This window comes from Myxococcus sp. CA005 (genome assembly GCF_006518205.1).
In the GTDB taxonomy this organism is placed as follows: Bacteria; Myxococcota; Myxococcia; order Myxococcales; family Myxococcaceae; genus Myxococcus; species Myxococcus xanthus.
On the sequence record NZ_SRLV01000057.1, the window covers coordinates 1 to 53,380 of the forward strand.

Annotated in this window: 37 protein-coding genes; 16 read left to right on the forward strand and 21 right to left on the reverse strand. The window is 69.4% G+C overall.

Annotated elements, in window-relative coordinates:
- Positions 1 to 17 precede the first annotated feature (17 nt).
- Positions 18 to 1,151 carry a glycosyltransferase family 1 protein gene (locus FMQ63_RS23685; protein ID WP_141276725.1) on the forward strand — a complete coding sequence of 378 codons (1,134 nt, stop codon included), beginning with the start codon at positions 18 to 20 and terminating at the stop codon, positions 1,149 to 1,151.
- On the opposite strand, the gene waaL is transcribed toward FMQ63_RS23685, so the two are convergent.
- The 13 genes from waaL to FMQ63_RS23750 all read right to left on the reverse strand — a co-directional run bounded on the left by waaL (position 1,148) and on the right by FMQ63_RS23750 (position 20,952).
- Positions 1,148 to 2,473 (reverse strand): O-antigen ligase WaaL, encoded by a 1,326-nt coding sequence (gene waaL / locus FMQ63_RS23690; protein WP_011552979.1) that lies wholly within the window; start codon positions 2,471 to 2,473, stop codon positions 1,148 to 1,150. The two genes, FMQ63_RS23685 and waaL, sit on opposite strands and share 4 nt — an antisense overlap.
- Before the next feature lies 1 nt (position 2,474).
- Positions 2,475 to 3,590: an LptF/LptG family permease gene (locus FMQ63_RS23695; RefSeq protein WP_011552978.1), complete on the reverse strand. Its 1,116-nt coding sequence runs from the start codon at positions 3,588 to 3,590 to the stop codon at positions 2,475 to 2,477.
- On the reverse strand, positions 3,587 to 4,699 hold the full coding sequence (locus FMQ63_RS23700; protein WP_011552977.1) for an LptF/LptG family permease: 1,113 nt from the start codon (positions 4,697 to 4,699) through the stop codon (positions 3,587 to 3,589). Before FMQ63_RS23700 ends, FMQ63_RS23695 begins: the two co-directional genes overlap by 4 nt.
- Positions 4,696 to 5,961 carry a phosphoribosylamine--glycine ligase gene (gene purD / locus FMQ63_RS23705; RefSeq protein ID WP_011552976.1) on the reverse strand — a complete coding sequence of 422 codons (1,266 nt, stop codon included), beginning with the start codon at positions 5,959 to 5,961 and terminating at the stop codon, positions 4,696 to 4,698. Before purD ends, FMQ63_RS23700 begins: the two co-directional genes overlap by 4 nt.
- 1 nt (position 5,962) lies before the next feature.
- Positions 5,963 to 8,803, reverse strand: coding sequence for a zinc-ribbon domain-containing protein (locus FMQ63_RS23710; RefSeq protein ID WP_011552975.1), 2,841 nt, complete (start codon positions 8,801 to 8,803; stop codon positions 5,963 to 5,965).
- A gap of 3 nt (positions 8,804 to 8,806) precedes the next feature.
- Positions 8,807 to 10,351 (reverse strand): bifunctional phosphoribosylaminoimidazolecarboxamide formyltransferase/IMP cyclohydrolase, encoded by a 1,545-nt coding sequence (gene purH, locus FMQ63_RS23715; RefSeq protein ID WP_011552974.1) that lies wholly within the window; start codon positions 10,349 to 10,351, stop codon positions 8,807 to 8,809.
- A 105-nt stretch (positions 10,352 to 10,456) separates the two neighbouring features.
- Positions 10,457 to 10,948 (reverse strand): sigma factor-like helix-turn-helix DNA-binding protein, encoded by a 492-nt coding sequence (locus tag FMQ63_RS23720; RefSeq protein ID WP_002635080.1) that lies wholly within the window; start codon positions 10,946 to 10,948, stop codon positions 10,457 to 10,459.
- Between the two features lie 42 nt (positions 10,949 to 10,990).
- Positions 10,991 to 11,515 (reverse strand): MerR family transcriptional regulator, encoded by a 525-nt coding sequence (locus FMQ63_RS23725; protein ID WP_011552973.1) that lies wholly within the window; start codon positions 11,513 to 11,515, stop codon positions 10,991 to 10,993.
- A gap of 307 nt (positions 11,516 to 11,822) precedes the next feature.
- On the reverse strand, positions 11,823 to 14,198 hold the full coding sequence (locus FMQ63_RS23730) for a serine/threonine-protein kinase (RefSeq protein WP_011552972.1): 2,376 nt from the start codon (positions 14,196 to 14,198) through the stop codon (positions 11,823 to 11,825).
- 20 nt (positions 14,199 to 14,218) lie between these two features.
- Positions 14,219 to 16,558, reverse strand: coding sequence for a serine/threonine protein kinase (locus tag FMQ63_RS23735; protein ID WP_011552971.1), 2,340 nt, complete (start codon positions 16,556 to 16,558; stop codon positions 14,219 to 14,221).
- Positions 16,559 to 16,689: 131 nt separating this feature from the next.
- The gene (locus FMQ63_RS23740; protein WP_011552970.1) at positions 16,690 to 17,076 is read right to left on the reverse strand and encodes a hypothetical protein; all 387 of its coding nucleotides are present in this window, start codon (positions 17,074 to 17,076) and stop codon (positions 16,690 to 16,692) included.
- 108 nt (positions 17,077 to 17,184) lie between these two features.
- The gene (locus FMQ63_RS23745) at positions 17,185 to 20,151 is read right to left on the reverse strand and encodes a choice-of-anchor D domain-containing protein (protein ID WP_026114242.1); all 2,967 of its coding nucleotides are present in this window, start codon (positions 20,149 to 20,151) and stop codon (positions 17,185 to 17,187) included.
- Positions 20,152 to 20,307: 156 nt separating this feature from the next.
- Positions 20,308 to 20,952, reverse strand: coding sequence for a phosphatidylcholine/phosphatidylserine synthase (locus FMQ63_RS23750; RefSeq protein WP_011552968.1), 645 nt, complete (start codon positions 20,950 to 20,952; stop codon positions 20,308 to 20,310).
- Positions 20,953 to 21,098: 146 nt separating this feature from the next.
- Here FMQ63_RS23750 and FMQ63_RS23755 point away from each other — a divergent pair, with 146 nt between their 5' ends.
- Complete coding sequence (locus tag FMQ63_RS23755) at positions 21,099 to 23,606, forward strand: penicillin acylase family protein (protein WP_020478799.1); 2,508 nt, start codon at positions 21,099 to 21,101, stop codon at positions 23,604 to 23,606.
- 214 nt (positions 23,607 to 23,820) lie between these two features.
- The gene (locus tag FMQ63_RS23760; protein WP_011552966.1) at positions 23,821 to 24,267 is read left to right on the forward strand and encodes a hypothetical protein; all 447 of its coding nucleotides are present in this window, start codon (positions 23,821 to 23,823) and stop codon (positions 24,265 to 24,267) included.
- Between the two features lie 27 nt (positions 24,268 to 24,294).
- Here FMQ63_RS23760 and FMQ63_RS23765 read toward each other — a convergent pair whose 3' ends face one another.
- Entirely contained in the window at positions 24,295 to 25,140 is an 846-nt protein-coding gene (locus FMQ63_RS23765; protein WP_216609200.1) for a ThiF family adenylyltransferase, read from the reverse strand.
- 566 nt (positions 25,141 to 25,706) lie between these two features.
- On the opposite strand from FMQ63_RS23765, the gene FMQ63_RS23770 reads away from it, so the two are divergent.
- A complete protein-coding gene (locus tag FMQ63_RS23770; protein WP_225909949.1) occupies positions 25,707 to 27,047 on the forward strand; it encodes a hypothetical protein in 1,341 nt (446 codons plus the stop codon).
- Positions 27,048 to 27,057: 10 nt separating this feature from the next.
- On the opposite strand, the gene FMQ63_RS23775 is transcribed toward FMQ63_RS23770, so the two are convergent.
- A complete protein-coding gene (locus tag FMQ63_RS23775; protein WP_171452317.1) occupies positions 27,058 to 28,848 on the reverse strand; it encodes a sigma 54-interacting transcriptional regulator in 1,791 nt (596 codons plus the stop codon).
- 211 nt (positions 28,849 to 29,059) lie between these two features.
- Between FMQ63_RS23775 and FMQ63_RS23780 the strand changes: the two genes are divergently transcribed.
- From FMQ63_RS23780 to FMQ63_RS23835, 12 genes are all read left to right on the forward strand, one after another.
- A complete protein-coding gene (locus FMQ63_RS23780; protein ID WP_011552962.1) occupies positions 29,060 to 29,668 on the forward strand; it encodes a 4Fe-4S single cluster domain-containing protein in 609 nt (202 codons plus the stop codon).
- A complete protein-coding gene (locus FMQ63_RS23785; protein ID WP_011552961.1) occupies positions 29,665 to 30,750 on the forward strand; it encodes a hypothetical protein in 1,086 nt (361 codons plus the stop codon). Before FMQ63_RS23780 ends, FMQ63_RS23785 begins: the two co-directional genes overlap by 4 nt.
- Complete coding sequence (locus tag FMQ63_RS23790; protein WP_011552960.1) at positions 30,747 to 31,313, forward strand: hypothetical protein; 567 nt, start codon at positions 30,747 to 30,749, stop codon at positions 31,311 to 31,313. Before FMQ63_RS23785 ends, FMQ63_RS23790 begins: the two co-directional genes overlap by 4 nt.
- Positions 31,310 to 33,430 carry an AAA family ATPase gene (locus tag FMQ63_RS23795; protein ID WP_011552959.1) on the forward strand — a complete coding sequence of 707 codons (2,121 nt, stop codon included), beginning with the start codon at positions 31,310 to 31,312 and terminating at the stop codon, positions 33,428 to 33,430. The genes FMQ63_RS23790 and FMQ63_RS23795 overlap by 4 nt, the downstream gene beginning before the upstream one ends.
- Positions 33,423 to 33,689, forward strand: coding sequence for a hypothetical protein (locus tag FMQ63_RS23800; protein ID WP_011552958.1), 267 nt, complete (start codon positions 33,423 to 33,425; stop codon positions 33,687 to 33,689). Before FMQ63_RS23795 ends, FMQ63_RS23800 begins: the two co-directional genes overlap by 8 nt.
- A complete protein-coding gene (locus FMQ63_RS23805) occupies positions 33,689 to 36,961 on the forward strand; it encodes a hypothetical protein (protein WP_011552957.1) in 3,273 nt (1,090 codons plus the stop codon). Before FMQ63_RS23800 ends, FMQ63_RS23805 begins: the two co-directional genes overlap by 1 nt.
- Positions 36,958 to 37,980 (forward strand): AAA family ATPase, encoded by a 1,023-nt coding sequence (locus FMQ63_RS23810; RefSeq protein ID WP_011552956.1) that lies wholly within the window; start codon positions 36,958 to 36,960, stop codon positions 37,978 to 37,980. The genes FMQ63_RS23805 and FMQ63_RS23810 overlap by 4 nt, the downstream gene beginning before the upstream one ends.
- A gap of 378 nt (positions 37,981 to 38,358) precedes the next feature.
- Entirely contained in the window at positions 38,359 to 40,716 is a 2,358-nt protein-coding gene (locus tag FMQ63_RS23815; protein WP_157811161.1) for a P-loop NTPase fold protein, read from the forward strand.
- 69 nt (positions 40,717 to 40,785) lie between these two features.
- Positions 40,786 to 42,285 (forward strand): hypothetical protein, encoded by a 1,500-nt coding sequence (locus FMQ63_RS23820; RefSeq protein ID WP_011552954.1) that lies wholly within the window; start codon positions 40,786 to 40,788, stop codon positions 42,283 to 42,285.
- A 50-nt stretch (positions 42,286 to 42,335) separates the two neighbouring features.
- Complete coding sequence (locus tag FMQ63_RS23825; RefSeq protein WP_011552953.1) at positions 42,336 to 43,691, forward strand: WGR domain-containing protein; 1,356 nt, start codon at positions 42,336 to 42,338, stop codon at positions 43,689 to 43,691.
- A gap of 29 nt (positions 43,692 to 43,720) precedes the next feature.
- Positions 43,721 to 45,070, forward strand: a complete 1,350-nt coding sequence (locus FMQ63_RS23830; protein WP_011552952.1) for a WGR domain-containing protein — start codon at positions 43,721 to 43,723, stop codon at positions 45,068 to 45,070.
- Between the two features lie 9 nt (positions 45,071 to 45,079).
- The gene (locus FMQ63_RS23835) at positions 45,080 to 46,213 is read left to right on the forward strand and encodes an STM4014 family protein (RefSeq protein ID WP_011552951.1); all 1,134 of its coding nucleotides are present in this window, start codon (positions 45,080 to 45,082) and stop codon (positions 46,211 to 46,213) included.
- 10 nt (positions 46,214 to 46,223) lie between these two features.
- On the opposite strand, the gene FMQ63_RS23840 is transcribed toward FMQ63_RS23835, so the two are convergent.
- The 6 genes from FMQ63_RS23840 to FMQ63_RS23865 all read right to left on the reverse strand — a co-directional run.
- On the reverse strand, positions 46,224 to 47,108 hold the full coding sequence (locus FMQ63_RS23840; protein ID WP_011552950.1) for an STM4011 family radical SAM protein: 885 nt from the start codon (positions 47,106 to 47,108) through the stop codon (positions 46,224 to 46,226).
- Positions 47,105 to 48,421, reverse strand: a complete 1,317-nt coding sequence (locus FMQ63_RS23845) for an STM4012 family radical SAM protein (protein WP_011552949.1) — start codon at positions 48,419 to 48,421, stop codon at positions 47,105 to 47,107. The genes FMQ63_RS23840 and FMQ63_RS23845 overlap by 4 nt, the downstream gene beginning before the upstream one ends.
- Entirely contained in the window at positions 48,418 to 49,227 is an 810-nt protein-coding gene (locus tag FMQ63_RS23850) for an STM4013/SEN3800 family hydrolase (RefSeq protein WP_026114243.1), read from the reverse strand. Before FMQ63_RS23850 ends, FMQ63_RS23845 begins: the two co-directional genes overlap by 4 nt.
- Positions 49,218 to 49,901 carry an HAD family hydrolase gene (locus FMQ63_RS23855; protein WP_011552947.1) on the reverse strand — a complete coding sequence of 228 codons (684 nt, stop codon included), beginning with the start codon at positions 49,899 to 49,901 and terminating at the stop codon, positions 49,218 to 49,220. The genes FMQ63_RS23850 and FMQ63_RS23855 overlap by 10 nt, the downstream gene beginning before the upstream one ends.
- A gap of 162 nt (positions 49,902 to 50,063) precedes the next feature.
- Positions 50,064 to 51,209, reverse strand: coding sequence for an LOG family protein (locus FMQ63_RS23860; RefSeq protein WP_011552946.1), 1,146 nt, complete (start codon positions 51,207 to 51,209; stop codon positions 50,064 to 50,066).
- Between the two features lie 94 nt (positions 51,210 to 51,303).
- Positions 51,304 to 53,380: AAA family ATPase (locus FMQ63_RS23865; protein WP_141276728.1), on the reverse strand; the 2,077-nt coding region annotated here is incomplete at its 5' end.

Here is a 53,380-nt window from a genome sequence, read left to right on the forward strand (position 1 = left end):
AGCCCTGGAGGCCGCACGTGTGGTACGCGGAGGCCGTGGCCCACGTCCTCCTCGACCTGCGCATGGTGCGCGGCCGGCTGCATGGGATTGCCCGTTACGCCCTGGAGCTGGCGCGGCGGATGCCCGTGCTCGCGCCCGACCTGCACTTCTCCGCGTTGGTGCCCCCCGAAGGGCTCGCGCCCGACCTGGGTGCGCTGACGCCGCGCATGCCGCTGCATCGTGCGCTGGCCGGGTTTCTTTCGCCCCTCGAGCAGCCGGCGCTGGCGGCGGACCTGGTGAAGCTGGCGCCGGATGCGTTCCACGCCACGTCCTTTTCACTGCCCCTCTTCTGGAACGGGCGGCTGGTGGCCACTCTCCACGACGCCAATCACCTGGCGCTGGCGGACCAGTACACGCCGGCCCAGTCCATCTACTACCGCGTGGTGGTGGGCCCTCGCGCGAAGCGGGCCACCGCGCTGGTGACGGTGTCCGAGTTCTCGCGCGACGAGCTCGCGAAGCACCTCAAGCTGTCGCCCTACCGCCTCCAGGTGATTCACAACGGGGTGGATGCCCGCTTCCAGCCGCCGACCCAGGCCGAGGCCGCCGCGTTCCGCGAACGGTACGAGCTGCCAGCGCGCTACGTGGCGGCGGTGGGCAACGCCAAACGCTTCAAGAACCTGGCGCTGCTGAAGGATTTCGCCGGGGAGTTGCCGGTGCCCGTGGTGCTGCTGGCGGGCAAGGGCGCGGTGGCGCACGAGCTGGGGCTTCACGAGAACGTGGTCGATTTGGAGGAGCTGCCCGAGGACCAGATGCCGCTGTTCTACGGCGCGGCGTCGGCGCTCCTGCTGCCCTCGCGCTACGAAGGCTTCGGGCTGCCGGCCCTGGAGGCCATGGGCGCGGGCTGCCCGGTGCTGGCGTCGGATACGACGGCCCTGCCCGAGGTCGTGGGCAACGCGGCGTTGAGGCTCTCCCCGGACGACGCGGCGGCGTGGCGTGAAGCGACGCTGCGCGTGCTTCGCGACGACGTGCTGAGCCGGGAGCTGGTGGAGCTGGGCCGGGAGCGCGTGGCGCGCTTCACCTGGGACGACTGTGCCCGGCGCACCCTGGCCGTCTACCGCCGCGTGCTGGAGGCCCCGGCGCCCGGAGGCTCGCGCGGGACGCCTCGCCGTTAGGGCGTGGGCCCGGGCGCGCCTTCCATCTCCAGGTGCCCCTGACGGGCCTCCCGGCCGCGCAGGCGTTCACTGCCCTCGCACAGCCCCAGTCCCCAGATGAGCGAGAAGGACAGGTACACGCTGGAGTGGAACGGCAGGTAGTGCACCAACGCGAGGATGTGGAAGCCCACCCAGGACAGTAGGGCGCCCGTGGCCGCGATGGAGCCCTGACGGTAGCGCCGGATGAGGGCGCGCCCCAGCAGGCCGTGCATCGCCAGCATCAGCAACAGCCCCACCAGGCCCGTCTCCGCCCACACCGTCAGCCAGAGGTTGTGCGAATCGGTGGCCAGCAGGTCGGTGATGCCCGTCTCGTCCTGCGTGGCCAGGGCGGCCGGCTTGTGGTTGCCGAAGCCCACGCCCGTCAGCGGGTATTCACGCACCAGGCTCCAGCCCACGGCCATGGCGTGCTCGCGCTCTCCGCCGTAGATGTTGCCCAGCGCCTTCTCCATTCGCGTGCGCCAGGCCGGGCTCATGGAGACGACGGCCACCAGCGCGAACAGGAGCGCCAACCCCATCTTCCGCGCGGAGCCCTGGACCAGCAGCAGCAACGCCACCACGCTCACGAGCAATGCCGCGCCCAGCGCCGCGCGCGCGAAGGCGTTGTAGATGGAGATGAGCATCCCCATCACCACCGCCCCCGCCAGGATGCGCCGCCGCGCCTGGTCCGCGCTGCCCAGCACCGACAGCGCGGGCCCGAGCGCCGCGATGGCGCCGTGCGCGAAGCGAAGCCGGTGGGAGAAGAAGCCACCCGCCGCGTAGCGCGGAGACTCCTCGGTGCCGAAGTTCTCGTGCAGTCGCCCCAGGTTGAGCTTGAGGAAGGAGGGCAGCTCCACGGACCAGCGCACCCGGTTCTGGAACACGCCCAGCAGCGCGGCCAGCAGCCACCCTCCCGCGAGGACGCCCGCCAGCAGCAGCCACGGCACGCCCACGGCGCCAATGCACGCGGCCGCGGCGCCCGCCACCGAGTCCAGCACCTGGCCGTACCGCGCGCCGCGCGGCCACGACACCGCCGCGCCCGTCAGCAGCGCCACGGCGGGCGACGCCGCCTGCCACAGGCACAGCACCCCACTGGCCCCGACATAGGCGCGCACGTCCGGCGCCAGGCGGAGCCGCCCTCGCACCAGCAGAATCGCCGCCAGCAGCACCGCCGCGCCCGTCGCCACCTGGAGGACGACCTCCGCCAGCACCAGGCCCACGGTCCACAGCACGAGCACGGCGTTGATGGCGCGGCGCCAGCGCAGGTCCAGCGGAAGCTCGGACACGGTTCCCATGAGCGCGGACACGCTATCTCACCAGCAGCGAGCGCCGCGGCAGGTGCAACCGGCCCTCGCGCTGCAACCACACGGCGCCCGCGATGAGGCCCAGCAGCACGGTGGGCGTCCACGCGGCGACGCCAGGAGACAACCGCTCCGTGAGCACCAGGGTCCGGCACACCATCATCAAGCCCCACATCGCCACCGCCGTCAGCAGGCCCTCGATGATGGCGGCCGTGAGATGCCCTCGCCGGTTGGCGCGCAGGGCCAGCCCCACCCCCAGCAGCGCCGCGGGGAACGCCGCCATCGGGTAGGCGAAGCGGTTGTGCAGGGCCAGCTCGAACTGCTTCGTCGCCAGGCCCACGTCGCGGCGCGCGACAATCTGCTCGCGCAGCTCGGACGCCCGCATCTGCTCCGGCCGCCCCGGCCGGATGCGGAACGCGGTGACGGCCACGCCCAGGTCGTACTCCGCTTCCGGGAGCTGCCGTACGGACGTCTTCCCCTCGCCGTCGAAGGTGCGCTCCACCACGTCCGTCAGGCGCCAGCGCATGCCTTCCACCGGGAACATGCCGGATGCGTCCAGGCGCCGCTGGAGGTCGAAGGACTCCGTCACCGTGAAGACGGACACGTCCTGGAAGCCCTCCTGCGCGCTGCCGCCCCGGAGGAAGAAGATGTTGTCCCCACGCCGGAACCACTGCTTCGGCGTGTAGTAGAAGCGCCAGTCGCCCCACTTGTTGAAGCGCTGGGTGGTGATTTCGTCCACGCGCCGGCCGGAGTACGTCGCCACCCGCTCGTCGAAGGCCACCAGGCCCACGCAGGCCACGAACGACGCCACGAGGATGGGCAGGTACAGCGCGGACGGGCCGAAGGTCAGCGCCCGGATGGCCGTCACCTCGCCCTGCTTGCGCAGCGCGGACACCGTGGTGCCCGCCGCCAGCAGCAGCGCCGCCGGTCCCAGTTGCTGCACCGACATCATCGCCTTGTAGAAGTAGAGCTCCGCCGCGTCCCAGACCCAGCCCGGGCCCGTGTACAGCTTCGCGCGGTCCACGAAGTCCACCACCACGAACACCAGCACCAGGCCCGCGAGGATGCCCAGGGCGAAGCGCAGGTACGTGCGCAGCACGTAGATGAAGAGCGTCCCCCTCACTTGACCGTCCCCGAGCGGCTCACCCGGTACAGGGCCACCAGCCCCACCGCGACGAACACCAGATTGGCCATCTGCCCCGCCAGGCCCGCGGGCAGTTGGCCCTTCTGCCCCATCTGCTCGAAGACGCGGCTCAGCAGGTAGTAGAGGACGTAGCCCCCCAGCGTCAGCAGGTAGCCCCACGCCCGGCCCGACTGGCGCCGGCCCATGGCCAGCGGTGTGCCCAACAGCGCGAAGGCGATGGGCGCCAGCGCGTTCCCCAACCGGCTGTGCAGCGCCATCCGGTACATGCGCGCATCCTCGCCCTGCGCTTCCGCCTCGCGCGCCGCCTCCATCAGTTCGCCGGGCGTCAGCTCCTCGCGGGAGTAGGAGAAGCGGCTGCGCTTGCCCATGGAAGCGCCCACGCCCACGCTGATTTCGGCCTGGTCGAACCGGATGATGCTGTACTCCTCCGTCTCGCGGCCCGCGGAGCGGTGCACCTCCCCCGCCTCCAGCGCGAAGCGCAGCACCTCGCCGCTGGTGGACGTGCCCACCTGCCCCCGCTGCGCCAGCACCAGCAGCGGCGAATTCGCCTCCCGGTCGTCATGCAGGAGCACGTTGGTCCACTTCCCGTCCGCGGACACCTGCTCCGCGTACAGCGTCAAGTTGCTGAGGTCCTCGTAGAAGACGCCAGACTTCACGTCGCCCACGGCGTTCTTCCGGATGACCTCGCTCACCAGCACCTTCAAGCCCGTCAGGCCCCAGGGCTGCGCCGTGGAGGTGATGACCAGCATCAGCACGCTGAGCGCCACCGCGATGCCCATCGGCGCGGCCAGCAGGCGCACCGGCCCGATGCCCAGCGCCTGGAGCGCGACCAGCTCCCGGTCCTCGCCCAGCCGCCCCAGCCCCAGGAGGATGGCCAGCAGGAAGGCGATGGGCAGCGCCATCATCAGGAAGTGCGGCGCCAGGTAGGCCAGCAACCGCGCCATGTCCACCAGCGTCACCGACGAGCCCAGCAGCACGTCGGTGCCCCGCAGGAACTGCATGACGAAGAGCAGCAGGAACATGAACGCCACCCACACGCCGAGCGGGACCAGCAGCTCCCCGAGCAGGTAGCGCGAAAGGCGGTTCACGGGGCGGCCTTCATCCCTCGCGCGCCGATGTCCCGGCGGAAGTGCATGCCCTCGAAGCGCACGGTCGCCACCGCCGCGTAGGCCCGCTCACGTGCCTGAGCCAGGTCCTCGCCCCGCGCGCACACCGTCAGCACCCGGCCTCCGGCCGTCACGACGCCGCCGTCGCGCGCCTCCGCGCCCGCCAGGAACACCGTGGCGTCGGGTGGCACCGCGTCCAGCCCTTCAATCCGCTGGCCCTTCTCCGGCGCGTCCGGATAGCCCCGCGCCGCCAGCACCACGCCCACCGAGGCACCAAGCGCGGACACCAGCGTCCGCGGCACGAGCGCGCCCCGGGCACACGCGTCCAGCAACGGCAGCAGGTCCTCCCCCAGTTGCATCATCAACACCTGCGTCTCCGGGTCACCGAAGCGCGCGTTGAACTCCAGCACCTTCGGGCCGCCGCGCGTGAGCATCAGCCCCGCATACAGCACACCCCGGAAGGGAATTCCGCGCCGGCGCAACACGGCCAGCGTCGGGGCGACCACGCGCTCGCCCACCTCGGCGAGCTGCGCGGCGGACAGGAAAGGCGCGGGGCTGTACGCGCCCATGCCGCCGGTGTTCGGCCCGGTATCGCCTTCGCCCACGCGCTTGTGGTCCTGGGATAAGGGAAGCATGGCGTAGCGCTCGCCATCACACAGCGCCATCGCGGACACCTCTTCGCCCTCCAGCAGCTCCTCCAGGACCATCGTCTGGCCCGCCACGCCCATGGCCCCCACGGCGCGCACCGCCGCGCGCGCGGCCTCGACGTCGTGGGCGACGATGACGCCCTTGCCCGCCGCCAGGCCATCCGCCTTGACGACGATGCGGCCCTGCGCCACCGCGTAGGCTTCCGCCGCCGCCATGTCGGTGAAGGTCTGGAAGGCGGCGGTGGGCACGCCGGCCTCGGCCATGATCTCCTTCGCGAAGGCCTTGGACCCTTCGATGCGCGCGCCCGCCGCCACGGGCCCGAAGCAGGGGATGCCCGCGTCGGCCAGCGCGTCAGCGACCCCCGCGACCAGCGGCGCCTCTGGCCCCACCACCACCAGGTCCACGGCCTCGCGCTTCGCGAACGCGGCGACTTCCTCCGGTGCGTCCGCGCGCAGGGCCACGTTCGTGCCCAGCTTCGCCGTGCCCGGGTTGCCCGGACCGCACAAGAGCTGGGTCAACATGGGGCTCTGCGACAGCTTCCACGCGAGCGCGTGCTCACGGCCACCGGAACCGAGCAGCAGGACCTTCACATCCACCTCACCGTTCCAACAGGTAGAGCATCCGCTTCGCGGGGAGGTATGCCGGATCCAACCCCACCACCTTCACCAGGGTGTCTCGTGCCACGTCCTTGCCCTGGGCCGACTCCAACTGCGCCAGTCGCGCCTGCGCCGATAGCAGCGTGGGCGCCAGGGCCAGCGCGTCCCGCAGCGCGCGCTTGGCCGGTTCCACCTGCCGGGCATCCGCCAACGCCAGGCCGTGCGCCAGATGCGACACCGGCATCTGCCGCCCCGCCGCCGCGGAGCGTTCGCCCAGGCGCCGGGCGTCCGCGAGAGCACCTCGCTGCAGCGCGATGAGCGAGCGGTAGGCCAGGGCCCCCGCGTTGTTCGCGTCCACCTCCAACACACTGCGCAGGTGACGCTCGGCCGCGTCGAACTGGTGCTGGTGGAAGCGCAGCAGGCCTTCGTACAACAGCGGGGACGGGTCCTCCGGTCCCTCGGACAGCGCGAGGATGGCACCCTCCACGCCCTCCACCGTCTCGCGCGGGCGCAGCCAGTAGGCAGACGTCGCGGGCCGCGGCTCCAGCCGGAGCGGGTCCGACTGCAGCGCCTGGTGCAGCGCGCGGAAGGCATCGTCCCGTCGCTTCGCGCTCGCCGCGGCGACGCCCGCCAGCAGCTGCGCGTCCAGCCGCCGCGCGTCCAGCTTCACCGCTTCCTGAAATCCCTCCAGCGCCTCCAGCGGCTTCTTCTCCAGGAGCAGCAGCCGGCCTTCGAGCACCTTCTCCAGCGCGCCGTCCTCCAACTGCCCGCGGAAGCCCGGCAGATGGGTCCGTGCCTTCTCCGCGTCGCGGCGGCCCAGGGCCACCAGGAAGAGCTGGAGGTGCGCCTCCGGCAATCCCTTCACGAGTTGCAGGGCCTCTTCCGCCGACTTCACCGCCGCGTCCTGACTGCCCGCGGTGCGCTCCGCGGCCGCCAGGTGCACCAGCACCTCGGCCACCTCGGGCTCGTCGTAGCGCGCCCGGTTCTTCATCAGCGCGCGCAAGTCCCGCACCGCGCCTGCGGCGTTGCCTTCCGCCTGGTAGCGCAGCATCGCCAGCGGCAACAGGGCGCGCAGCTCGCCGGGCTCCGCCTTCACCCGGGCCTCGTACAACTTGCGCGCCTCCGCGGGCTCCCCCACCTCCTGGTAGATGCGGGCGGTGAGCGCCAGGCTCTCCCAGTCCTTCGGGCTCGTCTCCAGCCGCTTGCGCAGCGTGTCCAGCGCGGCGGAATACTCACCGCCCGACGCATGCGCGAGCGCGCGGTAGTAGTGCAGCCGCTTGATGTCCGGCGACAGCTTCTGCGCGGAGTCGAAGTGACTGCGAGCCAGCTCGCGGGACGACGACAGCCACGTGCGGCCCAGCACCAGGTGCGCTTCGGCCTTCTGCGCGTCGGCGAGCTCCGCGCGGGCCAGCAACTCCTCCGCGAGCGGGCGCGCCTGCTCGGGCTGACCGGAGCGGGCCAGCAGGAGGTTCGCGTGCGCCAGCAGCAACGGCGCCGTGCGGCCAGACCGCGACTCCGCCGCCGACAGCAGCGCGCGGGCCTCCTGGAACGTCGCGTCGTCCATGCGCGCGCCGCGTCCCAGGGCCAGCGCCTGGACGTAGCCCGCGATGGCGGCATCGCTGGTCGGGTCCAGCACCAGCGCCTGCTGGAAGGACTCCTCCGCCTCCGCGTACGCGAAGCGCTCGTCACGGGCGAGCTGCTGCTGCCCCTGCGCGAGCCGTTCCGCGCTGGTGCCCAGAATCTCCAGGTACTTCAACTTCCAGCGAGGCAGCACGGCCTTCACCGCGTCCGGGATGGCGGCCACGGGCGGAGGACCGGCCTGGCGGCGCGACGCCTCCTGCTGCTGTTGGTACAGGAAGTAACCGCCCACACCTCCGCCCACGACGACGAGCCCCACGAGGCCCGCCACCAGTCCGCCCTTGCCCCCACGGGAGCGCCCATCCGTGACGAGCACCGGCGCGGAGCGCGAGCCGCTGCGAGGCTCCGCTCCCAACTGCGGCGAGGAGGCGCGGAGGCCACTGCGAGGCTCCGGCCCCATGTCCGGAATGATGTCGGTGCTGATGGGCACGCGTGCGCCACTACGGGGCTCGGCACCGGGCGCTGGCTCCGAGGCTTGCGCCACCGATGCGGAGCCCCCACCCAGGTCCGCCATGGGCGGCAGGAAGTCCGAGTTCCCCGCCGGAGCGGCCGGACGGCTCGTGGCGGCCGGCGCCCGAGCGGAACCAGGCTGGCGGCAGTCATCACAGATGCCGAGCGCCTGGTCGAAGGAATCCGTCAGCGGCTTCTGGCAGACGCGGCAGCCGGAGGTCGCGGGCTTCGCGGCGGCGGGCTTCGCCGGATGCGAAGGCTGGGACTCCAGGCCCTGCGGCGCGGAGGGCGGCGGTCCCAGGAAGTCGAGCAGCGGGTCCTCCGCACCGGCCGCCCCACCGCCTCCCGAAGCCGGCATCCCCACGCTCGCGAAGGGGTCCACGGGCGGCGCGGACGCGGGAGCAGGCGAGGGCATTGCCCCGAAGTCGCCGAACAGGTCCGAGCCCGAGCGGCCCTCTCCCCGGGCGGGCTTGGGAGCCGGAGCAGCGCCAGGTGCGGGCGCGGCGGGCGGCGGCGCACCGAAGTCGCCGAAGAGGTCGTCCGCGGGCGCGGCGCCGGAGACGGGCGTCAGCGTGACGGGCGCCGCGGGCTGGGATGCCGGAGCCGGCGCGCCAGCAGCGGGCACGGCCGAGGGATCGCGCCGGACCAACTGCAGGTTCCGGCAGCGAGGACACTGCGCGCGAACGCCCTTGGCGGTGATGAGCTTGTCATCAATCGCGTAGGCGGCCGCGCATTTCTGACAGACGATGCGCATGGCTCAGTGCCGGAAGTGTCGCACTCCCGTCAGCACCATGGCCATCCCATGTTCATCCGCGGCGGCAATCAACTCCGCGTCACGGACCGAACCGCCGGGTTGTACGACACAGGTGGCCCCCGCCCGGGCGGCCTCGTCCAGCCCATCCCGGAACGGGAAGAAGGCGTCCGAGGCCACCGCGCTGCCCCTGAGGGCCGCTCCGCCGCGCTGCATCGCGATGCGGACCGAATCCACCCGGTTCGTCTGCCCCCCGCCCTGCGCCAGGAGCTGGTCACCGGAGGCGAAGACGATGGCGTTGCTCTTGACGTGTTTGCACACCTTCCAGGCGAAGCGCATGGCCTGCTCCTCCTCCGGCGTGGGAGCCCGCTTGGAGACCACCTTCCACGACAGCGGCGGCTCCACCGAGTCCCGGTCCATCAGCAGCATGCCCCCGGACACGCTGCGAGCGTCCAGTTGGGCACGCGGCCGGGCCTGGGGACTGGCCAACGCGGGGCCCGCCTCCAGGAGCCGCAGGTTCTTCTTCGTCGCCAGCACCTGCAACGCCTCCGGGGAGTACGACGGCGCGATGACCGCCTCCAGGAACGTCTCCGCCATGGCCTGGGCCGTGGCCGCGTCCACCTCGCGGTTGAGCGCGACGATGCCCCCGAAGGCGGAGACCTCGTCCACCGCGCGGGCCGTGCGGTAGGCCTTCACCAAGGCGGCGTCCACCGCCACGCCGCAGGGCGTGTTGTGCTTGATGATGACGGCCGCGGGGGCCTCCGGGAACTCCAGCAGCAGGCCCAGCGCCGCGTCCAGGTCCAGGATGTTGTTGTACGACAGCTCCTTGCCCTGCAGCACCTTGGCGAAGGCGACCGTCGGCTCCTGGGGCGCGGCGTGCTCGCGGTAGAAGGCGCCGCGCTGATGCGGGTTCTCCCCGTAGCGCAGGTCCTGCGACTTCTGGAACGCCAACGACAGCTCCCCCGGGAACGGCTCGCCCGCCTGCGCGGACAGCCACGCGGAGATGGAGGCGTCGTAGGCCGCCGTGTGCGCGAAGGCCTTGCGCATCAGCCGGCGCCGCGTGTCCTCGCTCACCGCCTTCTGCTGCTCCAGCTCCGCCAGCACCGCCGGATAGTCGTCCGGGTCCACCACCACCGAGACGTGCCGGAAGTTCTTCGCGGAGGCGCGCACCATCGCGGGCCCGCCGATATCAATCTGCTCGATGACCTCCGGCTCCGCGGCGCCCGAGGCCACCGTCTGCCGGAATGGATACAGGTTCACCGCGACCAGGGAGATGGGCTCGATGCCGTGCGCCTTCATCTCCTCCCGGTCGGCCTCCAGCTCCAGCCGTCCCAGGATGCCGCCGTGGATGCGGGGGTGGAGCGTCTTCACGCGGCCACCCAGAATCTCGGGGCTCTGCGTGTGCTCGGACACCTTGTTGACGGGCACCCCCGCGCCCTTGAGCGCCTCCAGCGTGCCCCCGGTGGACAACAACCGGAAGCCCAGGCGGACGAGCCCCTGGGCGAAGGGAACCAGACCTCGCTTATCAGAAACGCTCAGGAGAGCCAGCACGTGTGGGCCTCGGTGTGCGGGAAGCGGCGGTAGTAGCAACCACCCCCTGGGGTGTCAACGCAACACGTCGGCCCTCCGTTTGCGGGTGGAAACCACCCGCGAACATCAGGGCTTGCGAGCCGAAACCGGCGGCTCGGCTTCGGTGGCTTCGCGCAGCTTCATCAGCCCGCGCGTCTCCACCTGGCGGATGCGCTCGCGGGTGAGGTTCATGATCTCTCCCACTTCCTCGAGCGTGATGCCGCCCTTCTCCGCCACGTCCAGGGCGCAGGTGTGCTCCAGCTCCCAAATTTCCTTGTCCGGGAAGTTGAGCTTGATGGACCCCGTCTCCGGATTCACGTCCAGGTAGAGGTTGTGCTTGCAGGAGACGAAGTTGCACGGCCGGGGACCGTTGATGCAGTCCGCGCGCGTACGCGGCCGCGTGTCGTCCATCTGCTTCAGCAGGTCGGCCTCTTCGGGGTCCACTTGACCCGTGAGGCGACGCCTCCGCAGGTCGCGCGCCATCTCCTTGCGCGACATGGTCTTGGAACGGCGGCGCTCCTGCGCCTGGTCCGATTCCTGGTCCCCCCCCTCCTCCTGTAGCTGCTTCACTTCCGACATGTCCCCTCCACGTGAGGCCAGTCTACCCGGTTCCCGGGTATTCTATTGCGAACGGATGGTTTCGTCTGCGCGTGCGGTCACGGCGCTACCGAGCCGGGCGACATCCCGGACCAGATCCTGCGCTCTTTGCCGCAAGGTTGCTAGCTGTGCCTCAAGCGTACGCCGATGCTCCCCCCCAAAGGCGCGGTCCCCCAGTTCCTCCTGGAACCCGTTCAGGAGGCCTGCAAGGTCCCGTTCCAACTGGTCGATATAGTTGCTGTGGAAGACATAGGACCGCTTGATGTCCTCCAGGGTGTGCCCCTCCGACATCATCTTCTTGATGACATTGATGCGGCGCACCGCCTCCACCGGGTAGAGCCCGACGCTCCCCTGGTGCTTCCCCTTCCTGCCCACCCGGCGGCTCCTGGGTAGCAAGCCCGCCTGCACGTACTTCCGGAACGTCGCCTCCGACAGGCGCACGCCCCGTGGCCGGAAGATTTTCAGGATGGCGCTCGCGGGCAGGCCGCCCGCGTTCTCGCGCTCGATCCGAGCAATCTCCTCAGGAGCCAGCAGGTCCATGGATTCCATTGAATATAATCCACTGAGTGGGGGCCACTGAGTGCCAGAACGAGCGGTTGGGTGTCAAGGCAGACCACCAGGCAGGCAAGCGGCGGCGGACGAATCGCGCGCCTTTGAACAGGCGGAGCGGCAGGTGGGACGAGGTAGGCGTGACAGCCCGAAGGCGGCCCCGCTGGAGGCGAGGCAGCAGCGTTCAGGAGTGGACGTTGGGGGTGCTCAAGCGGAAGCGAGCACGGGTACGGCGGGTGACTTCGGACCTGGGCTCAGGTCGCGGCACGGCTGCCGGTGAGGCCGCCGCGCCGGGAGGCGGCCTGGTTCAGCGCCCCCTGGGGGCGCGGAACTCGCGGCTGACGGTGCCGCCCGCGGTGACGGCGACGTCGTAGCGGCGCTCGCCGGACGGGTGCTGGAAGACGAGCTTGTGGTTGCCGACGGGCAACCGGTACGACGCCCGCCCCGTTACTTCGCCCATGCGCTTGCCGTTGATGAACACGGTGGCATAGGGCGCGGCCTGGACCTGGAGCGTTCCGCTGGCCGGCGCAGCGCGTACGCGCTCCGGCTCCTGCTGGGTGCCGGCCGCACTCGGCGCGGGGTCGGAGGCCGGGTGGGTGGCGGCAGCGGCGAGCACCTCCTCGCGCATCAGCCCATCCACCTCGGATTCGGTATCGGCGGTTTCGGCGGGCCCCGTCTCCCCGCCCTCGGCGTTCTCAGATACTGCTGAAGGCGCGGGCTGCGCGGTCGGCACGGGTTCATCAACAGCGGGTGCGGCCACCATGGGCTCTGCCGGCACCGCCGGAGGAGCTGCTTCTTCGGTCCCCCGCATCACAGCGACGCCGCCTCCGACGACGGCGAGCCCCAACGCCACGGCCAGTCCCATCGCCCACTGTCGGCGCGCCGCCGGCACGGCCACCGAGGCTACGGGGCCGGACGCACGGGCCCCCGCCTCGAGAGACTCGGCGCCGGACGCATGGGCCCCCGCAGGCACCTCGGCTCCGGAGCCCCGAGCACTCGTCCCAAGAACCCCGGATCCGAACGCATGGGCACCTGCAGGCCCCTCGGCTCCGGACGCACGGGCACTCGCCGCAGGGCCCTCGGCTCCGGACGCATGGGCACCCGCCGCAGGCACCTCGGAAGCTCCAGGCTCGGCTGCCCTCATCCCGGGATGCGCCTCAGGCTCCGTATTCGACGGGGTCCCTTCCTCGTCGTCGTCCTCATCGTCCCAGGCGCTCGCCAACTTCAGACTCCCGGAGGACCCTGACGGTGACGCGACGGCGGCGCCCCCTTCCGGACGACTCGGCGTCCGCGCGCTCCCGGACACCGCCGGGACACCTGATCCCCTGCTCGGCGTCTTCTCGGCCCGTGCATCCTCGCTGGAGGCTGCACCGCGAGCATCCTCGGCCCCACCGGAGCGCGGCCCCGACACCGCGACCATGCCCTCCGGACGGCTCTGCCGGCCCGGAGTGGAAGGCGCGCCTTCGAAAGAAGCACCGCGAGGCACCGGCGACGACGCCACCGCCGGCAGCGGCATCATCGGCGTGGCCATGGGCGGCAGTGGCGCCGCATCCAGCGCGGCCGCCTCGCCCCTGCGCGGCAACACGAAGGTCGGCGCATTGACGTCTTCGTCCGGAGACGTCGGCAACGCCAGGCCGCTGCGGCCAGCAGACATCATCACCGCGGTGGGCTCGCGCGGCACGGGCGACGCCTCTGCCCCAGGTGCCGGCTCCCCTTCCACGACGTGTGTGCGCTCCTGCACGGTGGGAATCGCCTGGGTGAGGCTGGTGGGGAACAAGCGGCGCATGAACGCGCTCAGGTCCGTGTCGTCCAAGGACCTCGCATGCGTCAGCACGCACTGGGCCAGGGCGCGCTCGAACTCCGCGGCCGTCTGGAAGCGGAGCGCGGGGTCTCTGTCCAGAGCTCGCACCACGGCGGCATCCAGGTCCGCGGGCACGTCCGGATTCAGCCGGGCCGGAGGCGGAATGGTGCTCTGCTGCACCGCGCGCAGCACCGCCACCTCGGAGTCCCCGTCGAACAGACGGCCGCCCGTGAGCATCTCCCACAGCACCACGCCCAGCGCGAAGATGTCCGTGCGTGCATCCACGGCCTCGCCCCGGGCCTGCTCGGGCGACATGTACGCGAACTTGCCCTTCAGCACGCCCGGCTGCGTCAGCTTGTTGCCCGCCTTGGCGATGCCAAAGTCCGTCAGCTTCACCGCGCCATCGAAGGACAACAGCACGTTGTGCGGCGTGACGTCCCGGTGCACCAGGTCCAGCGGCTGGCCATTCACGCGGACGCGGTGCGCGTAATGCAGGCCCCGGGCGACCTCCGCGCCGATGTGCGCCACCAGCATGGGCGGCACCGGCTCCATCAGCTCCTTGCCGCGCTTGCGCAGCTCCCACAACGAGCAGCCGCGCACGTACTCCATGGCCAGGTAGTACGTGTCCTCATGCTTGTCGAAGTCGAATATCTGCACCACGTTCGCGTGGTTCAGCCGCGAGGCCAGCCGGGCCTCGGCGATGAACATCCCCACGAACTCCGGGTCGCTGGCGAGGAAGGCGCGCACCCGCTTGATGACGACTTCCTTCTCGAAGCCCTCCGCGCCGCGCGCCGTGCACAGGTAGATTTCCGCCATACCGCCCTCGGCGAGCTTGCGGCGGACGACGTACTTGCCGATGTGAGTGCCGGCTTCGAGCGTCACGGGAGCATCCAAGGCATGTGCTATTCGAACTTCACGCTCACGACGTTGAGGTCGATGGGCTTCACCTCGATACGTCGACTGAGCGTCTTCTTGAGGTCGGGGTTGACGAAGCGGCAGTCATAGCTGCCCACGCGCAGCTCCACGGCCTCGAAGGGCGTTTCGCCCAGCCGCTTGCCACCGCACGTCACCTCCGCCCAAGGGTGTACGACGAAGCGCACCCGGGCCAGTCGCACCTCCTGCCTGGGCTCGGGCCGGGCGGGACGCTCGCGAACCACCGCCGCCACGGGAGCAGCAGCCACCGCGCGGGGCTCGGGCTCCAGCGTGAAGCGCGCCACCTGCTCCGCGTCCTCACCCACCATCACCGTGCGCGTCTGCGCCTGGTGCCGGTCGGCCTCCACCCGCACGGCGACCTGCTGGCCCACCGCCGTTTCGAACATCACCGGCCGCTCGTCGTGGCGTTGGCCATCCACCAGCACCACCGCGTCCGCGGGCTTCGTTTCGATGCGCAGCCGCACCGGCGCGGGCGCGGCCTCCACGGGAGGCGGGGGCACCACGGGCGGGGGCCGCAGCTCCGTCGGAGCCTGGACCGGCGCCTCGGCCTGCATGGGCACGGGCGCGGGCACCGCGGCCTCCGGGTCCAACGACACCGGCATGGGCTCCGGCGACCGCATCGACCAGAGCACCACGCCCACCGCCGCGACGACCAGCAACACCAGCCCCACGTACAGCCACGTCTTGCTGCCCGCGGCAGCCACGGGGCGCTTCGCCGCGCGCGACATGCCCAGCGACAGCGTGGGGGCGTCCTCCTCGAGCGGCTCCCCGTCCCGCAGCGGAATCACCACCCGCGCGGGCCGGCCCGTATCCATCATGGCGATGGTGGGCGCGTCCTCCTCCACGACGTACCCCCCTCGCACCTGCGAGCGCGCGCCAGCGCGGGCATCCACCGTGGGGGCGTCCTCGTCATCCACGGGGAGGACCGGCGCCCCCACGTCGAAGCGGCCCGTGCCGCCGAAAGGCCGCGGAGCGCCGCGAGGCTCCGTCGGCGCGGCAGCAGCGGCCCCGCCCAGCTTCACGTCCGTCCGGGTCACCGACGAGGGTGCACGCGCATCCACCGTGGGCGCGTCCTCCTCCACGCGCGGAGGCGGCGGCAGCGGAGACGCCACGTTCATGCCAGAGCGCGAGGGTCGCTCGGGCTCCACCGCCCGGCGCTGTCCCGTCAGCCGCGGCGCGGGCTTCTCCGGCTCCAGTTCGAAGCGGCCCGTGCGAGACGTCGGTCGCGGACGCAGCGCCGCCGTCGCGTCGTCCTCCGGAGACATCGGCGGCGGACGCGGCGGCAACGCGGGCCGCAGGCCCGTGCGGCGCGGCGGAGCCTCCTGCCTCGACGCCCCCGAATCCGAGTCCTCGCCCAGCACGTCGCCCGCCCGGGCCTCCTCGGCCAGCCGCTCCGCGAAGACCTCCTTCATGAAGGCGGACAGGTGCGCGGACGAGGCGGGCGCCTGGTGCACACGCAGCCACTCCTCCAGCGCGTGCTGGAGGTGCGCCGCTTCCTGGTACCGGTCCGGCAGCTCCTTCGCGAGCGCCTTGAGGACGATGGCGTCCAAATCCGCCGGCACGCGCGACGTCACGTGCGAGGGCGGCAACACCCGGCACTCCGACACCGCCGTCAGCGTCTGGATGTCGTTGGGGCGCTTGAACAGACGCGTGCTGGTGAGCAGTTCGTACAGGACGATGCCCAGCGCGAAGATGTCCGCGCGGCAGTCCACCCGCATGCCCGCCGCCTGCTCCGGGGACATGTACGAATACTTCCCCTTCAGCACGCCGGAGCGGGTCACCGTGGCCTGGTCCGCCGCCTTGGCGATGCCGAAGTCCACCACCTTCACCCCGCCCTCGAACGTCACCAGGATATTCTGGGGGGACACGTCACGGTGGACGATGCCCAGCGGCCGGCCCGTCGTCGGGTCCGTGCGCTTGTGCGCGTAGTCCAGGCCGGCGCAGGCCTCGATGAGGATGCGGCACACCAGCGGCACCGGCAGCGGCTGGCCCATCAGCTCCGACTGCCTCCACAGCCGGCGCAGGTCGTCGCCGTGGATGTACTCCATGGCGATGAAGAAGGAGTCGTCCTGGGCGCCCAGGTCGAAAATCTGCACCACGTTGGGGTGGTTCAGCCGGGCGGCGATGCGCGCCTCGTCCAGGAACATCTTGACGAAGTCGTCGTTCTCCGCGAGGTGCGGAAGGATCCGCTTGACCACCACCCGCTTGTCAGGCTCCGCGCCCTGAGGCCGCGCAAGATAGATCTGCGCCATCCCGCCCGTGGCGAGACGACTCAGGAGCTGATACCTGCCATAGGTTTCGATGGACACGGCGACCTGACCGGCCCCTGGACAACCACCCCTTTGAGTGGCCCCGAGTTCCGGGCGCGGGATGGACCCGAGCGTAAGCGCACCGGGAAGGAGGGTCAAACCCCCAACTGCTCCGGAAACGGCCTTTGTGGCTACCTCCGGGCGGCCCGCACCTCGCGAGTCTCTCGCATCAGGGCCTCCAGCTCGTCCAGGTGCCGCTTCAGCACCGGCATCAGCACCGGCGCCACGTCCACCCGGTCGAACAGGTCCAGGACCCGGTCCACCTTCCGCTCAATCTCCCCCGCCCGCGCCGGGCTGATTCGCCGCAGCAGCAGGTCCGCCCCGGCCTCCATCAGCACCCGGGCCACGGCGTCCCGGGAAGCAAGCGGCTCCTCCCTCCGCCGCCCTTCTCCCTTGATGACGCGCAGTCCTGGAGCCCGTCCAGAGGGGCGGGCCGCGCTCGTCATCGTTCCTTCAAAGTCCTGGGAGTTCACCGGGTGCCTCCTCGGCAGCTGCAGGTACGACCTCAGGGTACACACCGCGAGGTGACCTCCAATTTTCTGGTCATCCGCACAGGCGGAAGCAGACCTGTAGCACCGGGGACTGACACCACTGTGGAGGGCCGGATGTCCGGCCCTCCGGGTGCGTTACATCGCGTCGCACGAACGGCGGTAGTTGATGGAGATGCGGGTGCCCGCCGGTGGCACGACGTCGAACACCACGCTGTTGGTGGCCGCGTCGTAGGTCCAGCCGGACGTGGACGGCGTGCCATTCACCGTCACCGTCACGGTGCCGGGCTCCGGCAGGTCGCTCAGCGGGAAGCGCTCCTGCGCGGAGAAGGCCTTGTCACCCACCGCCTGCAGCAGCGGCCGGTAGTCTTCCGCGCAGACGCTCACCACCTCGCCTCCTGTGCGGGAGGTGGCCTGCGCGTAGCGGGTACCGGCGCCGCCCGCCGTCGCGCAGCCTTCAGCCGGCGGAGCGATGGCGTAGAAGGTCGCGCGCTGCGGCTGGTTCTGCCCCTTGAGCAGCTGGGCCCAGTCCACGTAGGTGTCCACCGCGTCGGGCGAGTGGTCGTCCTCGTCGCTGACGAACAGCACCACCAGCGCGGCCTCCTCGCGCAGGAAGCCCACGTTGCCGTCGTTGGGCAGCGGCGTACGCGGGTCATCCGCGCTGTTCACCAGCGGCCGGGACAACGCGCGGCGCATCGCCTCGAAGCCCTGCTCCACCTCCGCGCACCGGCCCACCTGCACGTTCTGCTGGAGCTGCTGGGCCAGGTTCGGCGTCGCGCTCGTGAGGATGCGCGGCAGCGAGTTGTCCACCGGGAAGAAGCGGCCCGCCTCGCCCCCCTCCGCGCCGCCCGGGCACGCGTTGGCCGGGTCCGTCGGCGTCACCGGATGGATGCCCGTCGTCGTCACCGCCACGTTGACGCTCACGCCCCGGTCCAGCGCGGTCTGCACGAAGGTCGGAATGGCCTCCACCAGTCGTGGATGCTCCACCGCCATGGAGGCGGTGTTGTCCACCACCAGCAGCACGTCCACCTTGCTGACATCCTGCTGGATGAAGTTGTCCGTCTTCTCCACGCGCATCGACGACTCGCCCACCAGCGGAACCATCAGCGGCGCCGGCAAGTCGCTGGAGCCCACGTACAGCGGCGACAGGTTCATGCCCGACACCAGGCCGAAGTACTCCACGCCCACCGTGAAGGCCTCGTTGGGCGGCAGCACGAAGGGAATGGAGGCCGGCACCGCCGAAAACCCGAACTCCGAATCCGTGGTTCCCGGCCCAATCCACACGTCGTTCACCGTCACCGGCGCGGCGCAGGCATTGAGGAAGTTCACCTCCATGGGCTCGGCGGGGCAGTCCGGCCGGGCGACGCCCCAATCCATGTAGCGGCGCGAGGCCACCAGGCACACCGCCTGCGTGTTGGCCACCAGCGGCACCAGCAGCACCGGGTTGGCCGGCTGCATCTGTTCAATCTGCACGGTGCCGGTGAAGTGGCCGCCCGCCACAGGCGCCCTGAAGGCCACCTGGAAGCTGAACCAGTCGCCGGGGTACATGATGACGCCGTGGAGGCCGCCGCCCGGCAGCGTGAAGACACCGCCGCCGTCATCTCGCAGGCGGAGGTTCTTCACCGGGCACAAGTCGGTGCCGCGGTTCTCCAGCTTGAGTCCCAGCACCGCGCCCTGGCCGGGCGGAATGGTGCCGAAGTCCAGGGCCTGCGGCGTGAGCGTGAGCTCGCAGGGCGCGTGCGCCTCCGGCGTGCCGCGGAAGTCCATCTGTACCATGGTCGCGGAGAAGGCGTTGGTCGTCATCACCAGCGAGCCCTCCGCTGTGCGCAACTCGGTGGGCTCGTAGAAGACCTCCAGGTTCACCTCGCCGCCGGGCGGCAGCGTCACCGGCAGCGCCAGCGGCGTGTGGTTGAACTGAGGCGCCCCACCCTGCTGCGGCAGCCAGTCCAGCGTGTTGATGGTGAGCCCGCCCTCATTGGACGCGCCGCAGTTCTTCACGTTGACGATGACGCGCACCTTCGCGCCGAGCGGCTGCGTGCCGAAGTCGTAGAACGACGGGGACACACACAGCTCCGGCGCGCCGCCGTAGCCGCGCAGTTGCACGGGCGTCGTCGGATGGCGGCGGCTCTCCACGTGATACAGCGCGGTGTCCTGCGCCGCGCCCTGGTGGTCCGGGCTGTAGCGGAACGTGAAGGTCCGCACCTCGCCCGGCTGGAGCACGAAGGGGAAGCCCGCGTTGTTCTGGGTGAAGGACGCGTCACGGCCCTCCAGCGTCAGCTGCGTCACCGTCACCGGCTCGGTGCTGATGTTGCGGATGCTCGACTCGCGCACCGCGTCCCGGTCCACGGGCACCGCGCCGAAGTCCAGGACCTCCGGTTCGGCCACCACTGCGCGCTCCAGCGCCTCGGCCGCCACCTGCACCGTCACGTCCGCGCAGCCGCGGCAGGGCGACACCGCCAGCGCCACCTGCTTGCGGCCCACCCGCACCGGGTGAAACGTCACCATGAGCTCGCGAATCTCACCGGGCGCCAGCGTCACCGGCGCCACGCTGAACTCGTCGCGGTCCGCGCCCACCAGCCGCGGCGTCACATCCACGGGTAACTCCGTGGGGTTCTCCAGCCGCAGCGGCAGCGTCTTCGTGGCGTCCGCTTCGATGCGGCCGAAGTCCAGCCGACGCGGCGACACGCGGGCCGAGGCGTCCACGCCGGTGCCCGTCAGGGGGATGCGGAGCAGGGGCTCGATGCGCGTATCCGAGCGCACCACCAACACCGCTGGCTGCGAACCTTCGGCGGGCGGCGCGAAACGCACGCGCAGCGAGCACGCGCTCCCGGGTTGCAAGCGGTGCGGCCCCTCATGGGTGAACTCGGCGCGGTAGGCCCCCTCGGGGCCCTCCACCCAGACCTCGTTCACGTCGACAGGTGCGCGGCCCACGTTGCGCAGCGAAATCTCCGCTTCGCGCGCATCGAAGATGGCCACCCGCTCAAAGTCGACGCCACCCGGCGTCGCCGTCAGCCGCCCGTCCGCCAGCGCCGAGCGCTCGCGATCCGCACAACCGACCAGCAACCCCACCACCGCGAGGGCGACCCAGCCCAAGCGCCCAGTCATGGACCACCCCTTCCCCACTACCGTCAACCTTGGCCGCCGCGCGCCCCACATGGAGGACGGCGGAAGGAACGGTGGCGAAGCTAGGCACCCACTTCAGGGTGAGCAACCGGCCATGCGTGGGGAACCCCGTGCCCAGGGGTGGGTGGGTGTCCGCTATCAAATCTTCGGAATGCGCAATGTCTTGCTGATCATCGCACTTCCGCTGGCCACATACATCAGCGCCAACGGGTGAAGGACCAACGGTCCCAGGCGCCACTCACCACCCCACAGGTCCGGACCGATGCGCCCCGCCCACGTCGCCGCGGCCATCACCATCACCAGCGCCAGGCTGGTGGGAATGGGGGTGCCCTCGAAGTACTTCACCTTCCCTGTCTCGTCCGACAGGTCCGCCGACGTGACGTTGAAGCGCGCCAGCCGGCTGATGCCGCACGCCACGAAGTAGAGGAGCGCCGCCACGTCCAGGGAGCCGCGCATCCCCACCGCGAAGGCCAGCGCCGCCGGCGCCATGCCGAAGGAGATGACGTCCGCCAGTGAGTCCAGGTCCGCGCCCAGCGGCGACTTCTTGAAGCGCCAGCGCGCGATGCGCCCGTCCATGACGTCCATCACCAACGCCACCGGCATCAGGCCGAAGGCCACCCACAGCCAGCCCACGTCCCCGGAAGCCAGGTACTGCATGGCGGAGAGGATGGCGCCCGCGCCCGCGAAGCCGTTGCCCAGCGTCACGAAGTCAGCGAGCACGAACGTGCGAATCATCGAAAAGTGACGGCGCGGGCGGCGGGCACGGGACGGCTCGGTCGGCATATGCGCGATTTCCTACCACACCCCTCCCGCTCGGCCGGAAGCTCGTTCTTGCCACACTGCGTTGTGCCCGGCGGTGTGAGAAATCATTCCAGTTTCAGAAACATTTTGACGGTGTGATCAGCCACTCCCTACGCTCGACGACTGTCATGCACCCCAAACTTCCCTCGCCCCTCCGGCGCGGTGTGCTCCGGCGTACGCGGAGCACCCGCTGGCAGTTCTCCCTTCTCGCAGGCACGAGCCTTCTGTTCAGCTCCGCCTGTGGTGACGACGACGAAGGCACGCCTCCGGCTCCGACGCCCACCTACGAAGCCACCATCCGCCGCACCGCCCACGGCGTTCCCCACATCACCGGAAAGGACATGGGCAGCGTGGCGTACGGCAATGGCTATGCCTTCGCCCAGGACCACGTCTGTATCCTCGCGGATCAGATCCTCAAGGTGCGCGGTGAGCGCGCCCGCTTCCTGGGCATGGGCCCCGGCAGCACCTACGCGGGCAGCGACTTCGCCTACCGCTCGCTGGGCCTCCATGCGCGCGCCACGGAGCGCATCAGCACGCAGCCCGCCACCCTCCAGGCCATGCTCAAGGGCTACGCGGCCGGCTTCAACCGCTACATCGAGGAGACGCCCAAGGAGCAACTCCCCGCGCCCTGCACCGGCGCCAGGTGGGTGCGGCCCATCTCCGATGTGGACCTGCTGGCCTACGCCTACAGCGTGGCGCTGACGGGCAGCAGCTACCAGGTCGCCCTCGCCCTCGCCGCGGCCACGCCGCCCGACGTGACGGCGACCACCCTGGGCACGCCGGACCGCGACCACGTCAAGGTCCAGCGGCCCGAACTGCACCAGGTGGGCAGCAACGGCTGGGCCATTGGCCGCGACCGCTCCGCCACCGGCCACGGCATGGTGGTGGCCAACCCGCACTTCCCCTGGGAAGGCGAGCTCAAGCTGTGGGAGAGCCACCTCACCGTCCCCGGTGAGCTGGACATCTACGGCGTGGGCCTGCTGGGCGTGCCCGCGATCCTCATCGGCTTCAACAACGACGTGGCCTGGACGCACACCTTCTCCTCCGGCCAGCGCATGACGCTGTACGGGCTGCGGCTGGTGCCGGGCAAGCCGACCTCGTACTACTACGACAACGAAGAGCGGGAGATGACCTGGAAGGACGTCACCATCCTGGTCCTGCTCGACAACGGCACGCTCGTCAACGTCACCCGCCGCATGTACAGCAGCCACTACGGCCCCATCATCTCCATCCCCGACACCGCGGAGTGGACCGAGCAGTCCGTGCTCACCTACCGTGACGCCAACCTGGAGAACGACACCCTGCTGGCGCAGTTCCTGGGCATGAACCAGGCCCGCAGCCTGGATGATTTCAAGGCCGTCTACGCGCGCGAGCAGGGCATCCCCTGGGTCAACACCATGGCGGCCGACCGCGCGGGCAACACCTGGTACACGGATGCCACGCCCACGCCGAACCTGTCCCAAGCGGCCCTGACCACCTGGAACATCGCCCGCCAGGGCGCGGACCTGGCCACCACCGCCATCTGGCAGCAGATGGGCCTGGTGCTGCTCGACGGCAGCAACAGCCAGAACGAGTGGCAGGACGAGCCCGGCGCCCGCAGCCCGGGCCTGGTCCCCTTCAGCAAGGTGCCCAAGCTGGACCGCACCGACTTCGTCTTCAACGCCAATGACAGCTACTGGCTGACCAACCCCGCCGCGCCGCTCAAGGGCTTCTCGCCCCTGCACGGTCTGGAGGACGTGCCCCAGACGCCGCGCACGCGCCTCAACGCCGTCATGCTCACCGAGCAGGGCGAAGGTGGCGCGTCCGGCGCGGACGGCCTCTTCACCCGCACCGAGCTGCAGGACGCCATCCTCAGCAACCGCGGCATGATCGCCGAGCTGCTCATCGACGACGTGGTGGCCCGCTGCACCGGCCACACGACGGTGCCCTACGGCACGGACACCGTGGACATCAGCCAGGCGTGCTCGCTGATTGCCCAGTGGGACCGTCGTTATGACGTGGACAGCGTGGGCGCCATCGTGTGGCGCGAGTTCGCGGGCACGTTCACCATGGGTGAGCTTCAGGCGAGCCCGGCGCTGTACGCCACGCCCTTCGACGCGGCCGACCCCATCGCCACGCCCCACACGCTGGCGCCGGCGCCCGCCCAGGGCACCGACCCCGTCCTGACGAAGCTGGCTCAGGCCGTGACCGCGCTGACGCGCGCGGGCCTGGCGCTGGACCTCCCGCTGGGCGAGGCGCAGTTCACCCCCCGCGTGAGCGGCGAGCGCATCCCCATCCACGGCGGCGGCAACTACGATGGCGCGGCGAACATCGTCGGCTTCGGCACGCTGAAGTCCACCACGCCCAACGCCGAGGTGGGCAGCGCCACGCGGACCGTCGTCAACGGACGCACGGCCCTGGCCAACGGCGGCTACGTCATCAACAACGGCAGCAGCTTCATCATGGCCATGGAGTTCACGCCCACCGGCGTGCAGGCCAGCGCCCTGCTGACCTACAGCGAGTCCAGCAACCCGGCCTCGCCGTACTACGCGGACCAGACGCGGCTGTTCTCCCAGAAGCAGTGGCGGCCCATCCTCTTCACCTCCGAGGAAATCGCCGCCGCGCCGGCTGAGCAGATCACCCTCACCGGCGACTGACGTCCCCGCCGGCCCCCGATTCGTCGGGGGCCGGACACCTCGCGGCCCGGCAGGGCAACGTCGGGCCGCGGATGTCCGCCCTCCAGTCTGATTCCGTCTGCTCCAGGGACGCGCGCCAATGGGTGCGCAGACCGTCAGGCGCCGCCGTTCGTTCCTGGCGAAGGGGCACCGGGATTTCCCGGAGGAATCACCGAGGAAGCAGCAGGGGGACATCATGGCCACATCCGTCTACAAGACCGCCATCATCGGCAGAGTGTTCTTCCTCCGCTGGGAGGCACCACCCAGTCAGGAAGAAATCCACACCGTCTTCCAGCAGATGAAGGGCGCGCACGAGCAGCTTCAGCACCCGCTCGTCCTCGTCGCCAGCCTTTCACCGAAGTCCTCCGTGCCCAATTCGGAGCAGCGGCGCAACCTGTCCACCTTCCATTCGGACGCGCGCCCGCTCTTCACGGAGATTCACGCCATCGTCGAAGGCAATGACCTGCAATACAACCTGCAGCGGGTCATCATCTCCGGCATCAACCTGGTGACGCGCACCTTCGACGAGGCCTTTCACCGCGTGCACAAGCACGCTGACCTCGTCGCTCCCTACCTGGGCAAGAGCCTGGGCGTGGACGGCGTGAAGGTCATCGAGGAGGCCCGGGCGCGCGGCGTGGTGTGAGCGCGGCCCGTCTTCCGAACAGCGACGTCAGCTCGCGGCCGGGGCACCTCCGGCCCGCGACGCCGGGTCCACCCGCCGCGCCAGGGCCGACGCGGCGGTGCCCCGGACGAAGCTGTGGTCGAAGAAGTCCACATAGAGGTACTCCGGCCACGACACCATGGACCGGGGGCCCCGCATCACCGCGCGCGTCAACTCCGTCACCATCATCCCCGCCGCGCTCGTCGCGCCCACCACGCAGGTGGGTGCGTGGCCCCGGCCCTGGAAGCACGCGTCCATGTACTCGCGGAGCATGTAGCTTCCCAGGTGGGGGATGATGGCCGGCAGGTCGATGCGTCCATCCGGCAGGATGTAGAGCGCTTCGTACAGCGGCGCATCCGGCTGGAAGACGTGCAGCGCCGCGCCGAATCCCAACATCAGCCCCGTCATCACCGGCACGCCACGCTGGCGGCAGGCGCGGTGGAGCACCTGCTTCTCATGCGCCCCCGCGATGTCGATGACCTCCACCACGTAATCCACCGGGCCCTGCACGCCGCCCCCGCCAAGCACGTCCTCCACGTTGGCCTCGGTGATGCCCTCCGGCACTTCCCGCAGCCGCAGCGCCGGGTGGATGTCCCGACACATCCGCCCCACCACCTCCACCTTGGAGCGGCCCAACGTGCTTTCGAAGCAGCCCACCTGCCGGTTCATGTTGTGGCGCTCGTAGACGTCGAAGTCCGCCAGCGTCACGCCGCCGACCCCCAACCGCGCCAGGTCCACCGCGCACTGGCCACCCGCGCCGCCCACGCCCGCAACCAACACATGCGTGCGTGACAGTTTGTCCAGCGTCTCCGCATCCACCACGCCCAGATTGCGCTGGAACCGCTGCTCGAACATGGGCCGCCTCACGTTGAAGTCTGGCTTCCATGTGCCCCCCACCCAGGAGGGTGGCGAGAGCCCCACGGGCGCGTGTGTTCAGCACCCCTCCCACGTCACCTGGTGCCGTTCGGACCCCGTCAGTCCACCCGTACTGGAGAGCTAATCGGTTCTTGCCCGTTCTGGTCGCCTGTGGTCATTTGCGCGCGCTCGTCACCCACGCCTCGCAATCCCTGCTGGGTTCCTCGTGACGCCCCGGAAGCCGCACCGGTGATGCGCGGGCTTCAGCGATGAAGCACGCGCCGAAGTACCCCACCTGGCAGGGGATGTCAGAGGTTCGATCCACAGTGGCATTCACCCATGAAGTCCCTGTCTGGATAACACTCCAGGAGTTACAGGGGTTTGGTGATTGGCGTGAATTCTGCTCGGGGGGGCGACACGTCAGGGGCGTCATGGGCCGGCGTAACTCGACTCCCCCGAACCTCTTCAGCCGATCCGAGGTCTGTATGCGTTCCGTGTTCTTCCTCTGCGTCTCGTTGGCATGTCTGTCGTTGGCTCGAACCGCCGAAGGGGCTCCTTCTGATGACATGCGACACGCTGTCTCACGGGCCGCGGCGCTCCAGGGCGTGGCGCTGGCGGAGGGCGCGCCGGTCAGCGCCGCGCTCCTTGGTTCCAGCAATCTGGGAGGCAGTGAGCGGGTAGCGCTGTTCGGCGACGTGGCCCACTACCGCTACCGCCTGCAGGTGGGGCCGTCGCAGCAGGACGTCGTCACCCTGCACCGGGTGGTGCGGGAGGACTGGGCGTGGCGGCCGGCGCGTGCGACGCGCGCGGTGTTCATGGTGCACGGCGACGGGTGGGGTTTCGAGGCCGCGTTCCTCTCCAGCATCGGCTCCGCGTTCGTGCCACCGGAGCAGTCCATCGCCGCGTACCTGGCGAAGGAGGGCGTGGACGTGTGGGGCATCGACCTGCGGTGGGCGGGCGTGCCGCAGAACACGCAGGATTTTCGCTTCATGAAGAGCTGGACGCTGGAGACGCACGCGGCCGACGTGGGCGTGGCGCTGGGCGTGGCGAAACTGCTGCGGCTGGCGGGCGGCAACTTCATGGGCACCATGCACCTGCTGGGCTGGAGCCGGGGCGCGGTGGTGGGCTACGCGTACCTCAACCGCGAGGCCCGGCTGCCGCGCGCGCTGCGCCAGGTGGACGGCTTCATCCCCATGGACATGGCGGTGCGCTTCTCTCCGCAGGACGCGCAGCAGCAGGCGTGGGCGTGTGAGCGCTATGAGGCGCTGAGCAATGCCCGCCAGGAGGGCCAACTGGAGGGTGGCCTGCTCGGGCCGGCGCCGGGCATCATGTTGCAGGCCATTGGCCAGCTCGCCGCGGTGCAGCCGGCCGCGCCGTCGCCGCTGGTGCAGGACGACATCTTCGGGCCGGGCACGGGCCGGCCCTCGAACCGCAAGCTGGCCCTGGTCGCGGCGGGCGCGACGAGCGTGCTCTTCGCGCCGCTGCAGCCGGTTGTCCCGGCCTACCACCTGATGGGCAGCACGCCGGATACCATGGGCCTGCCGGAGCGGCTGTCCTTCACCCACGAGGGCTACCTCTTCGAGTTCGGCCAGCGCGCCGCGCCGTACCAGAGCATCAACGAGGTGGTGGAGACGGAGGCGTGGGCCTGCGGGAAGCACGTGCCCTACGGCGACCGCCTGCGTGACGTGAAGGTGCCGGTTCTGTACGTGGGCGCCGCGGGCGGCGTGGGCCGCTACGGCGAGCACAGCGTCACGCTGCTGGGCAGCCGGGACGTCACCCTGCTCAACGTCAGCACGCTGCCGGAAGCCGCGCGCGCCCTGGACTACGGGCACGCGGACCTGTTCCTGGCGGACGACGCGCGAATGCGCGTCTGGAAGCCCATGCTCCAGTGGATTCGCGCCCACTGAGGCGCAAGGCCTAGCTGTCTCCTTTCCACAAGCCGTGGCGCCGGACCCGCCGGCCCAGCGTCACCGGGTCCATCCCCAGCGCCACGGCCGCGCGCCGCAGCACCCCGCCGTGGCGCTCCAGGGCCTCGCGGATGAACTCCCGCTCCACCCGATCCAACCGCGCGCGCAGCGAGCCATCCCCACCCGGCTCGTTGCGCAGGGCCAGGGTGGAGCCCAGCACCGGCGGCAGCAGCCGCCGCGACACCACCTCGCCCGGGCGGGAGAGCAGCACCGAGCGCTCCATGACGTTGCGCAGCTCGCGCACGTTGCCCGGCCAGGCGTAGGCCCGCAACGCGTCCACCGCGTCCGGCGCGATGCCGCTGGCTGAGCGGCGCAAGGTGCGGTTGAACAACTCCAGGAAGTAGAGCGCCAGCTCCGGAACGTCCTCCGGCCTGTCCCGCAGCGGGGGGATGTCCACGGTGAAGCTGTTGAGCCGGTAGAAGAGGTCCGCGCGGAAGCGGCCGGCGCGCACTTCCTCGCCCATGTCCTTGTTGCTGGCGGCCACCACGCGCACGTCCACGTGGCGCACCTGGGTGCCGCCCACCGGACGCACGTCCCCCGTCTCCAGCACGCGGAGGAGCTTGGCCTGGAGGTTGGCGGTGGTGTTCTCGATTTCGTCCAGGAAGATGGTGCCGCCGTTGGCGAGCACGAAGAGCCCGGGGTGGTCCGCCACCGCGCCCGTGAAGGAGCCCTTCACGTGGCCGAAGAGCTCGCTCTCCAGCAGCGTCTCCGACAGCGCGCCGCAGTCCTGCACCACGAGCGGCACGTCCCCCCGGCCACTGAGCCGGTGGAGGATGCGCGCCAGCACCTCCTTGCCCGTGCCCGTCTCGCCTTGGAGCAGCACGGCCACGCGGTGGGGCGCCACCAGGCGCACCAGCTCCATCACCCGCTGCATGGCGGCGCTGCGGAAGCCCACCTCATCCCCGCCGCGCCCGCCGGGGGCCGGCGGCAGCTTCTGCGACAGGGCGCGCTCGCGCAGCAAGCTGCGCTCCAGTTCCAGCGCCATGCGCCACTGTTCGGTGCGCACGCCGTGCTCACGCCCCGCTTGAAGCACCGCCTGGTGCAGGGCCTCCCGCGTGGGTGAAGGCCCGAGCGCGCGGAAGATGCGCCCGTCGTTGAAGAGGGCCACCAGCCGCTCCGGCGCGGCCGGCGCGCAGTAGACGATTCGCGATGCCAGGTCACTGGGTGGCCCCGCGCCGGAAGGGTCCGCATCGGCGCGGCGGGCGGCCAGGGACTCCACCAGGGCCAGGGCCTGCTCCTCGTCCTGACCGCACACCACCAGGCACGCCGCGTCCCCGCGCGTCACCAGCGCGTGGGCATCCGACGGGCTGGCGGCGAAGTGGAGCTGGGCCACCCCTTCCAGCGCGGCCGTCACCGCGCGCGACTCCTGCTCGGTGGCGAAGGCCACCACCACCTGGAGGTGCGACGAGGCGAGGTAGCGCGCCAGCTTCACGCCGTCCGCTTCCTCGAAGGCGCGGAAGCTCACGCCCATGGCCGCCACCGCGCCGGACGCGTCGTGACGCCAGCGCACCACGCCGCGCACGCGGATGTGCTCACCAGAGTCCGGAAGGGAGAACGACAGCTCCACGTCCTCGCCCTCACGCGGCCCTTCGGACGGCGTGTGCGGCGTGGCGATGAGCCCGATGCCCGTCTCACTGATGTTGACGGCCCAGCACCCATGGAGCGCGGGCTGCGTCACCACCTTCACGTACAACGGCTTGCGTTCGCTTCGAGGGGCGTAGGCGGACACAGGCCGCGTCATGACCACCACAGTCTACTTGAGGGATGAAGCGACGTTGACAATTTGCGACGTTAGAAGATTCGCCAGCCATCACTCGACCTGGATGTAGGTACAGGTCATGAACGACCGGGCGGCGGAAGGTATCAACAAGCAAACGAGCCCGTCTCGCGGCATGAGACACGTCCTCGTGCTCCCCCTGCGCCGCCGCTGCTGGCATGCTGGAGCCGTCTTCATGGCCATCGCCGCAGGCACCCCCAGCTCCGGCCCGACGCTCCGGATTGCCCAGCGAGTCCCCCGCACGGAAGCGGAGGGCCCCGGTGTGCGCTACGCCCTCTGGGTCCAGGGCTGCCCCCTGCGCTGCCCGGGGTGCTGCAACCCGGAGATGTTCGCGACCGAACGCGGCACCGTGGAGACGGTGGAGGCACTGGCCCAGGCAATCCTGGCCACGCCCGGTATCGAGGGACTCACCCTGCTGGGCGGCGAGCCCTTCTCCCAGCCCGGTCCCGCCGCGGCGCTGTGCGAGCGCGTCCGCGCCGCCGGGCTGAGCATCATGGTCTTCACCGGCCACACGCTCGCGGAGCTGCGGGCCCAGGCGCGGGACGACGTGGACCGGCTCCTCGCGACGGTGGACCTGCTGGTGGACGGCCGATTCGAAAAGGACCAGCCGGAGACGGCGCGGCGGTGGATTGGCTCGCGCAACCAGGTGATGCACTTCCTCACCGGCCGCTACGCTCAGGACGACGCGTGCTTCACCGCCCCGAACACGGCGGAGGTGCACTTCGTCGGCGGCAAGCTCGTCATCAACGGCTGGCCCGCGCTCGCCGACCGGCTCCGTCCATGATTCGCGTCGCTCCGTCCGAGCTCGAGCTGCTCACGCTCGCCCGCGCCATCGTCGGCCTGGGGCAGTACGCCCCCGTGGAGGACCTGCTCCGCAACCGGCACGCCGTCCCAGCGAAGTTCAGTCCCGGCGCGATGCAGGTCCTGCGGGACACGCTCGCCAAGGGCAGCGTGATGGCGCTCGCCCGATGCGGCGGCTGGCGCCAGCAGCTCACGGTGCGCGACGGGCAGGCACGCACCGGCCGGCTCTGGGAGCGGCATGCTCCGCCCCTCCTGCGCTTCTCCCCCCTCACCTTCCACGTCCTGAAGTGGCTTCTGGAGCAGCCCCTGACGAAACACGGGGCCATGCCGCTGGAGGTGGACGGAACCCCCACGCTCGCCGACGAACTCATCCTCTTTCTCTGCTGCCGCCTGGTGGCGGGCACCCCCTGCGCGCCGACCCTGGGCGCACAGCACCTCTTCCGCCGCTCCGCCCTCTGCTGGCTGGGCTTCCCGGAGCAGTTCGGAACGCACCGTCCGGAGTTCGATGCCACGGCCTTCGCGCCACTGCTGGCGGACGGCGCGTGGCTGCTGGAGGCGCTGCGGCTGGAGCTCGTGCTGCGTTGGCGTGGGTTGGAGGAGTCCAAGCGTCACATCGCGTCTCCCGAGGACGCGCTGGCCCTGGGCACCGCGCAGGAGGCCGTGCTCGCCGCGTTCCTCGACGCGGTGGATGGCGCGGGCCGAAGGGACCTCGCGGGCTTCCTCCTCGAAGCGGCGCGCCCGTTGCTGGAGCAGCCCGCCACGCGCTGGGTGGAGGGCCTGTCTTCCTCGGCGACGTTGTCCTCCCGGGCCACGGCGGCTCGTGCCGCCGCCGCCTTCCTGCGCGCGCTGGGACGGCTGTCGCGTTGGGACGCGGAGCACCGCGCCGTGCGCTTCTTCGACGACGACTACGACGCCGCCCAGCACCTGCTGTCCGAATGGAACGCCTTCGGTGAAGCAGGCTTCCGCCGCGCCGAGGACCACGCCCGGCAGCTGGCCACCGCCCTCACCAGCGCCAGCGGCGCCTCCGCCACACCTCCACCTTCCTCCGCCGGGAGCGCTTCATGAGCCGCGCCTACCGAGTCTCCGTCTCCGAGTCCCTCAACCGCGTGGTCCAGGCCGAGGACGGCCTCTGCTCCAAGCTGGAGCTGCTCCCGCTCCTTTCGCGCGAGGAGCTGGCCGGGCTGCTCGCGGCCGAGCTGGCGAACCGGGGCTTCACGCAAGAGGGCGACGTGGCGCTGCGCACCGAGGCGGATGGTGTCCGCATCGCCATCGACGTCACCACCGGTGACGTCAGCGTCACCCTCAGCGGCGAGCAGGAGGTGGAGCTGAAGGCGCGCGGCGAGCTGGCCGTGGAGAGCCCTCACGAGGTGGAGCAGGCGAAGCTGCGGGCCCAGGACCTGGCGCGCGCGCGGCTGGAGGACGCGGCGGACGTCGCCACGGACAAGCTGCGACAGCAGGTCACCCAGAAGCTCGAAGGCCGGCTGAAAGACCTCAAGTCGGAGCTGGACTCCATCTCCAACAAGGTGACGGCGGAGGCGCTCAAGGTGCGCGCCGGGCAGCTCGGCACCATCGAGGAGGTCCACGAGGACGCGGCGACGGGCTCACTCACCATCAAGGTGCGCGTATGAGTCAGCGCATCCCCGAGGAGTCACTGCCCACGGAGCTGTCGCCCTTCGCCGCCGTCGAGGCCGCCTACCCCGCCGAGCTGAACCGCGTCTGCGAGGCGCTGCTGCGCGGGCTGCCCGTCATGGTGGAGGCGGACAAGGAGCTGACGCCCTACTTCTACAAGTGCCTGCGAGACAGGCTGAAGAAGGACGGCAAGCAGTTCCTCTACCTGGACGGCCGCACCGCGCAGGAGCCTCCACCGGGCATGCCCGCGCCCAGCATGATGGCCACGCTCATCGCGCAGCTCCGGGACGCGGTGCGTGGCGCGGTGCGCGAGCGCATCGTCGTGCTGCCCCACCTGGACCTGCTCACCACCAGCAGCGGCGGGCTTACCAGCGAGGCGCGCGAGGTCATCCCCCTGTTGTACGAAAACCCGGAGATGGTCTGGGTCGGGTTCAAGGACCCGTCCTTCGCCGTGCCGCGCGTCATCGAGAACCTCTTCCCTCACAAGGAGAGCATCCTCGGCGTGGGGCGCGACCGGCTGCGCTACCTCATCACCCAGCGCGAGTGCCGCAAGTTCGGAAGGGGCCTGCAGCCCTACGCCCTCTACAAGCACGTCTCCGGCATCAACGCCGTGCGGCTGCGTCGCCTGCTGGGCGCCATCACCGGCGAGGACTACCCCGCCAACCCGAAGCCCGCGTATGCGCAGTTGCGCTCGGCCACGCTCACCGGTTCGCTCAGCGTGCCGGAGCTGGAGCTGCACGCGGACATCGGCGGCTACGCCAAGGTGAAGCAGCGGCTCCAGCAGGAGATTCTGGACGTCCTGGCGCACAAGGACACGCTGAGCGACCCGGAGGCGGTGAAGCGCGTGGAGGCGCTGTTGCCGCGCGGGATGATTTTCTGGGGCCCTCCCGGCACTGGCAAGACGCTGTTCGCCAAGGCCATGGCCTCGTCGCTGGGCGCGGCCGTCCAGGTGGTGAGTGGGCCCGAGCTCAAGAGCCGCTGGGTAGGCGAGAGCGAGGAGAACCTCCGGCAGATCTTCGTCCGCGCGCGGCAGGCGGCGCCCAGCATCATCGTCTTCGACGAATTGGACTCCTTCGCGTCGGCGCGTGGCACGTACACGGGCTCGGGCGTGGAGCACTCCATGGTGAACCAGCTCCTCACGGAGATGGACGGCTTCCGCAAGGAGGAGCTGGTCTTCGTGGTGGGCACCACCAACTTCGTGGAGTCCCTGGACCCCGCGCTGCTGCGCCCGGGCCGCTTCGAGTTCCAGCTCTGCATCCCCTACCCCAACAGCGCGGACCGGCGCGCCATCCTGTCCATCTACAACCAGAAGCTGGGCCTGGAGATGACGGAGCGCGCGCTGGACTACGCGGTGAAGCGCACGGGTGACCGCGTGGAAGGCACTGGCACGCGCTTCTCTGGCGACCACATCCAGGCCCTGTGCCGGGCACTCGCACGTCGGCGGTTGCGCGAAGGCGCCCAGGGCCCCACCGAGGCGGTGGACGTGGAGCGCGCCCTCACGGAGTTCCTGGACCGGCCGGAGCTCACGCCCATGGAGGAGCGCGTCGTGGCCACACACGAGGCGGGGCACGCGGTATGCGCGCTCTTCTGTGAGCACGCGCCCGCCATCGACCGCATCAGCATCCGGGGTGACCTGGCGGGCTCGCTGGGGCACGTGCAGTACGCGGACCCGGCGCACCGGTACGTCGTCACGCGAGGCCAGTTGCTGGACAGCATCTGCATGCTCTTCGGCGGCCGGGAGGCGGAGGCGCTGCTCCTGGATGACCTCTCCCTGGGCAGCGCACATGACCTGGAGCGCGCCACGGAGATTGCGCGCGAGTTGGTGGAGGACCTGGGCATGGGCGGAGACGGCGTGCCCGTGCGGCGCTTTGATGCACCGGGACGGCAGGCGGACCGGCATGCCCTGTCCGACGCGACGCGAAGCACGCTGGAGGCCGCGATTCAGGAAGTCCTGGCCGTCCAACGGGCCCGGGCCCGCGATATCCTCCAGCGCGAGAAGGAGCGGGTCGTGGCCCTGAGAGATTTGCTCATCGAACGCAAGGTGTTGGACCGCGAGGCCTTCACCCATCTGGTGCCCGCGCCCGTGGCGCCGAAGAAGGAGCCCGCGCTTGGCTAGCCTCATCCTCCGCCTCCAGGTGGACCCGGCGACGGGCCGCAAGGACGTCATCATCCAGTACGAGAGCGACGCGGACGCGCTGCCCATGGAGCACGAGGACGAGCACCGGCGGCTCGTGGACTCGCTCATCCAGGGCGGCACGCTGAAAGCCTCCGAACTGGGCCGCGTCATCGTCCAGCGCGACACGCCGTCGGGCAAGGCGGCCGAGCCCACCTCCACCGCCGAGGACGCCTCCGAAAAGGTCAGCCAGAAGGCCTGATGTCCATGCTCGTCTTCACCAGTGAGGAGGCGCTCCACCTGGCGCTGACCTCCGGACTCGTCCCCGCCGAAGTCCAGGCCGCACCCGCCCGCTATCATCGGACGCCCGACGGAGCGCTTCACGTCCTGCCGGAGGTGATGCCCGCGAAGGATGTGCTCGCGCACCTCGCGTCCCTCGGCGTGCACGTGACGCGGAGCCGCGCGAAGGAGGCCACCCCAGTCCTCTGCTGGGCGGAGCTGGTGACGGCGCGGCGCGTGCCGCTGGAGAGCGCACCGACCGGCCCGGTGCTGTTCCTGCCCCCGAGCGCCGATGCACTCCTCCCCTTGGCGGGCGAGATGCTGCGCCTGGGGTGCGACCGGCAAGAGGTGTGCTTCGCCCAAGCCTCGGGGGGAAGCGGACAGCGCGCCTTGCTGCGCGCGATGGCACCGCCCTACTTCACCCTCACCAGCGCGCTGGACGCCTCGGGCCCGCTGCGTGCCTTCGTTCCCGCTGTCCCAGGGCAACACGCCGTCTGGGTCGAGGTGGGCTACACGCATCCACTCGCGCGCACGCTGCAAGCGCCCGCGGGGACGTTGCTGCTCGTCCGTGGCGAAGGCCCCTGGCTGACCGCGCCGGACGGCCCGTGGACGGACCTGTACCAACACACCGACCTGCGGCTCCCAGCCCCGGGCAAGGACTGGACGCCCGCGCCCACCCCGGGCCGGCTGACGGTGCCGCTGCGCCTCACGCGAGCCGCACGTACGGAACCCGCGAGCCTCTGGGTGCTGCTCGAGAATGCGCTCGCCCAGGTGGAGTCCCTGGTCCACACGGTGCCAGAGCCGCTGCTCGCGCAACTTCGCTTCGCCGTCACGGGGCCACCGGAGGCGCCGTGCATCGTGCTCCGTGCCCGAGCGGGCCGGGAGCGGCCCCCGGAGCTGGGCCTGTCGGGCATGGCGTACGCGCCGCTGCCTCAGCTCGCGGACCTCTTCCTGCCGTGTGACGGACTGCTGGAGCCCCCCGTGCGAAGGGACCGCCTGCGCGCGTTGCTCGTGCCGCAGGCCGATACCGTGACGTGGCTCCACCCCACCGGGGGTGGAGGCTTCCGCGCGGAGCGGCTGCCGGAATCCGCGTTCCAGCCGCTCGACACGTGGGTGGACTACGTCGTGGATGCCGACGCCGACGCACTCATGCCGTGGGTCCGGAGCGCCAGCTTCGACTTCGCCGCCTTCGAGGCCGCGGAGGGTGAGTGGCAGAGCGCCGCCCGCGCGATGCAATCGGACGAAGACGAGGACCGGAGCCCGCGAGGCACGCGCCGTAGCCGCCGTGAAGTGCCGGCGCCCCCCGTGACGCCTGCGAGCCCGCCCCCCATTGTCGCGGTCCGCGTCGCCCAACCCGTGCCCACCGGCGTCCGCCTGGCGCCGCTCACGCCCGCGCAATCCAGCGCGGTGGAAGAGGAGCTGGGTTCGCTGGAGAAATCGTTCCTGGCCCTGGAGGTGCCCGCCGATTCGCCGCAGCGGCAGGAGCTCTGGACGCGCATGGCGGAGCTGAACGGACGGCTGGGCCGCAAGCGCGACGCGAGCCTGTGCTGGACGCGCGCGCTGTGGTCCGCGTCCGACACCGAGGCCACCGAGCTTGCACTGCGCTGGTCCGATTCAGAAAACGAAGGAGGCGCCACCCCCGCCGAACGGATGGCGTCACCCGCGCCCACGGGCGATGACGTGCGCAGCGTCGCCAGCAGCCTGGTGCGCGCGGTGTGCGTCCCAGGTGCGCCCGCGCCTGTCGACGTGGCGGCACTGCAGCGGTGGCTGGACCGGCATGACGCGGAGCTCGACGTCCGGGCGCTCTGGCTCACGCGGACGGCGCTCGACACGCTGGCGGGTGGCGATGCACTCGGACTTGCGCGAGCGGGCGACCGGCTGCTGGAGATGCTTCAGCGAGGACTTTCCCTCGCGAGAGACGTGCCGCGCTTCCTGCGAGGTGGCACCGATTCGGCCCATGCGCCCCGGGTGCTGGCGCAGCTCGAGGCCCTGCTGGAGCGGTTCGAGCACACACCCCGTCGCCGCTCGTCCATCGAAGCGGCGCCCGCACTCACGCTGGCCTATGTCCGCTATGTCTTCGCCGTGGGACTCGCGCGGCTCGGGCAGGCGGACCGTGCCCGCACCCTGGCGTCCGCGGCGGCGGAGGCAGTCGATGCGAAGGAAGCCATCCACGGCTTCCTTTCCCGAGCGTACGGCGCGCGCGTGGCCCAGGCCCTGGAGGGCCAGCCGCCCGAGACACCGCTGCCCTCCGACATCGCCGCCGAACTGAATGCCCTGGGGACTTTCCAGCGGTACAAGGTGGATCGGCTGCGGCAGGCGTCGGCGCTGTTGGAGCCAAGCGAGCGACTCGACCCCGCGAGGGCCTTCGGGCGCGGCGCGAGGGACTTGCGCGGAGAGGAGTTCGCCGCCCTCCGCGACTTGAAGGACCCGGCGCACGTGGCGGCGCAGGTGGAAGCCCTCACGGGCCGGGCCACCGATGCGACGCTGCCCGCCGAGGAACGGCAACGGCTCATCGGAGGCCTGCTGGACACGCTGCCCCGCGTCGCGCCGGCGCGTGCGCTTCCACTCCTGAACCGGCTTGTCTCATCGATGGAGGCGCTTCCCGGTGAAGCCCAGGCCGTGATGCTGGGGGATGCCCTGACGCTGGCGGCCCTCTTCGGCCGCGCGGACCACGCGATGACGCTGGCGGCACGGCTGCGCAAGGTGCTCACTGCGCTGGCTCCCACGTCGCCCGCATGGGGCCAGGGCATCTTGGGTGTGAGCCTGCGCGGCCTGCGCCGGGTCGGCCTGTCTCGCGAAGCCGCCGAGATGGTGGACGCGGCGCAAGAACGCCTGACGGGACCCAAGACACCGCTGACGGCGCGGCTCGGCGTCGCGGCGGGCCTGTCCATGCAGGGGCGCACGGCCGAGGCCGTCGACGTGTTCGACGCCGCCTTCGAGTCACTGGGCGCGGCGAAGGGCGGACTCCCTGAGCGGCTGGCGCTGATGCGCAGCCTCGCGAGCGCACTGGCACATGCCCCCGTGGAGCTGGCGCTTCCGGGGCTGGCGCGCATCTCGGAAGGGCTGCCAATCATCACGGACAGCTACAACACCAACAGCCACTTCTGCCTCTCCGTGGTGGAGCTGGCGGACGCACTGGTGCAGGGCCACGTGGAGGTGGCGCAAGGCACCGGAGAGCGTGCACGAAGCTGGCTCGACGAAGACGAATTCCTGGTGCGACGGCGCATCCATCGGGAGCTGGAGGAGCGCACATGAGCAGTCTTCCCGCCATCTCCGAGCTGACGTTCGACGCGCTCTCGAGCGAGGCCCACGGCCTTCGCGAGCGCCTCAACCGCTTCCGCCTGGCGCTGGGCCGTCACTTCGTGGGCAAGCAGACGCTGGTGGACCTGATGACGGTGGCGGCGGTGGCGCAGGAGCCGCTGCTGCTCGTGGGCCCACCGGGCACGGCCAAGTCGGACCTGGTCCTCAAGTTCCGGGACGCGCTGCGCATCCCCAACGAGGATTACTTCGAGTACCTCCTGACGCGCTTCACCGAGCCGTCGGAGGTGCTGGGCCCCATCGACATCAACCTGCTGCGCCAGGGCCGCTACATCCGGCGCGAAGGCGGCAAGCTGCCCACGGCCCGGCTCGTCTTCCTCGACGAGGTCTTCAAGGCCAGCTCCGCCATCCTCAACGCGTTGCTCACCGTCATCAACGAGCGCAAATTCTACCAGGACGGCGCGCCGCAGCCGGTGAAGCTGAAGGTGCTCTTCGCCGCCACCAACGAGCTGCCCGAACACGCCGAGCTGGGCGCGCTCAAGGACCGCTTCTGCCTCAAGGCCGCGTGCCGTCCGGTGCAGGACCGCTACTTCCTGGAGCTGCTGGACTCCGGCCTGGATTCGCAGACGCACCGGGAGATGAACCAGAAGCCCTGGGCGGAAGGACACGCCACGCTGGACGACGTGCTCAAGGCCCATCGCTACCTGACGCTGATGATGGGCAAGCGCGAGACGGGCCCGGACGGCCGCGAGCTGCGCGACCGCGACCTGTTCTTCCGCGATGACTTGCTGCGCGAGTTCCGCCGCGTGGTGCAGACGCTGACGCGCGAGGACGGCGTGTTCATCAGCGACCGCAAGCTGGTGAAGCTCTACCGCCTGCTCCGGACGCGGGCGTGGATCTTCCACGGCGGTGCGGTGGAGCGGCAGGACCTCCAGCTCCTCTCGTACCTGGGCGAGACGCGGGAAGAAATCGACCTGCTGGAGGAGAAGGTACCCCGGCTGCTGGGCCTCTCGTAACTCGACAAATTCATTAAAGCACAAATGATCATTAGAACAAGTGCTACCACCAAAAGATGGATTGACATCGTACTTCTTTCCATCGCGGGGGCCGCAGGAGCGACTTTCCTCCTCCATTCATTCCCCGCCCACCCTGAGCTATCGCATCTATCAAAATGGGCGTTCCCTCCTGGAGCCATCCTACTAACCATTCTACTTTCAACATCGAATAAAGGCCGACTATCAGCATGGTCTGGATTTCGACACTTCCCTAGTCACCCACCGACTTGGCTAGCAGCCCTACTGGGCTTCGCCCTCTTATCTACGTACATCACTCTAATTCCCCCCGAAGCGGCGCCCGTTAGCTGCAAGGGGATTGACTTCCCTCTGCTTCGAGAAATGGCATCACAAGGGAAGTTCGGCATTTTACTAGCCCTAACAGCAGGCGCATTCACGACTCTCATTGGCAGGAAGGCAAGCATCTACTGGGCAACACGCACCACCCACCGAGCCCAATCAGAACCCCAAGTCCTGAACACAGGCAACCCGCCCAGAGACACCACAGACCGCACAACCACTCAAGCCCTCCCACCAAACGCCATCGCCTTCGACTACAACGATCTGCTCCCCTGGATTGAAAACGACCAACCAATCTCGCATCCCAGGCTAGATGCGTTTGGTCACGCGCGCATCGCAAAGCGAATTACCGAGCGACTCTTCTCACCAAGCGCAAAGCGACCCACACTAGCTCTAATCGGCACACTCGGAAGCGGAAAAACCTCGGTCTTCAACTTAGTCACGCACGAACTACATGCCTTGAGGCTCCTAGACACAAAGATCTCTGTAGCCAGACTAAGTCTATGGCCCTTCGACACCGTCGAAGCCGCGATTCGAGCAATTCTAGAAAAAATAAACAAAACACTAAGTCAGCACATCAACACAACGCCAATGTCGGGGCTCTCAGATGAATACATAAACGCAATCGAAGCGGCCGGCGGATCCTGGGGGCGCCTACTCAAAGGAACGAGAGATCCTTCAGCAATCCTGGAGGATTACAACCAAGCTGCATCCGCCATCAACCTAACAATCGTAGTCTGGATCGAGGATCTTGAACGCTTCGCCGGAACAAGCACACTTAATGACGAAACAGAAACCGATCGCCTCAAACCAATCAGATCGCTTCTCCACCTACTGTCTGAATTCCAATCCCTCCAGATAGTCCTGGCCTCATCATCCCTCAATACTCGGTTTGATATCGAAAAAATCGCACGCTATGTAGAAGCCATCCCATCAATCCCTCCCAGCAAGACTGCAAATATCCTCAATCGCTTTCGGCAAAAATGCCAAAGCAGCGCTCAAAACATTATCGACCCAGCCCGCCCTGAGGCAAGAGCGCACCTGAACCTCCCCGATAGCGAATCCGAACGAGATCTACGCTTCAGTCTTTTTTCTACCGACAACTTAATGTTCGCACTTGCGACATTATGCAACAACCCCAGGCGACTGAAGTTCACCCTAAGGTCCTGTCACGACATCTGGGAACGACTAAGAGGCGAAATCGACTTCGACGACGTTCTCGCAATATCAGCGATACGGACTGCTGAGCCGAAAATATTCTCCCTAATTAACGACCATATCGACGAACTCCGCTCACAGCGACAAAGGGACTCAAACAACAAATCGCTCTTTGCTCAAAAACTAGAAAAGATTCTTGAAGAGAGAGAACTCCACAAACGTTCCTCCATCATCACAATCCTGAATTTCACATTCCCAAACTGGTCGTCGAACAACAATTTCATCGACAGCTCCGACAAACCCCAAGGCCTTTCACGCCGAGACCATCGAGACTACTGGAATCGCTACCTGAGCCTTGCCCCACTTTCCGCCGACGAGCAAGACCAGCCGATTCTCCGAGCAATCAAAGCATGGGACAACCACACATCCGATGACTTAATATCCATTCTCACGCACACAAACAGCAGACACACCGTCGAGGAGTTCATATCCTGCCTGATTAGCCCCAACCAACTCACCCGCCTCCTCTCCGAGGTAATCAGGCTTGAAAGTAAACTCCCTGCCACAACATGGACTGCCTCACAGCCAGAGAGCATGGTCTCCGTCTGGCGAGCAATGCACAAACAAGCCCCCCCGGGCGACGAACTTACCGCCACAATACGGCAGCTCGTCATTCAAATAGCACCGAGCAACCTACCACTCACCCATGCACTAATTCACTTCTTCGCCCAACATGATTCCGGAGTCCCCTCACTCCTGTCCGACACGGCCATATCCGAAATCAACCAGCAATTCCATTCAATCCTCTCAACCAAGTTCCCCCCAACCAACGCACAGGCACTAACACAGGCCATCAACGGCGGGAATGAACACACGCTTTTCTTGTGCAGTTGGGGACTCGACAGAGTAAGATCAGGACAATTGCAGGGCACTCCATTTGACGGCTGGCACACATTCTCAAACACAATTCTAACTGCCACCGAAACAGAGCCGGAAATCCTAATCCCTCAGATCCTCCCATTCATCACCACCCACTCGCGAGAGATGGTTCGAGAGGCCAACACTCCTCGCTGGAGAGGAGTCATTCGATTCAATCAAGAGGCCGCAGAATCACTATTCGACATCAAAAGACTATACAAAATCATCACCCAGCATCAATCATCAATCAGGGCCGACCATGAGTCTCGACCAGCATTGGAGATCGTTCTTGAAGCAGCTCACCTCCATATCGGCCCCAAATAGATCATCCTCAGAGGCCAGCACTTTCGACCTCCGTCAGCACTTTCCGTCAAACTCATTGACACCCAGACAATGAGTATCGAGGCGACAAGTCCTCAGGACACGGAGCGCTGGCTGTGCGCGGGGCTGTGCCTGATTCGGCACGAGGACCTCACGGCCGACGCGTTGACCTCGGCCGTGCCGTGGCTCCTCGCCACGCTCGCGGAGTCGCCTGCCCTGCCCCCACCCGCGTTCATCGCGGACCTCGGCCGGCTCGTCGCGGGGGTTCCGCTCGCGCCCTCCGCGCCCGTTCCCGATACCCAGCCTCGGCTGCGCGCGGCGGTGCGCGCGTATGACGACCACGTGCTGGCGCGCCTGGCCGCGGAGCCCCACCTGGAGGCGGTCTCCACCGCCCTCGCGCGGTTGCCCGAGACGCTCCGGCCGCGAGGTGTCGCCTTCCTCGTCGCGCGCGTCCTGTCCCGCATGGGCTTCACCGCGGGAAGCCCGGTGAGCCCCGCCCTGGCCCGGCGCGTCCTGGAGCGTCCGCCCACGGAGTTGCTCCAGGCGGGCTACACGGCCCTGCGCGAATCAGGAACCAGCGCCGCGCTGGACCGGCTGACCGAAGGCTACGAAGCCCTGGCGAGCGCGGCCCGGCGCGCCCATGCCCTGCTCGGCGACGCGGAGTCCTTCACGCTGGAGAACCTGGAACACCTCCAGGGCAAGGCGCAGCGGATGGCTTTGGAGCAGGCAGTGGAGGCGGCGGAGGCCCTGTCGCGAACCCTGCCGCCCAAGCTCCGCGCCCGTCCGGTGAGCACCGCACCGCTCCCCATGGCGTTGGAGGACGAGGCCGCCTTCCCACAAGGTGGATTCTCCTCCGTGTCCAACGTGGGCAGCCTGGAGAACCTCGTCACATCCGAGCTGGTCTACATGGAGGACGAGCCCAACCTTGACCTCTTCGACGTGCGCTATGTGGAGGGCGAACTCCTCTACTACACGCGCGACGAGAGCATCTCCGTTCGCCGCCGGCGCGTCATCACCTTCGTCCTGCCGCCGGACCTCGTGGATGCGCGCGTGAAGGACGCGGGGGTCCGCTGGCAGCGCGTCGTGGTGTCGATGGGCCTGCTGCTCTGCCTCGTGCGGCGGCTCTCCCTCTGGCTCGGCAGCGAGGAACTCCACTTCCGAGCCGTCTTCCTGCACGCCCATGACGGCGCTGTCCCCCTGGAGGCTGAACGCGGCCTCTGCGAGCTGCTGCTGCGCGAGTGGCGCGCCCGTGGCACGGCGGAGGTCCTCACCGCCTCCACGCTCGACGAGGTCCTGACGGATGCGGAAGCGCGTGCGAAGCGCGCGCGGGTGGACCTGGTGCTGCTCGACGCAAGTAGTCAAGTCGAGAGGATGTCTCATCCCGGCGCCTCCCGCGTCGAGCGGCACGTGCTCGACCTCAGCGGCCCCTCCCCTCGCGTGCGAACCATCCGAGACAAGCGAGAAGACCTGGATTCTCGAAAGTCGGAAGCGCCGATGGGCGCCGCCCTCAACAACGACCCTTGGGAAGCCTGGGTTGGCGTAACGCTTGAGCTTGCGCAAGGGCTTCTCTAGCGTCCGTTTCACAACGCGCCCCACCCGGCGCAACGGACGAAGGACGGGCCATGCCGCGGTACGAGTTCAAGGAAGGCAGCTCCAGCAAGTTCTGGGAAATCAACCTCTCCGGCAGCAGCTTCACTGCGCGGTGGGGCCGCATCGGCACCGACGGCCAGGAGAAGACCCAGACCTTCGGCTCTCCCGCCGAGGCCCAGAAGGAGCACGACAAGCTCGTCCGCGAGAAGGAGAAGAAGGGCTACGTCCTGGCCGACAAGAGCGACGATGACGATTCCGAAGGCGGTGGGGGTGAAGAGCCTGCATCCAATCCGGAACTCGAGGCCGCCATCCTCAAGGACCCGGACAACGTGGACGCGTACCTCGTCTACAGCGACTGGCTCCAGGGCCAGGGCGACCCGCGCGGCGAGCTCATCGCCATCCAGCACGCGGCCTCCCAGGCCAGCGGCACGGAGGCCAGCGACCTGAAGCGCAAGGCCACCGCGCACATCAAGAAGTACCAGACGCTGCTGCTCGGCGAGCTGGCGGCCGGGGTGAAGTCGGAGGAGCTGTCCCTGGAGTGGCACCTGGGCTTCATCCGCTCCGCGCGCGTGGGCCAGAAGGAATACGACTCTGACTTCAACGTCCCGGAGATGGCTGGGGCGCTGCTCAAGCACCCCTCCGCGCGCTTCATCCGCGGACTCACCATCGGCATGGCGAGCTTCGACGGTGAGAACGAATACGGTGAGACCGTCCAGGCGCTCGTCGAGGCCGGGGGCTCGAAGACGATTCAGGAGCTCTTCATCGGTGACTTCGAGTACCCGGACGACACCGAGATTTCCTGGACGCACCTGACCGACATCTCCGCCCTGCTCAAGGTGCTGCCCGACCTGCGCAAGCTGCGGCTGCGCGGCGGTGAGTTGGAGCTGGGCGCCATCGACCTGCCCGAGCTGCGCGAGTTCACGGTGGAGACGGGCGGCCTGCCGCTGGCGGCCGTCAAGTCCATCGCCAACGCGAAGTGGCCGAAGCTGGAGCGCCTGGAGGTGTGGTTCGGCAGCGACAACTACGGCGCGGAAGGCGGCGTGGAGGACATCCAGCCCATCCTCGACGGCAAGGGCCTGCCGAACCTCAAGCAGTTGGGCCTGCGCAACTCCGAGTTCACGGACGCGCTCGCCCAGGCGCTGCCCACCGCGAAGGTGCTCCCGCAGCTGGAGACGCTGGACATCTCCATGGGCACCCTGTCCGACGAGGGCGCGCGCGCCTTGGCGGACAAGGCGGCGGCCTTCGCCCACCTCAAGCAGCTCGACGTCACGGAGAACACGCTGACGGACGAAGGCCAGTCGCTGCTGCCCAAGGCGATTCCCCACGCCAACGTGGGCAACCAGCGCGACTACGAAGAGGAGTACCGCTACTCCGCGGTGGGCGAGTAGCGTCGCGGCGCACTCCAGGGGGTCACACCATGCCGCGCTTCGAGTACACCGAAGGCACTTCGAGCAAGTTCTGGGAAATCGAACGGAAGGACACCGTCGTCACCACCCGCTGGGGCCGCATCGGCACGGAGGGCCAGGAGAAGACCCAGAAGTTCAAGCAGACGTATGAAGCGCTGCAGGCGTACCAGAAGCAGGTCCTGGAGAAGACGAAGAAGGGGTACACGCGCATCAAGCCGAAGGACACGGCGCCCGCGGCCAAGACGAACCCGGAGCTGGAGGCCGCCATCCTCCAGGCTCCGGAGTCTGACGACGGCTACCTCGTCTACGCCGATTGGCTCCAGGGCCAGGGCGACCCGCGCGGCGAGCTGATGGCCCTCCAGCACGCGCAGCGACAGGCCCAGGGCGCGGAGTCCTCCAGCCTCAAGCGGAAGGTCGCGGCCCTGTACAAGAAGCACCAGGGAACACTGCTGGGCGTGGGCCTCACGTCGATGCTCGGCGAGAAAGCCCTGACGCTGGAGTGGCACCTGGGCTTCATCCGTGGCGCGCGCGTCGCGGCGCCGGGGTTCGACTCGGACGCCGACTTCGACGTCGTCGAAACACTGACGATGCTGCTCCGCAGCCCCTCCGCGCGGTTCCTCCAGGAGCTGACGCTTGGCCTGCCGGACAACGACGGTGACAACGAGTACGGCGACCTCATCAAGGTCGTCACCAGGCTGGCGCCGAAGACGCTTCAGCGGCTGTTCATCGGTGACTTCGTCTTCCCGGACGAGTCGGAGATCTCCTGGGTCAAGCTGGGGAACCTCGCGCCCCTGCTCAAGGCCCTGCCCCACCTCACCACCTTGAGGCTGCGGGGCGGAGAGGTGCGCCTGGGGCCGGTGGAGCTGCCGGAGCTGCGTCGCTTCACGATGGAGTCGGGCGGACTTCCTCGGCCCGCGGTGCAGTCCATCGCCAGTGCGAAGTGGCCGAAGCTGGAGCAGTTGGAAGTCTGGTTCGGCAGCGAGGAGTACGGCGGACGGAGCCGCCCGAGTGACATCCAGTCCATCCTCGACGCCACGGGGCTGCCGAACCTGAAGCACCTGGGACTGTGCAACGCGGCCTTCTCCGACGAGCTCGCGACCGTGTTGCCGAAAGCCAAGGTGCTGAAGCAGTTGGAGTCGCTGGACTTGTCGAAGGGCACGCTGATGGACACCGACGCGGAGGTCCTGGCGGCGAACGCGGCGGTGTTCAAGCACCTCAAGAAGCTAGATGTGTCGCAGAACCAGCTCACGCGAAAGGGCGTAAAGCTGCTGGCCTCGTTGTGCCCGGACGTGGCGGCAGGGAACCAGCGCGACATCTACGACGATGACGAAGGCGGCCGATACGTCGCGGTAGGCGAGTAGTCCGGCTTCATGGGCGCGCCTCCGTTCATCCTCATCGGCAACCCGGAGAACCGGCGCGTCACGCTGTTCCAGGACGCCCTCGCCAGGCAGGGGCTTCCCTCCGCGCACGTCGTGCCCTGGCGCGAGCTGCTGGCGTCGCCGGGCCTCCTGGCGAACCTGCCGGACTCGGAGGCGCTCGTCCGCATCGACTCCACGGGCGAGAACTGGGACGTGGAGAAGGCCCTGCTCAAGCGGGGCTACGCGGACGCCGTGGGCCAGGGCTGCTCCGTCCTGACGCCGGAGCAGGTAGACCGCCTGCCCGTGGACCGCGGCCGCATTCTCAGCCCCCGGCAGCACCACCTGGGCTTCCTGCGAGTCCTGGCGGAGCTGGAGTCCATCTTCGCGGCGCATCCCCGCTGGCACATCCTCCAGAAGCCCTCCGCCATCGCTGACCTCTTCGACAAGCGCATCACCTCCCGCCGCTACGCCGCCCTCGGCGTGCCGGTTCCCGAGCCGCTGGACGGTGTCACGGACGTGGAATCACTCCGCGAACGGATGCGGGAAGACGACTGCCGCGAGGTGTTCGTGAAGGTGTCGTGTGGCTCCTCCGCGTCGTGCCTCGCCATCTACCGGCGGGGGCGCTCGGCGGACACGCTGACCACCACCATCGAAGTGGCGAAGACGGGCTGGTACAACTCGCTGAAGGTCCGCCGCATCGAGGCCCCAGCACAGGTAGATGAAATCCTCACGTATCTGCTGGGCGAGGGCTCACAGGTGGAGCGCTCGATTCCCAAGGCCCGGCTGGGTGGCGACTACTTCGACTGCCGGGTGCTGATGGTCCGAGGCGAACCAGCCTTCACGGTGGTGCGGCAGAGCATGCGGCCCATCACCAACCTGCACCTGGGCGGCTGGCGGGGCGACTTGGACGACTTCCACGTGGCCGTGCCCCCCAATGAGCTCGCGAATGCCATGCAGAGCTGCCGCACGGTAGCGCGGGCCCATGACTGCCTGCACGTTGGCATCGACCTCATGTACGAGGAGCACTTCACCGGGCACCGGGTGCTGGAGGCCAACGCCTTCGGCGATTTGCTCCCCAACCTCCGCCGTGACGGGCTCACCGTGTACGAGTGGGAGATTCAAGAAGCCCTGCGTCAGCTTCCGTGACGGACACACCCTACGGTGGCCCCCCAAGCCCGGCCTTCCACAGGGGCGTGGCCGGGACGCGCTCCAGGATTCCAGAGCCGAAGACGCGGTCCAACTCCAGGTACTCCAGATGGACGTACCCGATATGGCACCCACAGGTCTGCTTCGCGCACGGCCGGGGTCTCAGCGCGGAGTCGAAGTCCGGCGCGTAGATGTTGCCAATCGCCTCCTCGATGAAGTGGCAACGCCGCGCCGTGCCCTCTCCATCCACGGAGATGACCGACTCCCCGCCTCGGCACGCGCGGCCCAGGCTCGGGTGGCGCGTGTTGTTCACCGGGAAGAGCGGGTCCAACCGCGTGAAGCGCGCCACGTCTTCCGCCGTGTACGGCTCCTCCTGCCCGTCCTTCACCGCGTTGATCCACAGGTAGGTGTCCGCGGGAAGCTCGGCACGCAGGGCCTCCGCCTCTTCCGTGAAGCGAAGGAACCCCACCACGCCCACGCTGTGCCGCACGCCCAGCTCGGTCAGCTTCGCGCACTGGGCCACGAAGCGGTGCCGCTTGGTCCACTCCGGGTGGTACGTGGCCCAGATGCCCAGTTTGTCCGCGCGCACCCCGGCCACCCAATCCAACTTGCAGGACAGGTTCGTCTGGATGGCCAACCGCTCCACATGCGGCAGATGCGACAGGCGCGCCAGCGCCTCTTGATACCAGGGCCAGATGAGCGCCTCGCCCCACGGCGTGAAGAACACCGACACCGTGTCCTGCGTACGCGCCTCCACCCACGCAACGAAGCGCTCCAGGTCCGCGCGGTCCTTGGCCAGCTCCTCGTCGGTGTGCTTCCACTTGCCGAAGGGGCAGTACTCGCATCCGTAGTTGCAGCTCGACAGCGGGCCTCGATAGAGCACGGTGAGCTTCATCGCCAGGCGTACTCCTTCATCATCGCCTGCACCTGGTCGGAGTGCAGCCAGGGGCCAATCATGTCGGAGCGCTCCACGCCCGCCGCGGTGAGCTGCACCACCCCACCATTCTTCCGCGCCAGTCCGTGCGCCTCCAGCTCCTCCAGCTCCGGGAAGTCCTCCAGCGCGTCGGAGCAGAAGCGCTGCCGGTAGACGGCAAGATCCACGCCATCCGCCAGCAGCGACAGCAGCATGTAACGGCGCCGCCGCTCCGCGGAGTCCAGGCGGAAGCCGTAGCCCACCTCGCCGAACGACGCCTCGGACCGCTCGCTGTACGACGAGATGATGGAGCGAACCTCGCGAGAGCCCACCGCGTATTCCGACGAGTAATGCACCTGGCCCGTGTACGAGCGCGCCCCGCAGCCCAACCCCACCATGCCGTCCTCCTGGCAGCGATACACCGGACCGCCCGCGTCCGGCGCATGGCGCGCACGGAACATCCGCATGGAGACCTGCGTGTAGCCCTCCGACAGGAGGAAGTCGCGGCCCACGCGATACAGCGAGAGGCGCAGGTCGTCCCACGCCCGCGCCTTCTTGCCCAGGAAGGTCAGTGGCCGGACGTAGAGCGGGTAGAGATAAATCTCCTCCGGCGAGTAACGAAGCGCCGTGCGCAGCGAGTAGAGGAAGCTCTCCTCCGTCTGCCCCTCCATGCCGTAGATGAGGTCCAGGTTCAGCGTGGGGAAGCCCGTGGAGCGGATGAGGTCCAGCGCGGCCTCCACCTGCGCCGTCTTCTGGGGCCGCTTCACCGCGGCCACCTCCGCCTCGATGAAGCTCTGGATGCCCATGCTCACCCGGTCCGTGCCGCGCGAGCGCAGCACCTGGAGCTTCTGCGCGTCCACCGTCTCCGGAGACACCTCCACGGACACGGGGATGTTCTTCATGTCGGCGCCCATGACGCCTTCGGCCATGTCGAACACGGTGTTCAACCCCGCCACGTCCAGCAGCGTCGGCGTGCCGCCGCCAATGGCGGCCCGGGCGAAGCTCGCCGTCCCCAGCGCCTCCTTCACCCGCTTCGTCTCGCGCACCAGCGCGCCCAGGTACCCGTCCACCACGTCCTGCTTCGGCCCGGCGGCGGTGAAGAGATTGCAGAAGCCGCAGCGCATCTCGCAGAAGGGCACGTGGATGTAGAGGAACAGCGCGTCGCGCCGCTCCTCCGCCCAGACGGACTCCAACGGGAGCGCGGGCGTGAAGGGCCGGTAGGCCGTCTTGTGAGGGTAGCCGTAGAGGTACGCCACGTAGGGCGACCCTTCGAGCATCTGCTCCAGACGCGTCATGGTGCGGTTTCTCGAGGTAGCAGGAGTTCAGCGTAGGGCACCGTCCACACCACGGGGTGGGCCAGACGATGGCCGGTGAAGCCGTCCTCGCCGTAGGTGGTGCCATGGTCCGAGCAGACGATGCAGAAGGCGGGGCCCCGGCGCCGCAAGGCGGCGAACAACGGAGGGAGCTGCGAGTCCACGTACGCCAATGCCGCGGCGTGCGACTCGCGCGAGTCCTGGGTGGCGCCGGGCACATAGTGCCGGTTCGGTTGGTGCAGCGCCGACACGTTGATGAAGAGGAAGACGCGCTGCTCACGCGGCAACGCCTCCAGCCGCTGGACGGCCAGCGTCACCTGGTGCTCGGTGGATCGAGGGTCCGTCACGCCCAGCTCGGGGCTCCAGTGGCTCTCCGCGAAGAGCCCGGGGAGCACGTTGCCCAGCGGATTGCGCTTGTTGAAGAAGCCCACGCCACCAATGCAGATGGTGTGGTACCCGCGCCCCGCCAGCCCGGTGACGAGGTCCGGCGCGTCCAGCACGCAGGTGTCCGAGGCCGTCGTCTCGCTGCCCTCGAAGCGCATCGAGAACAACCGGGGATGCAGCCCCGGCGTCGCGGGCGTGGGCAGGAAGCCCGCGAAGAAGGCGTGGTGCGCCGCGTACGTGAAGCTCGCGGGAGAGTGCCGCTGCTCCCACCGGCCTCCGGGCAGCAGCGCGGAGAGGTTCGGCGTGCGCCCCTGGGCCGCGAGCGCCTCGGCGACGTCGTAGCGCAGGGTGTCCAGGGTGATGAAGAGCAGGTCGTGCGTGCCGATCACGGCGTTCATGTCCATCGCGTGAGCACTCCGGCGATGTCGTCGATGCGCGATGGAATGCACTCCACCGTGAACATGGGCGGAGGCAGCGCGGAGGGCCACGGCCGGCCGTGAGACACCCAGCAAGTGGCCATCCCCAGCCGCGCGGCGCCCACGACGTCCCGCGCCGGGTCGTCGCCCACGTGCAGCACCTCTTCCGGCGAACGTCCGACGTGGGCCAGCGCGGCCTCGAAGATGCGGGCATCCGGCTTCGAAGCGCCCACCTCGCCGGAGAGAAAGACATCCGGCAGTACCTCCGCGAGCCCCGCGCGGGCCAGCTTCGTGCGCTGCACCCGCGCCGAGCCATTGGACACTACCGCCACCGGCCGGCAGCGGGCCACGGAGGCCACCCAATCGCAGACGCCCGCGTCCTCCTGGACGAGCAGAGGCAGGCGCGACGCCATGTCCTCCCAGAGCGCGTCTGGAGTGAGGCCCAGGCATGGGAACGCCTTCGTCACCTGCTGGCAGAACGCGCTCCGGGACGCGCCGCCACGCTCATCCACCGCGTGCATCCACGCCACGGCTTCGGCACGCCGAGCCTCGGGGAGCAACGACAGGTAACGGGAGACGAGCGTGTCCACGTAGCGCGAGAAGGCGCCCGCGCGGTCAATCAGCGTGTCATCCAAGTCGAAGAAGACGGCCCGGGGCCGCATCCGAGCACTCCTTCCCGAGGCGAGGATACGCCGCCCCGGCTGCGTCGAACAGCGACAACGCAGTGGAGCGACCGCGTCCAGGCGGATTCGCCGGGCCCCTGCCCCCGTACCTGCCCGTTGGAAGGCGGGGGACTCGGAGATTCCCGGCGAAGCAGCGGGCGTTCAGGGGGACAGGTGCGCCTCGCGGTCGAACGCCTCCAACGCCCAAACGACCTCCTCCTGCGAATCCGTGAGCATGAGGTAGCGCGCGTAGTCGTAGCCCTGCGCGAGCTGGTGCACCAGCGGGTACACGGGCCGGGTGCGCGTCCAGAACTCGGTGCCCAGGAAGATCATGGGGCTGATGACGCCCACCGAGTTGTAGTGGTTCTGGCACGCGTCCTGGAACACCTCCTGGATGGTGCCCGCGCTGCCGGGCGAGTAGATGATGCCGCCCTTGGCGACGGTCAGCAGGCCGTCTTCCCGCACGCTGTTGGCGAAGTACTTCGCGATATGCGTGGCGAAGGGGTTGGGCGGTTCGTGCCCGTAGTGCCACGTGGGGATGCCCAGGCTGGTGCAGTACGGCAGGTCGTCCTCGCCCAGGGGAAATGCCCTGCGAACGTCGAAGGCGCGCGAGAGCCACTCGCGGTCGGTGTAGCTGGGCGCCTGCGCGAGCAGGGCCAGTCCCGCGTCCAGCTCCGCCTCCGTGCGCCGCGCGAACCACACGCCCACGTGCGTGGCCTCCATGGCGCCTGGACCACCGCCGCTGACCATGAAGAAGCCACGGCGCGCCAGCTCGCGCGCCAGGGAAGCCACCGCGCGATAGTCCGGCTGGCCGCGCTTCATGGAGTGGCCGCCCATGATGGCCACCACCTTGCGCACGCCCCCGGACCGGTACAGCAATCCTTGCATGGCCTCCGTGACCGAGTGGTCGTGGAGCCGCTGCGCCAGCGTCTCCAGCAGCGTGGGAGGACTGCCGCGCCCGTTCGCCGCCCAGTGCGCGTAGATGCGCGCATCCGGTGTGTCCGCGTAGGACTCCGGCTGAGCCGGGTCGAAGCCGGCGTACAGTTCCTCCGGCGTGTACAGCGCGCCACGGTAGGGCTGATAGGGCACGCCGGAGATGGGCGGGAACACCATGGCCCCATGCTCCACGGTGGCCTTCAGCGCATCCTTCTCCAGCTCACAGCCCAGGAAGACGGCGCCCACGAGCTTGGCGGAGGCCAGTTCCTGGGTGTACCGCCGGAGATCCAGCCCTTGGATGATGACGTTGGCGAACCCGACACCCGCCGAGAGGTGCCGCTCGAATGCCTCGATGGTCCCGATTTCGATCACGCATGAACAATTTCACGCCTCGCGGCCCTGTGGGTAGCGAGGAGTGCAGCTCAAGGCGAATGTGCATTTTCGCGGGCCCATCGGCCCCTGACGCTCAGCGCCGCGCCTCCAGCACCCGCAGGCACGCCTCCGCCTGAAGCAACTCCAGGCGGGCTCCCGCGGCGGACGCATCTCTCGCCGCGAGCTGGAGCTGACGTCCGGCTTCATCCCACTCGCCCAACTGCAACTGGGCCCGCCCCAGCACGCACCGGAGCAACGATTGGAGGCGCCGGTCCTCCAACATGGACGCCAACTGGAGCCCTCGCAGCGCGTCTTCCTTCGCCAGCTCGGGCGCGCCCGCGCGCGTATGCAGCAGCGCCAGGCCATGGTGCGTGTAGGCCATGCCCCGGCGGTCTCCCGTGCGGGAGTCCAGCTCGAGCGCGAGCTGGAAGAAGTGCGCCGCGCGCTCCCTGTCTCCTGCCCGCGAATACGCATCGCCCAGGTTCAGCAGCGCGGTGGAGTGCTCCCACGTATCCCCCGCGCGCTCGCTCCAGCGCAGGACCTGGGCGTATTCGGACGCCGCGGCCTCCGGGAATCCCAGCCCGAGCTGCGCGCTGCCCATGGCCCGGTGGAGCAGCGCCTCCACGCCCGCCCACGCGGGGCCGTCATCCCGGACCGCCCGCTGCAACTGCTCGCGGGCCAGGACAATCCTCGCGCGCGCCTCCTCGAACCGCCCCAGCGCGGACAGCGCCAACGCGGAGAGCGCGTCCAGCGACACGGACAACAGCGGCGCCGCGGACAGACAATCCCGGCGCCCCTCCCTGTCGAGCCCCAGCACCTCCTCGTACCTGCCGAGCGCGAGCACCACCGACGCCCGCTTGAACAGACGCCGGGCCCGGTCCCCCGCGGGAGACGCCAACCCCTCATCATCCAACGTCCGCGCCGTATGCCACGCGGCGTCCGCTTCCGCGGGCTCGCCCGCCAGCCGGTGCGCGTCGCCCATGTATTCCCAGAGGCGGCGCTGCCACTCCCGCGCGGCGTCTGGCTTGAGAGCATCCGCCAGTCCCAACGCGAAGCGATACACAGCCATGGCGGGCCCCGGCTCCAATGCCGCCAGGTTCCAGCCTGCCAGTGATACCAGATAAGGCAGTGCCCGGGAGGACTCCTCTGCTGACAGCCATTGCCTTGTCAACTCCATACAGGCGCGTTGACGCAGCGGCTCCGGAAGGGCCTCATAGGCTTCCGCTGCCCGCCGGTGCGCCGCGGGCAACTCCGCCTCCGGCAGTTCGTCGACGCCCGGGGCGGGCTCCACCGCCCACGTGTACCGGCCTCCCGCGACGGAGCGCAGCCAGCCCCCCGTCTCCAGCAGCGCCAGCGGCCCTACCCCACCCGCCAACGCCACCAGCACCGCCCGGGGAAACGACGGGCCCAGCACCGACGCCGCCCGGAGCACCTCCCGCTGTGCCGGGGGCAGCAAGGCCTGCCGCGCCGCATGTGCCGCCTCGCCCGTGAGTGGCACCTCCCGCTCCGGCTGCTCCTCGTGCAGGGTCACCGCGTGCAGCAGGTGCAGCGGGTGTCCGGCACTGCCGCGCAGCAGCGCCACCCGGGCCGCGGGCGTCAGTGTCCCCCGGTTCCGCAGCCGGCCCTCCAGCAGCGCCGCGGACTCGGCGGGCCCCAGCCGCCCCACCGTCAGGACTTCCGCCGTAAGAGGCGCGGGCGCCGTGCCACTGGGGCGCTGGAGCGCCAGCAACAGCAGCGGCGTGTGCGACAGCCGCGACACCAGCTCCTCCACCAGCGCATGGCTGAGCGCGTCCCCATGCTGCCAGTCCTCCAGCACCAACAGGCGCGGACGGCGGTGGGGCATCAGCGCGTGGCACAGGGAGTCGAAGAGGGCGGTGCGCTCGGAGGCGAGGCTCGCCGGAATGCCCTGGCGCTCGCGGCCTTCCAGGAAGCGCTGGATTCGCTCCGCGTCCGCGCTGGACACGCGGCCCGTCCCGGCCGGCGGGCTGAGCGCCCGCGTGGCGTCCAGCAGCTCCCGGAAGATGCCCGCCGGTGCGCCCGGCAGCGCCAGGCCACTGCCCTCCCAGACTTCGAAGCCATCCGAGGCCAGGCGCTCCACGAAGGCGTCCTTGATGCGCGTCTTGCCCATCCCCGCCTCCCCCATCAACCACACCGCCCGTCCCAGCCCGCGC

Bases quoted from the DNA above. Each gene is read 5' to 3' on its own strand.
- FMQ63_RS23710 (WP_011552975.1), bottom strand. From the start codon at position 8,803: ATGCGCATCGTCTGTCAGAAATGCGCGGCCGCCTACGCGATTGATGAC.
- FMQ63_RS23720 (WP_002635080.1), bottom strand. From the start codon at position 10,948: ATGTCGGAAGTGAAGCAGCTACAGGAGGAGGGGGGGGACCAGGAATCG.
- FMQ63_RS23725 (WP_011552973.1), bottom strand. From the start codon at position 11,515: ATGGAATCCATGGACCTGCTGGCTCCTGAGGAGATTGCTCGGATCGAG.
- FMQ63_RS23745 (WP_026114242.1), bottom strand. From the start codon at position 20,151: ATGACTGGGCGCTTGGGCTGGGTCGCCCTCGCGGTGGTGGGGTTGCTG.
- FMQ63_RS23750 (WP_011552968.1), bottom strand. From the start codon at position 20,952: ATGCCGACCGAGCCGTCCCGTGCCCGCCGCCCGCGCCGTCACTTTTCG.
- FMQ63_RS23755 (WP_020478799.1), top strand. From the start codon at position 21,099: ATGCACCCCAAACTTCCCTCGCCCCTCCGGCGCGGTGTGCTCCGGCGT.
- FMQ63_RS23760 (WP_011552966.1), top strand. From the start codon at position 23,821: ATGGCCACATCCGTCTACAAGACCGCCATCATCGGCAGAGTGTTCTTC.
- FMQ63_RS23765 (WP_216609200.1), bottom strand. From the start codon at position 25,140: ATGTTCGAGCAGCGGTTCCAGCGCAATCTGGGCGTGGTGGATGCGGAG.
- FMQ63_RS23770 (WP_225909949.1), top strand. From the start codon at position 25,707: ATGCGACACGCTGTCTCACGGGCCGCGGCGCTCCAGGGCGTGGCGCTG.
- FMQ63_RS23775 (WP_171452317.1), bottom strand. From the start codon at position 28,848: ATGACGCGGCCTGTGTCCGCCTACGCCCCTCGAAGCGAACGCAAGCCG.
- FMQ63_RS23780 (WP_011552962.1), top strand. From the start codon at position 29,060: ATGGCCATCGCCGCAGGCACCCCCAGCTCCGGCCCGACGCTCCGGATT.
- FMQ63_RS23785 (WP_011552961.1), top strand. From the start codon at position 29,665: ATGATTCGCGTCGCTCCGTCCGAGCTCGAGCTGCTCACGCTCGCCCGC.
- FMQ63_RS23790 (WP_011552960.1), top strand. From the start codon at position 30,747: ATGAGCCGCGCCTACCGAGTCTCCGTCTCCGAGTCCCTCAACCGCGTG.
- FMQ63_RS23795 (WP_011552959.1), top strand. From the start codon at position 31,310: ATGAGTCAGCGCATCCCCGAGGAGTCACTGCCCACGGAGCTGTCGCCC.
- FMQ63_RS23805 (WP_011552957.1), top strand. From the start codon at position 33,689: ATGTCCATGCTCGTCTTCACCAGTGAGGAGGCGCTCCACCTGGCGCTG.
- FMQ63_RS23810 (WP_011552956.1), top strand. From the start codon at position 36,958: ATGAGCAGTCTTCCCGCCATCTCCGAGCTGACGTTCGACGCGCTCTCG.
- FMQ63_RS23815 (WP_157811161.1), top strand. From the start codon at position 38,359: ATGGCATCACAAGGGAAGTTCGGCATTTTACTAGCCCTAACAGCAGGC.
- FMQ63_RS23820 (WP_011552954.1), top strand. From the start codon at position 40,786: ATGAGTATCGAGGCGACAAGTCCTCAGGACACGGAGCGCTGGCTGTGC.
- FMQ63_RS23825 (WP_011552953.1), top strand. From the start codon at position 42,336: ATGCCGCGGTACGAGTTCAAGGAAGGCAGCTCCAGCAAGTTCTGGGAA.
- FMQ63_RS23830 (WP_011552952.1), top strand. From the start codon at position 43,721: ATGCCGCGCTTCGAGTACACCGAAGGCACTTCGAGCAAGTTCTGGGAA.
- FMQ63_RS23835 (WP_011552951.1), top strand. From the start codon at position 45,080: ATGGGCGCGCCTCCGTTCATCCTCATCGGCAACCCGGAGAACCGGCGC.
- FMQ63_RS23840 (WP_011552950.1), bottom strand. From the start codon at position 47,108: ATGAAGCTCACCGTGCTCTATCGAGGCCCGCTGTCGAGCTGCAACTAC.
- FMQ63_RS23845 (WP_011552949.1), bottom strand. From the start codon at position 48,421: ATGACGCGTCTGGAGCAGATGCTCGAAGGGTCGCCCTACGTGGCGTAC.
- FMQ63_RS23850 (WP_026114243.1), bottom strand. From the start codon at position 49,227: ATGGACATGAACGCCGTGATCGGCACGCACGACCTGCTCTTCATCACC.
- FMQ63_RS23855 (WP_011552947.1), bottom strand. From the start codon at position 49,901: ATGCGGCCCCGGGCCGTCTTCTTCGACTTGGATGACACGCTGATTGAC.